Source organism: Enterococcus sp. C50 (assembly GCF_040887505.1).
Lineage (GTDB): Bacteria > Bacillota > Bacilli > Lactobacillales > Enterococcaceae > Enterococcus_B > Enterococcus_B thailandicus.
Genome location: NZ_JBFOFW010000011.1, coordinates 1 through 57,671, shown reverse-complemented (window position 1 = coordinate 57,671; position 57,671 = coordinate 1). Strand labels below are relative to the sequence as shown.

At 35.7% G+C, this 57,671-nt stretch carries 51 protein-coding genes and 1 other RNA gene; 11 read left to right on the top strand and 41 right to left on the bottom strand.

The window, feature by feature from the left end; genetic code table 11:
- Window positions 1–203: 203 nt before the first annotated feature.
- Complete coding sequence (locus AB3I20_RS12025) at window positions 204–788, bottom strand: peptidylprolyl isomerase (protein WP_067482457.1); 585 nt, start codon at window positions 786–788, stop codon at window positions 204–206.
- Between the two features lie 174 nt (window positions 789–962).
- Between AB3I20_RS12025 and AB3I20_RS12020 the strand changes: the two genes are divergently transcribed.
- On the top strand, window positions 963–1,964 hold the full coding sequence (locus AB3I20_RS12020) for an NAD(P)/FAD-dependent oxidoreductase (protein WP_071868892.1): 1,002 nt from the start codon (window positions 963–965) through the stop codon (window positions 1,962–1,964).
- Window positions 1,965–2,067: 103 nt separating this feature from the next.
- Window positions 2,068–2,577, top strand: coding sequence for a phosphatidylglycerophosphatase A (locus tag AB3I20_RS12015; RefSeq protein WP_067482460.1), 510 nt, complete (start codon window positions 2,068–2,070; stop codon window positions 2,575–2,577).
- Between the two features lie 263 nt (window positions 2,578–2,840).
- Here the strand turns inward: AB3I20_RS12015 and AB3I20_RS12010 are convergent, their stop codons facing one another.
- The 6 genes from AB3I20_RS12010 to tadA all read right to left on the bottom strand — a co-directional run bounded on the left by AB3I20_RS12010 (window position 2,841) and on the right by tadA (window position 7,346).
- Window positions 2,841–3,485, bottom strand: coding sequence for a TIGR01906 family membrane protein (locus tag AB3I20_RS12010; RefSeq protein ID WP_067482462.1), 645 nt, complete (start codon window positions 3,483–3,485; stop codon window positions 2,841–2,843).
- Window positions 3,486–4,250, bottom strand: coding sequence for a TIGR01457 family HAD-type hydrolase (locus tag AB3I20_RS12005; protein WP_270660285.1), 765 nt, complete (start codon window positions 4,248–4,250; stop codon window positions 3,486–3,488). It lies immediately after the preceding gene.
- Between the two features lie 2 nt (window positions 4,251–4,252).
- Window positions 4,253–4,948, bottom strand: a complete 696-nt coding sequence (locus tag AB3I20_RS12000; RefSeq protein ID WP_067482466.1) for a YutD family protein — start codon at window positions 4,946–4,948, stop codon at window positions 4,253–4,255.
- A 37-nt stretch (window positions 4,949–4,985) separates the two neighbouring features.
- On the bottom strand, window positions 4,986–6,371 hold the full coding sequence (locus AB3I20_RS11995) for a bifunctional UDP-sugar hydrolase/5'-nucleotidase (RefSeq protein ID WP_368027407.1): 1,386 nt from the start codon (window positions 6,369–6,371) through the stop codon (window positions 4,986–4,988).
- Window positions 6,372–6,723: 352 nt separating this feature from the next.
- An RNA gene (gene ffs, locus AB3I20_RS11990) (signal recognition particle sRNA small type) lies at window positions 6,724–6,808 on the bottom strand.
- A 40-nt stretch (window positions 6,809–6,848) separates the two neighbouring features.
- Window positions 6,849–7,346 (bottom strand): tRNA adenosine(34) deaminase TadA, encoded by a 498-nt coding sequence (tadA, locus tag AB3I20_RS11985; protein ID WP_211276012.1) that lies wholly within the window; start codon window positions 7,344–7,346, stop codon window positions 6,849–6,851.
- Window positions 7,347–7,473: 127 nt separating this feature from the next.
- On the opposite strand from tadA, the gene AB3I20_RS11980 reads away from it, so the two are divergent.
- Complete coding sequence (locus tag AB3I20_RS11980) at window positions 7,474–8,346, top strand: helix-turn-helix domain-containing protein (protein ID WP_071868889.1); 873 nt, start codon at window positions 7,474–7,476, stop codon at window positions 8,344–8,346.
- Window positions 8,347–8,420: 74 nt separating this feature from the next.
- On the opposite strand, the gene AB3I20_RS11975 is transcribed toward AB3I20_RS11980, so the two are convergent.
- Together AB3I20_RS11975 and AB3I20_RS11970 are read right to left on the bottom strand one after the other, a co-directional pair.
- A complete protein-coding gene (locus AB3I20_RS11975) occupies window positions 8,421–8,756 on the bottom strand; it encodes a hypothetical protein (protein ID WP_067482472.1) in 336 nt (111 codons plus the stop codon).
- A gap of 85 nt (window positions 8,757–8,841) precedes the next feature.
- Window positions 8,842–9,387 (bottom strand): TetR/AcrR family transcriptional regulator, encoded by a 546-nt coding sequence (locus AB3I20_RS11970; protein ID WP_067482473.1) that lies wholly within the window; start codon window positions 9,385–9,387, stop codon window positions 8,842–8,844.
- A 467-nt stretch (window positions 9,388–9,854) separates the two neighbouring features.
- Between AB3I20_RS11970 and AB3I20_RS11965 the strand changes: the two genes are divergently transcribed.
- The gene (locus AB3I20_RS11965; protein ID WP_086270760.1) at window positions 9,855–11,399 is read left to right on the top strand and encodes a helix-turn-helix domain-containing protein; all 1,545 of its coding nucleotides are present in this window, start codon (window positions 9,855–9,857) and stop codon (window positions 11,397–11,399) included.
- A 51-nt stretch (window positions 11,400–11,450) separates the two neighbouring features.
- Here the strand turns inward: AB3I20_RS11965 and AB3I20_RS11960 are convergent, their stop codons facing one another.
- The 7 genes from AB3I20_RS11960 to AB3I20_RS11930 all read right to left on the bottom strand — a co-directional run bounded on the left by AB3I20_RS11960 (window position 11,451) and on the right by AB3I20_RS11930 (window position 18,626).
- The gene (locus AB3I20_RS11960; protein ID WP_067482477.1) at window positions 11,451–12,155 is read right to left on the bottom strand and encodes a zinc metallopeptidase; all 705 of its coding nucleotides are present in this window, start codon (window positions 12,153–12,155) and stop codon (window positions 11,451–11,453) included.
- A 75-nt stretch (window positions 12,156–12,230) separates the two neighbouring features.
- Window positions 12,231–12,566, bottom strand: a complete 336-nt coding sequence (locus AB3I20_RS11955; RefSeq protein ID WP_067482479.1) for a zinc ribbon domain-containing protein YjdM — start codon at window positions 12,564–12,566, stop codon at window positions 12,231–12,233.
- Between the two features lie 165 nt (window positions 12,567–12,731).
- Entirely contained in the window at window positions 12,732–13,703 is a 972-nt protein-coding gene (locus tag AB3I20_RS11950; protein ID WP_075491295.1) for a bifunctional oligoribonuclease/PAP phosphatase NrnA, read from the bottom strand.
- Window positions 13,704–13,717: 14 nt separating this feature from the next.
- Window positions 13,718–15,049 carry a DRTGG domain-containing protein gene (locus AB3I20_RS11945; RefSeq protein ID WP_067482483.1) on the bottom strand — a complete coding sequence of 444 codons (1,332 nt, stop codon included), beginning with the start codon at window positions 15,047–15,049 and terminating at the stop codon, window positions 13,718–13,720.
- A 7-nt stretch (window positions 15,050–15,056) separates the two neighbouring features.
- Complete coding sequence (locus tag AB3I20_RS11940) at window positions 15,057–15,737, bottom strand: metal-dependent hydrolase (RefSeq protein ID WP_095803769.1); 681 nt, start codon at window positions 15,735–15,737, stop codon at window positions 15,057–15,059.
- Between the two features lie 596 nt (window positions 15,738–16,333).
- Window positions 16,334–16,816 carry a YbaK/EbsC family protein gene (locus AB3I20_RS11935; RefSeq protein WP_368027406.1) on the bottom strand — a complete coding sequence of 161 codons (483 nt, stop codon included), beginning with the start codon at window positions 16,814–16,816 and terminating at the stop codon, window positions 16,334–16,336.
- 130 nt (window positions 16,817–16,946) lie between these two features.
- Entirely contained in the window at window positions 16,947–18,626 is a 1,680-nt protein-coding gene (locus tag AB3I20_RS11930; RefSeq protein ID WP_067482489.1) for a ribonuclease J, read from the bottom strand.
- 665 nt (window positions 18,627–19,291) lie between these two features.
- On the opposite strand from AB3I20_RS11930, the gene AB3I20_RS11925 reads away from it, so the two are divergent.
- The 3 genes from AB3I20_RS11925 to AB3I20_RS11915 all read left to right on the top strand — a co-directional run bounded on the left by AB3I20_RS11925 (window position 19,292) and on the right by AB3I20_RS11915 (window position 22,855).
- On the top strand, window positions 19,292–20,809 hold the full coding sequence (locus AB3I20_RS11925) for an ABC transporter permease (RefSeq protein ID WP_067482491.1): 1,518 nt from the start codon (window positions 19,292–19,294) through the stop codon (window positions 20,807–20,809).
- Window positions 20,810–20,822: 13 nt separating this feature from the next.
- The gene (locus AB3I20_RS11920) at window positions 20,823–21,500 is read left to right on the top strand and encodes an ABC transporter ATP-binding protein (RefSeq protein WP_067482493.1); all 678 of its coding nucleotides are present in this window, start codon (window positions 20,823–20,825) and stop codon (window positions 21,498–21,500) included.
- Between the two features lie 368 nt (window positions 21,501–21,868).
- Window positions 21,869–22,855: a DUF1002 domain-containing protein gene (locus AB3I20_RS11915; protein ID WP_071868882.1), complete on the top strand. Its 987-nt coding sequence runs from the start codon at window positions 21,869–21,871 to the stop codon at window positions 22,853–22,855.
- Window positions 22,856–22,937: 82 nt separating this feature from the next.
- Here the strand turns inward: AB3I20_RS11915 and AB3I20_RS11910 are convergent, their stop codons facing one another.
- The 6 genes from AB3I20_RS11910 to AB3I20_RS11885 form a co-directional block, all read right to left on the bottom strand.
- Window positions 22,938–23,156 (bottom strand): CsbD family protein, encoded by a 219-nt coding sequence (locus AB3I20_RS11910; protein ID WP_067482497.1) that lies wholly within the window; start codon window positions 23,154–23,156, stop codon window positions 22,938–22,940.
- A gap of 104 nt (window positions 23,157–23,260) precedes the next feature.
- Complete coding sequence (gene iadA / locus AB3I20_RS11905) at window positions 23,261–24,445, bottom strand: beta-aspartyl-peptidase (protein WP_270608273.1); 1,185 nt, start codon at window positions 24,443–24,445, stop codon at window positions 23,261–23,263.
- 77 nt (window positions 24,446–24,522) lie between these two features.
- Complete coding sequence (yfcC, locus tag AB3I20_RS11900) at window positions 24,523–26,262, bottom strand: putative basic amino acid antiporter YfcC (protein ID WP_071868881.1); 1,740 nt, start codon at window positions 26,260–26,262, stop codon at window positions 24,523–24,525.
- Between the two features lie 479 nt (window positions 26,263–26,741).
- The gene (locus tag AB3I20_RS11895) at window positions 26,742–26,954 is read right to left on the bottom strand and encodes a DUF2922 domain-containing protein (RefSeq protein ID WP_067482503.1); all 213 of its coding nucleotides are present in this window, start codon (window positions 26,952–26,954) and stop codon (window positions 26,742–26,744) included.
- A 13-nt stretch (window positions 26,955–26,967) separates the two neighbouring features.
- Window positions 26,968–27,180, bottom strand: a complete 213-nt coding sequence (locus AB3I20_RS11890; protein ID WP_067482505.1) for a hypothetical protein — start codon at window positions 27,178–27,180, stop codon at window positions 26,968–26,970.
- A gap of 113 nt (window positions 27,181–27,293) precedes the next feature.
- Window positions 27,294–27,818: a hypothetical protein gene (locus AB3I20_RS11885; protein WP_067482507.1), complete on the bottom strand. Its 525-nt coding sequence runs from the start codon at window positions 27,816–27,818 to the stop codon at window positions 27,294–27,296.
- Between the two features lie 164 nt (window positions 27,819–27,982).
- Between AB3I20_RS11885 and AB3I20_RS11880 the strand changes: the two genes are divergently transcribed.
- Together AB3I20_RS11880 and AB3I20_RS11875 are read left to right on the top strand one after the other, a co-directional pair.
- Window positions 27,983–28,714 carry a hypothetical protein gene (locus AB3I20_RS11880; RefSeq protein ID WP_285603217.1) on the top strand — a complete coding sequence of 244 codons (732 nt, stop codon included), beginning with the start codon at window positions 27,983–27,985 and terminating at the stop codon, window positions 28,712–28,714.
- Window positions 28,715–28,832: 118 nt separating this feature from the next.
- Window positions 28,833–29,003, top strand: a complete 171-nt coding sequence (locus tag AB3I20_RS11875) for a hypothetical protein (RefSeq protein WP_157495844.1) — start codon at window positions 28,833–28,835, stop codon at window positions 29,001–29,003.
- Window positions 29,004–29,159: 156 nt separating this feature from the next.
- Here AB3I20_RS11875 and AB3I20_RS11870 read toward each other — a convergent pair whose 3' ends face one another.
- The 19 genes from AB3I20_RS11870 to AB3I20_RS11780 form a co-directional block, all read right to left on the bottom strand.
- Window positions 29,160–30,119 (bottom strand): LCP family protein, encoded by a 960-nt coding sequence (locus AB3I20_RS11870; RefSeq protein ID WP_285603218.1) that lies wholly within the window; start codon window positions 30,117–30,119, stop codon window positions 29,160–29,162.
- A 455-nt stretch (window positions 30,120–30,574) separates the two neighbouring features.
- Window positions 30,575–31,192, bottom strand: a complete 618-nt coding sequence (locus AB3I20_RS11865; protein WP_368027405.1) for an SIS domain-containing protein — start codon at window positions 31,190–31,192, stop codon at window positions 30,575–30,577.
- A 637-nt stretch (window positions 31,193–31,829) separates the two neighbouring features.
- Window positions 31,830–32,189 (bottom strand): hypothetical protein, encoded by a 360-nt coding sequence (locus tag AB3I20_RS11860; protein WP_067482513.1) that lies wholly within the window; start codon window positions 32,187–32,189, stop codon window positions 31,830–31,832.
- Window positions 32,190–32,349: 160 nt separating this feature from the next.
- Window positions 32,350–32,949, bottom strand: a complete 600-nt coding sequence (locus AB3I20_RS11855) for a hypothetical protein (RefSeq protein ID WP_067482515.1) — start codon at window positions 32,947–32,949, stop codon at window positions 32,350–32,352.
- 444 nt (window positions 32,950–33,393) lie between these two features.
- A complete protein-coding gene (gene galU / locus AB3I20_RS11850) occupies window positions 33,394–34,269 on the bottom strand; it encodes a UTP--glucose-1-phosphate uridylyltransferase GalU (RefSeq protein ID WP_067482517.1) in 876 nt (291 codons plus the stop codon).
- Window positions 34,270–34,429: 160 nt separating this feature from the next.
- Window positions 34,430–35,440: an NAD(P)H-dependent glycerol-3-phosphate dehydrogenase gene (locus tag AB3I20_RS11845; protein WP_067482519.1), complete on the bottom strand. Its 1,011-nt coding sequence runs from the start codon at window positions 35,438–35,440 to the stop codon at window positions 34,430–34,432.
- A 63-nt stretch (window positions 35,441–35,503) separates the two neighbouring features.
- The gene (locus AB3I20_RS11840) at window positions 35,504–36,118 is read right to left on the bottom strand and encodes a hypothetical protein (protein WP_067482521.1); all 615 of its coding nucleotides are present in this window, start codon (window positions 36,116–36,118) and stop codon (window positions 35,504–35,506) included.
- 27 nt (window positions 36,119–36,145) lie between these two features.
- Window positions 36,146–36,796: a hypothetical protein gene (locus AB3I20_RS11835; protein ID WP_067482523.1), complete on the bottom strand. Its 651-nt coding sequence runs from the start codon at window positions 36,794–36,796 to the stop codon at window positions 36,146–36,148.
- Window positions 36,797–36,808: 12 nt separating this feature from the next.
- Entirely contained in the window at window positions 36,809–37,618 is an 810-nt protein-coding gene (locus AB3I20_RS11830) for an ABC transporter permease (RefSeq protein ID WP_067482525.1), read from the bottom strand.
- A complete protein-coding gene (locus AB3I20_RS11825) occupies window positions 37,611–38,975 on the bottom strand; it encodes an ATP-binding cassette domain-containing protein (RefSeq protein WP_368027404.1) in 1,365 nt (454 codons plus the stop codon). The genes AB3I20_RS11830 and AB3I20_RS11825 overlap by 8 nt, the downstream gene beginning before the upstream one ends.
- Before the next feature lie 77 nt (window positions 38,976–39,052).
- The gene (locus tag AB3I20_RS11820; protein ID WP_067482527.1) at window positions 39,053–40,927 is read right to left on the bottom strand and encodes a glycosyltransferase; all 1,875 of its coding nucleotides are present in this window, start codon (window positions 40,925–40,927) and stop codon (window positions 39,053–39,055) included.
- 7 nt (window positions 40,928–40,934) lie between these two features.
- Window positions 40,935–43,934 carry a CDP-glycerol glycerophosphotransferase family protein gene (locus AB3I20_RS11815; protein WP_368027403.1) on the bottom strand — a complete coding sequence of 1,000 codons (3,000 nt, stop codon included), beginning with the start codon at window positions 43,932–43,934 and terminating at the stop codon, window positions 40,935–40,937.
- The gene (locus AB3I20_RS11810; RefSeq protein ID WP_368027402.1) at window positions 43,934–47,701 is read right to left on the bottom strand and encodes a CDP-glycerol glycerophosphotransferase family protein; all 3,768 of its coding nucleotides are present in this window, start codon (window positions 47,699–47,701) and stop codon (window positions 43,934–43,936) included. Before AB3I20_RS11810 ends, AB3I20_RS11815 begins: the two co-directional genes overlap by 1 nt.
- 43 nt (window positions 47,702–47,744) lie before the next feature.
- Window positions 47,745–50,102: a CDP-glycerol glycerophosphotransferase family protein gene (locus AB3I20_RS11805; protein WP_067482533.1), complete on the bottom strand. Its 2,358-nt coding sequence runs from the start codon at window positions 50,100–50,102 to the stop codon at window positions 47,745–47,747.
- Between the two features lie 40 nt (window positions 50,103–50,142).
- Window positions 50,143–50,538 (bottom strand): glycerol-3-phosphate cytidylyltransferase, encoded by a 396-nt coding sequence (gene tagD, locus AB3I20_RS11800; RefSeq protein WP_067482535.1) that lies wholly within the window; start codon window positions 50,536–50,538, stop codon window positions 50,143–50,145.
- A complete protein-coding gene (locus tag AB3I20_RS11795; protein ID WP_231885389.1) occupies window positions 50,535–51,668 on the bottom strand; it encodes a CDP-glycerol glycerophosphotransferase family protein in 1,134 nt (377 codons plus the stop codon). The genes tagD and AB3I20_RS11795 overlap by 4 nt, the downstream gene beginning before the upstream one ends.
- Before the next feature lie 41 nt (window positions 51,669–51,709).
- Window positions 51,710–52,510: a WecB/TagA/CpsF family glycosyltransferase gene (locus AB3I20_RS11790; RefSeq protein WP_082294016.1), complete on the bottom strand. Its 801-nt coding sequence runs from the start codon at window positions 52,508–52,510 to the stop codon at window positions 51,710–51,712.
- Window positions 52,494–53,618 carry a CDP-glycerol glycerophosphotransferase family protein gene (locus AB3I20_RS11785; protein WP_086270742.1) on the bottom strand — a complete coding sequence of 375 codons (1,125 nt, stop codon included), beginning with the start codon at window positions 53,616–53,618 and terminating at the stop codon, window positions 52,494–52,496. The genes AB3I20_RS11790 and AB3I20_RS11785 overlap by 17 nt, the downstream gene beginning before the upstream one ends.
- A 456-nt stretch (window positions 53,619–54,074) precedes the next feature.
- Window positions 54,075–55,811: a glycosyl hydrolase family 18 protein gene (locus AB3I20_RS11780; protein WP_086270741.1), complete on the bottom strand. Its 1,737-nt coding sequence runs from the start codon at window positions 55,809–55,811 to the stop codon at window positions 54,075–54,077.
- Between the two features lie 220 nt (window positions 55,812–56,031).
- Between AB3I20_RS11780 and AB3I20_RS11775 the strand changes: the two genes are divergently transcribed.
- Together AB3I20_RS11775 and AB3I20_RS11770 are read left to right on the top strand one after the other, a co-directional pair.
- Window positions 56,032–56,874, top strand: a complete 843-nt coding sequence (locus tag AB3I20_RS11775) for a helix-turn-helix domain-containing protein (protein ID WP_095803781.1) — start codon at window positions 56,032–56,034, stop codon at window positions 56,872–56,874.
- Window positions 56,875–56,998: 124 nt separating this feature from the next.
- Window positions 56,999–57,643 carry a lytic polysaccharide monooxygenase gene (locus tag AB3I20_RS11770; RefSeq protein ID WP_067482545.1) on the top strand — a complete coding sequence of 215 codons (645 nt, stop codon included), beginning with the start codon at window positions 56,999–57,001 and terminating at the stop codon, window positions 57,641–57,643.
- The last annotated feature ends 28 nt before the right edge of the window (window positions 57,644–57,671 follow it).

Below are 57,671 nucleotides of genomic sequence, written 5' to 3'. Positions count from 1 at the left end.
AAAAAGCAAAAAGGGACTGTGACAAAAAATTTGTCACAGTCCCTTTTATACGAATAAAAGATGTTCTCAAAGCAACTTCTGCGGCAGTAAGCTGAAACTTCGCCAAAATTTGAAGAACAATTTCTAAAAATTTTTACTTATTACTTGAAGTTCAACGCTTTGGACCACAATCTCTTTTACATTATCAGTACATTTTCTGATAGTTATTCTGCAATCTCAATTGTTTCGATTACTACATCATGGACTGGTCGGTCTTGTGGTCCACGTTGTACATTTGCAATTTCATCAACAACAGTCATTCCTTCAACAACATGACCAAAAACTGTGTGACGGAAATCTAGCCAAGGTGTACCTCCACCCTTATAAGCTTCGATAACTTCTGCGGGGAAACCGGCACCTTCAAGTTGTCCAAGCATATTAGCAGGAACATTTTCATTATTTACGATAAAGAATTGGCTTCCGTTAGTATTTGGACCAGCATTCGCCATTGATAATGCACCACGTAGGTTAAATAATTCACGGCTAAATTCATCTTCAAAGCTTTCACCGTAGATGCTTTCTCCTCCCATACCTGTTCCAGTTGGGTCGCCACCTTGGATCATGAAATCAGGAATGACACGGTGGAAAATGACACCATCGTAGTACCCTTTTTTAGCTAATTCAATAAAATTTTGAACAGTTTTAGGTGCTAATTCAGGAAATAATTGAACTGTGATGTCTCCGCGATTTGTTTTGATTGTTGCTTTTGGGCCTTTTTCATTTGCTAAATCTAATTGTGGAAATGCCATGTTTGGTTCCTCCTAATGTTTTCTTACTACCAAATAATAACATAATACCGAATGTCTATTCAAAAAACTAGATCAGATTACTAAAAAGAAAGTTTAAACTCCAAGTAAAATTAATTTATTTGAGAAGCATTCTCAGTTAAATTCTGCTATAGTGTGTCTGGAGGAGGAGTTTTTATGGACATTTATGATATTACCATTATCGGTGCTGGACCCGTGGGTATGTTTGCCGCATTTTATGCAGGAATGCGACAAGCAAAAACAAAGATCATTGACAGTTTACCCCAACTTGGTGGTCAGTTAGCAACCTTGTATCCAGAAAAATATATTTACGATATCCCAGGGTATCCTGCAATTAAAGCAAACGAATTGGTCGGCAATCTTGAAAAGCAATTGACGACTTTTAATCATACATTTCATTTAGAAGAAGAAGTTCTTTCCATTACACGCGAAGAAGATGTGATCGAAATCATTACAAACAAAGGTATCCATTATTCAAAAGCGGTGATTTTAGCACTCGGAAATGGCTCTTTTCAGCCAAGAAAATTAACTATCGAAGGTGCCGACGCCTTTGAGAACAACGGTTTAGATTATTATGTCAATGATTTAATGAAATACGCTGGCAAAAAAGTAGCAATTGCTGGTGGTGGCGATTCTGCGATTGATTGGGCATTGATGCTTGAGCCAATTGCTAGCGAAGTCTATCTAATCCATCGTCGAAGCGAATTTCGTGGCCATGAACACAGTGTTGCTCAATTAAAAAATTCATCTGTTCATTTATTGACACCTTATTTGATTGAAGATTTAGCTGGGGAATCAAACCAGTTAACCGACCTTCGTTTAAAAAAGGTAAAAAGCGATGAAACGATTGATTTAAGCATTGATTCTTTGATTATCAATTATGGGTTTACTTCTAATTTAGGTCAGATTGCTTCGTGGGGGCTGGAAAGTTCTCGCCAATCAATCATGGTAAACTCCGATATGTCGACCTCAATTCCTGGAATTTACGCCGCAGGCGATATTTGTTCCTATGATGGCAAAGTGAAATTGATTGCTACAGGATTTGGTGAAGCACCCACTGCGGTTAACAATGCACTACATTACATCAATCCCAAAGAACGGGCACAACCTGGACACAGTACCAGCTTGTATGATAAACGACTTCGTCCTGAAAGATGACTAGCATCCACTTGTAATAAACCTCAGATGCAAAGGTATCCTTCTTGCTTTTTTACTTGATTAAGCTAACATGAATATATAGACTATTTGAAGGAGGAATACCATGGTTATTAAAAAGGAAACATTAGAAGAAAAAGCACGTGCTCTTTTACTTGAACGCGGTGTAACAATTGAAGATATTGCAGAATTAGTTATGTTTTTACAAAAAGATTATATTACTGATTTAACTTTAGCGGATTGCGCAGAAAGCGTTGACTCGGTTCTAACAAAACGAGAAGTCCATAATGCAATCATCACGGGAATCCAGTTAGATATTTTAGCTGAACAAAAACAGTTAATGGAACCTTTACAACATATTATCGAAGACGATGAAGGCTTGTATGGAATTGATGAAATCCTCGCCTTATCTATTGTTAATGTTTACGGAACGATTGGGTTTACCAACTACGGCTACATTGACAAAGTGAAACCAGGGATTTTAAAACAATTGAACCGACATGATGGCGATCATGTCCATACTTTTTTAGATGATATCGTTGGTGCGATTGCCGCATCTGCAGCAAGTCGTTTAGCCCATGCTGAACCTGAAAAACGCAGTCGTTTGACACAATAAAATGAATCGGTAACAAGTTAGCAGTGCAAAATTAGCTGTCACCAACAGAATGGTACTGTGACAGAAATGATTAACTCCAAGAAATATGAGAAGCCGTTTTCGAAAATGACTTCTCATATTTTTGTGAAAATTTGATTGATTACTGAAGGAGGTGTGACAAGGCTTTTGTCACACCTCCTTTTTCTCCACTAAAAGTAAAAGAAACACCCTCAAAAAATAAGCCAGATTTGGTTTATCTTTGAGAGCGTTTCTTGTTGAAAAAGTTATCTTTTCTTTCTTAACTCATGCTTTCCAAGGAACAGGAAAATAGCGAAAAAGAGTTCAAGTAAAACAAAAAAGAGAACAAAACTATGCATAAAAAATTCTTCCGGTAACACATTGATAATTGGATCAGTTCGAGGATCGAATAACCAATCGTCATTGTTGAAAAATGTTTCGTGAAAAACAATGAAGAATCGATCAAAACCGATTAGCATAAAAAATCCAATAACCACTGGCGCAAGCATCCCAAACTGAAACGGACGTATTAATCGCCAGAAACGTTTATTTTTCCATAACGAATAAACAAATAAGCTACTTGGTATCAACGTGACTAATAACACAGCATAATCAATGAAAAAAAGAACACGAACTTCACGAAAATGGTGTGCGCCACTGGCCGAAACAGGAAAATCTGGCAAACTCAGTACAGATTGAAACGGATTATTCAAGTATTTCATCAATTCATCAAAATTCTGAAGCAACGTTTGCTGATCCAGAGACGTGTACCGCAAAATATGCAAATAATCAATATCAAATACATAGAGCGGTCGAAAATTGATAGTCAAGGCAATCGCTAGACTAATCAAGGTCAGAAATAAGCTAGTCAACCCCAAATACTCAAGCCATTGTCCCTTACGCTTACCCATTTAGAACTGCCACTCATCTAATGAATTTTTGACAAATGTAGCTGGGACTGGTAAATGAGGTACATCTTCTGCCTTGGTAAATCCAGATAGAACAAGCAACGTGTCAATTCCGTTTTGGATACCTGCTTGAATATCTGTTTCATAGTTATCACCAACCATGATTACTTCCTCTTTTTGAAGTCCTAAGATTTCTACTGCCTTATCCATGATGATTGCTTCTGGCTTACCAATATAGATTGGAGTTGTTTGAGTAGCTGTTTCAACGAAGGAAACCACTGAACCTGCACCTGGTAGCAACCCGCGTTCAGTAGGAATATTCTTGTCTGGGTTTGTTCCAATGAACGTTGCCCCTTTTTGAATTGCAAGCGTTGCTTTCACCACTTTTTCGTAGGTTAAATAATTATCTAATCCAACAACAACGTAATCTGGGTTTTCTTCTTCCCATTCAAATCCAGCTTCCAAAATCAGGTCAATTAATCCTGACTCCCCAATAACAAAAACTTTCTTACCTTTTCCATCTGTTTGCATAAAATCAATCGTCGCTAAACTTGCCGTATAAACTGTTTCTGCTGCGACATGAATATCGAATTCATCTGCCAAACGTTTTGCAACTGTAGCAGGGCTCTTCGTCGTATTATTAGTAACGAATAAAAAGGGTAACTCACGTTGTTGTAATTCTTCGACAAAACGTTTCCCTGCAGGAATCGCTTCTGTTCCACGATAAATCGTTCCGTCTAAATCAATCAAATATCCTTTATAACTCATGCTCACGACTCTTTTCTTTTTCTTATCGTAAAGTTTGCTTTTTCATTTGCTGGCTGCTCTACTGATTCTTTAGCAGCAGTCGCTTTTTTGGGCGTCTCCTTACGTTTTTTAATGACAGGTTTCTTATGACTAGAAGACACTGGACCTTTCTTTTCATCAATGTACGCTGTCTGATTGTAATTTTTTTTCTTTTTGCGACGTTGTGCTGGCTTTTCCTTTTTGTCTCCCCCGCCAATGCGCTCGATAACAAAATAAGCACAACCAAAATTGCAGTATTCATAAAGATAATCTTCTAATGAATCAATCCGCTGATCCGGATGGGCACGTCGATTGTCTGCACGGAAAAATCCTTTCAGGCGAAGCTGTTCATAGCCCCAGTCCCCAACGATATAATCATAACGAGACAACACATCACTGTACCGCTCGCCAAGTTTTTGTGCGTCAAACCCTTCACGGTGATTGGCTACTAGACGAAATTGTCGATCACCAACTAAAAAATTACTATCATCTAAAGGTGTCACAAGTTCCCCTTTGATTTTTTCTGCTTTAGGCTTTTCTTCAACGATTTCTTCTAAAGCAGTCGTTAGTTCATCTGTGACAAGATTTGTTGCTTCACTTTCAGCTGTTGCTACGGTTGTTTCTTTCGTTTCTTTGTTTGCAACTGGCTGTTGTTTCTTTTCTTTTGGTTTTGCAGACATACTTTCACCACCTATTCCTAGTCATTATACCTTGTTTTTATTTGATTGGGTAGTGAGCTTTCAAGTAATCACCCACAACACTACGAATAAACGCTGGGAACAGAAATTCATTTTCGCCGGCAATCTCAATCGTCGGAAAAAACGGTACAAACATGAAATGGTCAACCGTCGTAAACGAATATCTTTCTTTCTCATTGATTGGTTGATTTTGAAAGAGTACTTGATGATTTACTTCATCGTAGGTAATGCCATTGTAAACGATTTGTCCAAATATTTTCCCTCGAAACCCCATCCCATTCATAGGAAAGTTACGTAAGAAGTTGCGATTTTTTTCCATTTCCAAAATTAATCGAATCAAATCTGCTCCTTTAACGGTTACATTCAATAAGTGCATTGGATGTGGTAACGCAGTGTGAAGCTCATCTTGGTCGATAATTCCGGCGGGGATATCCGTCAAAAACAAGCCACTATTCAAAATTGCCGCCTTCGTCTTGCCACGTTCTTTGATTGCTTCTAATGCTAGTTGAATAAAGGGTTCTTCACCAAAAATATCCATTGTTAGTGGAAATGGTAGGTCAGCGACCTTTTTAGCTTTTAAAAGTGCGTGCCCTTCTGCCAAATAACTAGCGATTTCTTGCGCATCTTCTGCAAAGACTGTCAATGACTCAGTGGGAATTGCTTGTGCAGAATATTTCACAATTTTTTTATTCTCATCTAACGTCAATTGAACTTCTCCTACATACTGACCATAACGACCAGCTGCGGCTAATTGAACGCCGTTGATCACTTCGCCATTAGGAAAGAGATGATGTGTATGTGAACCTAAGATAACATCTATTGCTGGTAATTCTTTTGCAATTTGGATATCATCTTGAATCCCCAGATGGCTCATCAACACTAACACGTCGACTTTCGGACGTAATTCTTCGACCATTTCCGGCAAAATATCATACGGATTTCGGATATCCCAACCGTTTGGACTATACGTTAAAGGAAAAGGTGCCGTAAATGCCAGCAAACCGATTTTTGTCTGCTGCTTCGTTTCGATAATCTTGTATGGCTTCGCCCATACTGGTGGCTGCAATGTTTTTTTGTCAAATAAATTTGCTAATAAAACATCAAAATTAGCTTCATCATATAGATGATTCAAATCATGTTTTGAATTTCCAACACCTTCATTGTTTCCAATCGTTGCGGCATCGTAACCAATTTCATTCATCAGTAAGACATTGGCTTGACCATTCGTTGCTTCCGATAAGGGATGCCAACGGTCAACGAAATCTCCTAGGTCCACTGTAACAGTCGTTGTCTGTACTTTCTTTTCACTTTCACGTTTTCGTTGCTCTAAAAAGCGTCTGATTCTGGGCCAGTTTTCCAGATGTGAATGGAGATCATTTGTGTGTAATAACATTATTTTTTCCATCTTCTCGCCTCTCTTCTCGACCATCATACCACAGAGCTATTTTTTCCTTCCAATAATGATCCTGAGTATTATTTACTTCAAAAAAATAGAATAAAAAAATCATTTATGGTTTCTTTAAGCTAACCTAGTTATTATTAAGTCATTCCCAAAACATTCATTTTTTTCATTCTTTACCTCCAACCTTGCCAGCCTCATTTTTTCTATTGAGGCTGGTCTTTTTGACAAAAAAAGCGTGCCTTTGACTTCAAAAGAAGCTATTGGCACACATTCATTCCTAATATTTAGTTGGTTCACTTATTTTTTGGGCAAAAAAAAACAGGTATAGCATTCCTGTTCATCAATCAGCTATTTTTTATATTCAGACACATGGCGGAGCCTACTTAGTGCTGCTTCCTTCCGGATCTGACACGCTTCATAAGCCCACCATTGTCCTAGCCTTTCGGCAAGAAATAGTATACCGCATTTTTTCCATTCTGACTAGCTTTTTTTCGATTTCTTTTTTTTCGTACGCAACTGACGGAAGAATGTTGACAAAATTCCTCCACATTCCTCTTCCAAAATACCCCCTTCAACGGTGGCTTGATGATTGAAGCGTTCATCCGTCAATAAATTCATCAACGTTCCAGCAGTTCCACCTTTTGGATCATAAGCACCAAAATAAACTTCTTTGACACGTGACAAAATCATTGCACCACTGCACATTGGACAAGGCTCTAGTGTTACAAATAACTGTGCTTCTTCTAAACGCCAGCTACCAACAGCTGCACAAGCTTCTTTAATTGCAAGCATCTCTGCATGGGTTGTGGCATCTTGCGTTGTTTCTCGTAGATTATGCCCCCTACCAATTACTTGATTATCTAAAATCACCACTGCACCAATGGGGACCTCAGCTAACTGTTCTGCTTTTTTAGCTTCTTCAAGAGCGAGGCGCATCCATTTTTCTTTTTCTTGTTGCGATAACTGTTCTTCGTTCAACAAATTCCCTCACTTTTTTCTCGATTATTTTTCTTCAGCATAACTTTACCATATAAAAAAAAACTTGTAACTAGCTTGTCCTTTTGATGAGGTTTTTTTATGGTAAAATAGCGGTGAGGTGAAGCACATGAATCAAGCACAATTACTAGAATTATATCCAAATGCTCAACTTAAAGAATTTCCTTCCGCATCACCATCGATTCTTTCTTTAGCTACTGGTGACGCCTTTCTTTGGTTTGAAAAAAAATCGTTAGCTCCATCTGAAATCAGTCTTTTGAAAGCGTTATTCCCAATGGCTACCAATCCAAAAAACCATCCTTGGTACCATTATTTATTCGAACAACAATCATTAACATTGGATCGTTCCTATCGAATCATCCAGTTACATGTATCAGCAAAGGATGACTTTTTGCAAAAGGAATGGCAAGAAACGTTACTAGCGATGTTTTATGAACCTGCAGATTTCTTTTTCTATAGCCAACAAGATGCACTACTGATTGAGCCTAAAGGGAAAAATTTTCTTCCAGTTTCTGAACTAAATGGTATTTTTCAATCATTAGATATTGACTTTGAAATTACAACAAATGTTTTTGTCGGCGCTTTTCATGCACCTTCACAAGATTTTGGAACATTGTTTGCTGAAGAACGAAAAATTTTTCTTACAGAAAAACGCTCCCCACAAAACAGTCAAGCTGTGTTTTCTCTACAAGATGTTGCCCTGCACTACTTTACAACAGAGGGGATCAAAGAGAATTTACTTATCCAAAATTATCAGCTCTTGCTTGAAGAAATGGATATGGAAGAAATCATCTTAGCGTTGTGGAATCATTTGGGCAATATCAGCTCCGCTGCCAAAACTCTTTTTCTTCATCGTAACACGTTGAAATATCGGATAGAAAAGTTTCAGGAAGCAACTGGCTTTAATTTAAAGCAAGCAAATGATCTTCTTTTTTGTTATCTTCTAATCATCCAAATGTCTCCTACCAAAAAAAATAATTAAAAAAAGTGAGCGTTGCGACTAGCCTGACTAGTCCAACACTCACTTTTTTTGCTGTGCTTTTTTAACACAAAAAATTACATAATTTTATCAACTAAAGTCATCAAACGCTCACGCAAATCATCCGTTGAATCTTTTAGCGTGTCACCATAAACAGAGATTTTCTTGCGGCCTTTTTTGATTTTTTCTAAAACACCCATCAAAGAGTCCAAATCACTATCCGATAAGTCATCGACTAATCCTAATAGCTTTTCATTTCCGTCAAACTTATCATTAACAAATTTTTTGACTTTGCAACGATTAGACATATGACGAATTTTTTCCACCACTTTACCTGACACAACTGCTGTAGTTGCTACACCAGCAGCAGCCATGATACCTAAACCGATTGTTACTTTTGTTGATGTTTTCATAAGTCTTCAGCTCCTTTTTATCTACTTCTATCATAGCATAGACAAAAAAATAAACGAACTATTTCACTCGACTCATGAAGCACCATTACTTAGCTGCAACTAAGCGAATATCAGTTAGGACTTCTGGTAAGTCCTCATCTAGTTCGGCCAACTTACTCCAGATTGCTGTCATTGTTTCATAAAACTCACGAGAATTTTCGTCAGAATTTAAACTCCCCAAAATATTCAGCCACAAAAGTTCAACTAGATAAACTTCACTAACTCTAGTATGTTCATTTAGATGAGTCTTAAAACTTAGCTTGAATAAAGCTGCTAAGTCTAGATCAGACTGGAAGACGATTCCACGAACGCTTTCGTTCACTGCAAAAAATTCTTTCAATAAGTGGACGATACTAAAAAAGTCCGTCATTTGATACGTGTCTAAATATTTTTCAAAGCTCTTTTTGATTTCATCAATAATTGTTTCTTTTAACACACCAATGGAATCAAAATGTGCATAAATCGGATATGTCGAACAGCCACAATAAGCTGCTAATTTTCTAGCAGTAATCGAATGCAACCCAAACTCTTCTGCATAGACCATACTTTTAAATAGTAAATATTCTTTACTAAAATTGGTTACTCTACCCATTTCTTTCACCCTCTTCATTTGATTTTATGATTCACAGTAATATTTTTCTCTAACGATTCTTTGCCAATATCCTGCGTAACTTTATGTAGGGGGAAAGCGTATAGAAAAAGTTATGATTTCTTATGATAAATATAACAGCAATCATCCGATAAAATAGTAGCTGATATCCTGCGTAATAGACCTGTGACTAGGAATGATTTGGTCGCACATAGCCAATGGATTATTCATCTCAAGCTTAGCTATACTGTTATATTTTGTACGTCTAAAAGAAATTTCATTACTTTTTTCTAACTTGACAAAACGCGCTTGGACATAAACAATAGAATAAACAACTAAATAATAACTTTAAAATAACAAGTTATATTATAAAGGTCTAATACCCTGTGAGAATAACATAGTATGAAAACACTTACCACTCACACTTTATGACCTATCCTGTACATATTTAGGAGGAAAGGAGTTTCGAAATGTTAGTTGATGCAAAAAAAAAGGAACTACTTGTTCTGTATGAGATTATCCAAAGCGATACTTGTTCCTTACAAGATCTTTCAAATAAACTCGTGATTCCCAAACGGACGGTGAAAGACTTGATACGAAAACTTAACCAAGCGATTAGTCAGTTACTTGAATTTCACTCTTTTATTTATTCGACTCATAAAGGAGAGATTCAGATCAATGAACACTATGAAAAAACAAAAATGCAGGTATTCTATTACTTGAAGTTAATCTTTTTACGCGAATCCCAGCGTTTTAATTACTTATTACTTTTGATGGACAGCCCTGACGCTTCAGTTGCCAAGGAAGAGTTGACCCAAAAATTATATATTTCTTCTTCTTACTTAGAAAAATTAACTACGCGAATCAATAAGGATTTAAAAAAATTCAATCTACAAATTATTTCTTCCAATAATTGTTATACCTTATCTGGAGATGAATTATTGATTCGAATCTATATATACATATTTCTATCGGATGCCTTTCAAGGACCTGAATGGCCATTTACAACAATTGATTTAGCAACAGTGAAGCAGGAAATTACTCTGTCAGATGCATTCCAGCTTCCCTTTCATTCCGAGACAGAGCAAAAAAATATTTATTTACTCTATGCGGTGTTTAAACTTCGAATCAAGCAGGCTTCTTTCTTAGAACCACTCGAAAATGATATTCAGCAATTACTGAAGCTACTCTTTCACACCTGTGATTTAACCGGTTCGTTTAAACAAAACATGCCTGTGGAGCTACCCGAAAAACATACGGAGAACGAAGTGTTTGTGCTCAATTTTATGATTCTTTGTTTCTTCCCAAGTTGGGTCCACGTCCAACAGAAATTGACCATTGGTAAGTGTTTTATGCAAACAGATCATGTTTTTTGTCAATTCACACAAAAACTAACTGTTCAATTAGCCAAGCATTTTCCAACCATTGATACAACTGAAAAAATTGCCTTCTATCACTACTTCATCACGCTTGCGTTCACTTTTGTTTCATTGTTAGGGGAATCAATCATTGAATTTCATACGCTCTATTTCCCCACTGTAACAGAAACGGTGTCGGCAGATGACTTGCAAGTGCAATTAATTCTCACAGAGATCAACGCTCTTTGCCCAGCCAAGTTGCGTTCAGTTCACGTCGCTCACTATTTGGGTTCACTGATCTATCAATTGATTCGTTCTGAAACAGATACACAACTGTTGATTCATTTAAAAATGACGAAGACCTTAACTGGCAATTATCATCTGAAAAATCGTTTGGAAAAGTTGTTCAATCACGAAACGATTCTTCTTACCTTTTCACCAGAAAAAGCGGACTTGATCGTTACTGATTGGTTTGAAGCAGCACAACAAGCCATCCCTTCTTTTTATTGGAATCTAACAAATGAAGAAGTCAGCTGGCAAAAACTTGTCTTACTTATCCAAACACTCTATGACAAAAAAACACAGATCAACACGACGCAAAACTTGTTACCTGCGCCAAACAACCACCAAAAAGAAGCACCGGCATTTATCAACTGACAAAAGCCGGTGCTTCTTTTTATTCTTACTTATTGCTTTGCTGTTTATCCTTTAGTCTCGACGGTTGTTTCCGCCAAACAACAAAATCAAGCGGAGTAATTGTAGGAAAGTTGCTAGTGCTGCTGCGACATAAGTTAATGCTGCAGCAAACAAGACGTGACGCGCCATTGGCACTTCATCTTCAGTCAACAAACCGCCCTCACTTAATATCTGTAACGCACGTCTTGACGCATTGAATTCAACTGGCAGTGTCACTAATTGGAATAACAACGCCAATGAAAAAGCAAAAATCCCGATATTAATCAACGTGTAATTCCAACTAAACAAAACGCCGACCATAATCAATGGCAACGAAATTGCAGAGCCAAAATTAGCTACTGGAACCAATGCTGCACGAATTTTTAACGGTGCATAACCAACAGCATCTTGGACTGCGTGTCCGCATTCATGGGCTGCCACACCAATTGCAGCAACTGAAGTCGATTGCGCTGTTGCTTGTGATAAGCTTAGCATTTTATTTCCAGAATTATAATTATCTGTTAGATTCCCAGCGATTGGTTGGACACCTACGTTTTGGATGTTTTGACTGCTCAAAATATATTGGGCAGCTTGTGTTCCTGTCACATTATTTTTGCTACGGATTTTATCATATTTCTTGAATGTGCTATTGACATATGCCGAAGCAATACCTGAAATGGCTAACCCGATGATGACCAAGATAAACGTTGGATCAAGTAGATTATAGATCCCGTACATTTAAGCTCACTCCTTTTCATTTTCTTTATTCTACCATGAGAAGAGAGAAAAAAATGTGAAGAGACTTTGAAGCTTTTAGTTTTTCTTAACGAACTCAGATTTCAACTTCATTGGACCAAAGCCATCAACTTTGCAATCAATATTGTGGTCGCCTTCAACTAAACGAATATTTTTGACTTTTGTTCCTTGCTTAATTGCACCAGAAGCACCTTTGACTTTTAAATCTTTGATGACTGTTACACTGTCACCTTCTGCCAAACGATTCCCATTTGCATCAAGCACAACAAGTTCTTCTTCCACGTTCTCGGTTTGTTCGGCGCTCCATTCATGACCGCATTCTGGACAAATAAATAATCCTCTGTCTTCATAAGTATACTCAGACCCACAAGTTGGGCAATTTGGTAATGTCATCTTCTTTCTCCTTTAAAATCTATTATTGAGCATCATTGTAACGAAAAAAAGTTACTTTGAAAAGAGTGCTTGTGAATTTTGTACAAAAAAGAGCAAAGAAAATGACTGATGTGCTGTAATTCTCCCAAAAGTCGCTTTTCTTTACTCACTTATTACCTTTTTCGATTATTTTTGTTGGTAATCCTGACACAAAGTTTGAATTTCTTGATAGATTTCTTCTACTTCACGTAAATCTTTTGCATTTGCACCACTTGCTAGTGGATGTCCGCCTCCGTGATGACGCTTTGCTAGCTCATTGATTACAGGACCTTTTGAACGCAAACGAACACGGTAATGTCCTTCTGGTTGTTGAACAAAGATTCCCCAAGCCAAGACTTCATCTATGACACCAGGCAAAGCAACGATTGCTGCGGTTTCAGAATCATCAATCCCGTAGTCAGCCAACAATTCCTTTGATAAAAGCACGCGACCAGCACCGTTATGGTCAACATCAAGATGTTGGTATAAATATCCTGAAAGTTTGGCAACTTTCATTGGCATTTGCTCTAATTCACGATTTAATTGACCAGCATCAAATGGATAGCTCATTAAGACAGCGGCAATTTCTAATGTTCGTGGAGTTGTTGCCGGATATAAAAATCTTCCCGTATCGCCAACAATCCCACCATAGAGTAAGCGGGCTGCAGTTGCGTTGATCGTTAGTTCATCTGGAAACATCAAAGCAAATGAAGCAATCATTTCGCTACAGCTGCTTGCCTTCGTGTCTACCCAAACGAGGTCACCATAAGGCTCATCGTTTGGATGGTGGTCAATTTTAATCAACTGATCGCCTAATGGATAACGGTCATCACTGATTCGTGGCGAATTCGCTGTGTCCGTTACAATGACTAATGCCCCTTGATAAAGTGCATCATCAATTGATTGCATTTCTGCTAAAAAACGAAGTCCTTCAACAGTTTCACCTACCTGATAAATTTCTTTTGTTGGAAAACTTTCTCGCAAAATCTCCGCCAACCCGACCTGTGAACCAATTGCATCTGGGTCGGGGCGTTGGTGGCGATGAATGATAATTCGTTTTGCTGCCTGAATTGCTGTTAAAATTTCTTGTTGGATCGTTAGTTCCGTTGTGTTTCTCATGTCTTCCCTGCTTTCTAAGAACGTTCCATTACTTGGCAAACAACAATTGCTTTTGCCACAATAATATTTTCAATGTACACTTCAATATCTAGTTTTGCTGAACGACGCCCGATTTCTAGCACACGTGGTTGAATATCTAATTCACTCTCTAACTGGATTAAGCGTAAGTAATGAAGGTTCATTTGTTCAATCAAAATATTACGTCGTTGGTTCAACAACATCGTTTTTTGGGCGACATCTGAAATAATCTCACTTAATACCCCAAATGAAATCGTCCCTACGCCGTTAACCATTTGTGGTGTTACTGTAAATTTGAATTTGGGATTGTCCAGACGACTTCCTTCACGATCGGTTTCAATCGTTTGGATATCCCCCGAAATTTGATCCGAAATCGTATCAGCAATTTGTGGTTGACGCTGAACCAGCTGCATAGCCTTCATCACATCTTGACGCGTAATGACACCTTCTAATGTCAAATCATCTGAGACTACGGGCATCACTTCAAGTCCATCCCAAATCATTTGATGGCTTACCGAAGCAACACTCATCGTTTTCTTGACACTAATTGGCTCTTTCGTCATTACTCGTTCAATGAGCTGATTTTCAGATTTCCCTAAAATGTCCTTGGCTGTCACGATTCCCATCAACCGTTGGTGGCGATTAACAACTGGAAAGCGTGAATGCTGGGTTTCTTCTGACAATCGTTGAAAATCAGCAACGGTTTCCGTTGGCAAAAGATGATATGTTTTTTCTGCTGGCATATAAATGTCGCTGACTAACATAATATCTTTTTTGATTAATTGGTCACTTAGCGCACGGTTAATCATGGTTGCAACAGTAAAGGTATCATAAGTTGTCCGCAAAATCGGCATTGCTAGCTCGTCTGCTAATTGAGAAATCTCTGGTGTTGTTTCAAATCCCCCAGTAATCAACACAGCTGCACCATCTTCTAGTGCTAACTTTTGGACATCCGTTCGATTTCCCACAATCATTAGCGAACCAGGAGTGATATAGCGTTCCATCGCATGCTTCGTCATTGCCCCAATCACAAACTTGTTGAGATCTTTATCTAACCCGGCTGCGCCTCCTAACACATCTCCTTCAATAATTCGGACAACTTCACCAAAGGTCAAACGTTCAATATGCTTCTTTAATTTTCGCTCGATCCGAATCGTTCCAACACGCTGGATGGTTGATACTAAGCCAATATTTTCAGCATCTTTGATTGCTCGATAAGCTGTACCTTCACTGACATTCAGTTCCTTCGCAATACTCCGCACAGAAATCCGATTGCCCACTGGTAAACTTTCGATATATTCTAAAATCAAATCATGTTTTGTCGCCATTTTTCCCCTACACTTCCAGCGTATCTGATACGCTCATTATTTTTCCGACATTTGCTGGTAATAAATCAAGAAACACTTGCGGATCTTGCTCGATTACCGGAAAAGTATTGTAATGGATTGGTACAACTTGTTTTGCACCAATTCGTTTGGCTGCGCGCGCTGCATCCTCTGGGCCCATCGTGTAAGTATCGCCGATCGGTAAGAAAGCAACATCAATAGCAAATTGTTCTGCCAGTAAAGCTAGGTCACTAAAATCAGCTGTATCACCAGCGTGGTAAATCGTTTTTCCTTCTGCTTGAAGAATGATTCCACTAGCTTCTCCCATATATTGAATGATTCCATTGACCTCATAACTTGAACTATGTTGCGCAGGAACCAGTTTTACTTCACCAAAAGGAAACGCATGCTTACCGCCAAGATTCATCCCAAATGCGTTTACACCTCTTGTTTGGGCATAGTCGGCAATTTCAACGATACTGATAATTGTCGCTTGGTTTTTTTGTGCAATTGGAATCATATCTCCAATATGGTCGCTATGACCGTGTGTTACTAAAATCCAATCTGTCTGCACTTCATCAACTGTTAAATCCGTTAATTTGTTTCCAGTAATAAACGGATCAATCAACAAACGTTGCTTGTTTTCCATCTCAATCGAAAGACAAGAATGACCATGATAAGTAATTTTCATTTCTTCACTCCTCACAGATTTTTGGTTTGTGTACCTAAAAAGAATAAAACGATTTCAACCTCATTGCTTCAATGAAACAAACCGCTTTCCTCACTTATTTTTTTTGAAATTTTAGTACAGTATGTTCTTTTTTATTGTAACAGATAATACAGAATTCACCAAGCAGACCTCTTCTTATTTTTTTAGAAAAAAACAGAGATTCTTGGCTAAAATTCCAAGAATCTCTGTCTCTTCTTCCAAAATAATGGGTAATTTGTTCTCGTAAACAATCTTAGCAAATCAGAAAAGGGTGTCACAAATGCTTTGTCATACCTTCTGTTCCTGAATAAATGGTGTTCCCAAAGCAACTTTTTCGATAATAAGTCCTCTTTTCATAAAAGTATGAGGAGTTATTTTTAGAAAAGATTCCTTATTACTTGAAGTTAGCCACTTTGCGCCACAACCTCTTTTCACGGTGTTCCCAAAACAACTCCTCCAGATAGTTTACATTCACTTCAAAATATGGAAAGCTATTTTGAGTGATTGCTCACTATCTTGTCGGAGTTAAGCGTTTTGCGCCACAACCTTTTTCCACACATCTTTTTGATCACTGGAGTTTACGAGCCTTTGATCAAATCTGCATAGGTCGGTTCGACAATTGCATCCAAATCTGTCCGCGCTAATAAAATTCCTCGACCTAATTCCCCACTAGAAATCAAAAGTTTGGACTGTTTTTTTAAAGAATGATCAAACACAAAAAGATCTTCTGGATGTTGAAGTTTAATACCAATCGGTGTATTTGCACCATGTACATACCCAGTGTGTGCAAAAACAAAATCCATATCAGGTAATCCTACCTTATGATTTTTTGTAATTTCTCGTGTTTTTTTATAATCAAGGCGTGCATCCAGTGGCACTAAAGCAATAATAATGCCGGTCTTGTCCCCTTTTAATACTAGATTTTTGCAAACGAGATCAGCCGACAAACCTTTCGCGGCTAATGCAGATAAAAGGTCTGTTTCCTCGACACTTGCTAAATCAATAACTTCAAACGGAATCGCCTTTTCTTCTAGATATTGTTCTACTCTGGTTTTAGTCATACATCATCAATTCCTTCCATGATTATTATTCTAACGGATTTATTCTCTGACATAAGAAAAAAGTAGAAGACCACCAAACTGGGGAAATCTTCTACCTTTTTGCTTGTTTAGAACGAAAAATCTCTAGCGCTTATTTTTTACCACGTCGTTGTGTTGCCTCCATAATAACTGGTAAAATCACTGGACGACGTTTTGTTTGTTCGAATAAGTAACGGCTCAACTGATCGCGGATGTCTTGTTTTAATTTGCTCCACTCAAAATCATCACTTTCCAAGTGTTTATTGACGATTTCTTCAATCATCACCGTACATTCTTTCATCAAATCACGACTGGCTTTAACATAAACAAACCCTCGCGAAGTAATCTGTGGTTTTGAAACGATTTTCTTTTCTCGACGACTGATTGTAACGACAGCCACAAAAATCCCATCTTCAGATAAAATTTTGCGATCGCGTAACACGATATTCCCAATGTCACCAACACCAAGTCCATCAATCATTACGTTTTCAGCACTAGTTGTACCAGCAACGCTCATTCGTTTATTTTTATATTCTAAAATGTCACCACGACCAGTGATGTAGATGTTTTTGTAAGGAATGCCAACAGCATGTGCCAAGTCCGCATGTGCTGCTAATTCACGATATTCCCCTTGAACAGGGATAAAGTAAGTTGGACGCATGAAGTTTAACATTAATTGCAAGTCATTCGGATTTGCATGACCAGAAACACGCATGTTTTCTGAAATCAGCTTCACTGTTCCGCCAGCGCGATAAATCATATCTTCCGTTTTTGCAACCATTGTTTCCATTGCTGTACTTGGTGTAGTCGTAATGTAAACTAAGTCGCCTTCTTCGATTTTCAGATTGCGATGTGTGCCATTCGCCATTTTTTGTAATGACTTGATTGGTTCACCCATTCGACCTGTTTCAAGAATGATTAATTCTTCTGGTTCATAGTTTTTCATTTCTTTTAAGGTTACCAATAAATCTTCACTTGGTAATTGAACTTTTTCCAAACGCATAGCTGTCCGGATGATTCGTTCAAAATCTTGACCAGTCAAAACAACTTTTCGATTTGCTTTGGCTGCAGCATTCAACACTTGTTGCACTCGTTGTAAGTTACTTGCCACGCAAGCAACGATGATTCGGCCTTCCCAGTACTTGATTGTATCGAAAACTTCATCTGCGATTTGCAATTCAGAAGCAACAGGTGCTGGGTTTTCAGCATTCGCTGATTCACTAAGAAGTGCTAGGACGCCTTCCTTACCAATCTCTGCCAAGCGTGCATAATCTGTTTGATACATTGGGATAGCCGTTTGGTCAAATTTAAAATCACCTGTATACACAATATTTCCTTCTGGCGTTTTCAAATTGATTCCGACAGAATCGGGAATCGAATGTGTTGTGCGGAAAAAACTAACGATTGTTTCACCAAAATCAATCTCAGTGTGTTCATCCACAACATGGAAATCTTTGAACCCCTTTGCCTCTTCATTGCGACTAACACTTATTTTCGCTAATTCGATCGTTAACTCTGTCCCAAAAACTGGAACAGCTAATTTAGATAAGAAATAAGGCAACGCGCCAATAGCATCAGCATGTCCGTGTGTCAAAAACACACCAGCCACTCGATCCACATTTTCTTCTAAATATGTGAAGTCAGGAATAACGACATCAATCCCCAAAAGTTCATTTTCTGGATATTTCAATCCACAGTCTAATACAAAAATATCTTCTCCAACTTCTGCGACATACATATTTTTCCCATTTTCGCGGACACCGCCTAATGGAATAATTTTAATGGTACTCACAAATTTCACCTCTTCTATGACATCACTTTCAGATGATGCCAATTCTCTACTTATATTAATTACTAATCTATTTAACTACTAATTTATTAACGAATTACTTTATTGCTGACTGATTCATTGCAGTAAATAATCAAAAATAAAACTATTTTTTTGATTGCTTATACAAAAGTCAACGAGACTCTAAAGGCAATCCTTACATAGAACTGTTGCTTTCCTATCTATTCTTTTGCCATTATTCATCTTGTTCGTTTTGGATAAGTGTTTCTCGCTTTACAATGAATCTTTCCTTAAGCAATAACTGATTGCATCCAAGCCAAATAATTTAGCTGTCGCTATCATTATACAACAAAATCAGCAAATCGCTAGCATCTACAATTTGTTTCCTACAGCCTTCTAAAAAAGTCCTAGACCTTTTTTCTTTTCATTCAACACAATCAAAGACAGGAAAGACTTGAATGGACCAGCACCTGCAATTTTCGCTCTTACTGATTTTTTGCCACTTGCTCGAAACATACTTGTTACATTTTAGCACATTTTGAGCTATAACTATAGCTTGTTTTTATTCCGATTGATTTCCTTTGATTTTCTTTCTTCGTCATTAAGGTTCATTTAAGTTAGACCTTTTACAATTTGGCAATGCAACACTATAGGAGGGATTGAAAACAATGAATTTTATCAAACGCGCACTAAAAAGTACCAAGGTGAAATGGGGGCGTTCGCTCCTCTTATTCGCCGTTTTTACAGCTATTCTAGTCTTTGTTCTCGCGGGTCTAACCATTCGCAGTGCAGCAGAACAAGCCGCTAGCGAAGCACAAAAAGAAGTCGGAGCAACCGTCACACTAAGTGCTAATCGCGAGGCAAGTTTCCAAAAACCAGCTGAAACAGCAACTAGCGAAACAGATTCAGATGGGACAGCCCAAGAAAGAATTGACCCGGGAAGCTTTTCATTAACACCTGTTTCATTAGAAGATGCGCAAAAAATTGCTGATTTAACAGATGTTAAGAGCTACTCTTTTGAAAGTTCCGCTTCTGCATTAGCAAGTGATGGGATCACAGCCATTTCAAGTTCTGATTCAACAGATAGTTCTGCAGAATCAACCGATGCAAATCAGCCAATGGGAGGCGACATGCCTGGTGGTGGTCAAATGACACAAGCCGACTTTCAAGTCACTGGTGTTTTAACTTCCGCACAAAACAGTACTTTTTCAAGTGGAACAGCCACGATTACTGATGGTGAAGGAATTGATGAAAGCGATAAAGATACGAATCAGGTTTTGATTGAACAAACATTAGCAACTGCCAATGATTTAGCTGTTGGTGATACATTTACGATTACTAGTTCTGAGGACGAAGAAACGACTTATGAACTGACCGTAAAAGGAATCTATGAATCTAGTGCAAGCAGTAATAGTATGGGCATGCAATTCAGTATGATGAATCCCTCAAATACTTTGTATACTTCTTACACATTAGCCAATGAATTAAATGGCACAGCCGAAGACAATACAATTGATTCTGCTGTCTATACGCTAGCCGACCCAGAAAACATGGATGATTTTTTAGCAAAAGCAAAAAAACTAATTGATACAGATACTTTCAGCTTGCAATCAAATGATGCGGCTTACCAATCAATGTTAGAACCTTTGAACAATGTCGCAAGTTTTTCCAAAAATGTGGTCTTATTAGTTGCTGTTGCCGGCATTATTATCTTGACTTTGATCATCATGATCACCATCCGTGAACGTCGTCATGAACTTGGTGTCTTACTTTCATTAGGCGAATCTCGAATCAAAATCATTTTACAATTATTCACTGAAGTAGCTTTATGTATGATTTTAGCCCTAGGTGTGGCAGCAGTTAGCGGAAACGTAGTTGCCAATGTGGTTGGGCAACAACTGCTAGAGCAACAAACAAACTCTGATCAAAACACACAAACCAATGATGCAAAATCTCAGCGACCAGACGGCGAAAATCCTGGTGGACGCGGTGGGCAAATGGGTGCACCTGGTAGCAACAGTAATCCATTCGCTGTTTCCGATGAAGTCAGCGAACTTTCTATCAATGTAACGCCAACGCAAATCGGTTTCCTTGCCTTAGTTGCTTTAGGAATCAGCTTACTTTCCGTTTGCTTAGCTTCGATCGGAATCTTGCGTTTGAATCCACGAAAAATTTTATTGAATTAAAGGAGGTACACACATGTTACGAACAGAAAACTTAGGATTTTGGTATCAAAATCCAGCAGATGCACTTTATCAAGCTGTGGCTTTAACTTTTGAAACAGGCAAAATGTATGCAATTTTAGGGGCGAGTGGTTCCGGAAAAACAACGTTTCTTTCATTGATTTCTGGTTTAGACAATCCTAAAGAAGGCACAGTGTATTATGAAGATCGGCCCTTAGCAAAAATTGGTCTGCGAAATTATCGTAAAAATGACGTTTCGATTATTTTCCAAGCGTACAACTTGCTTCCTTACCTTTCTGCAGTCGATAACGTTGTGGCAGCCATGGAAATTTCTCAAACAAAACAAAAAAATCGGCGCCAAATCGCACTTGAACACTTAGCACGAGTTGGCATTGATGAACAAATGGCTCAAAAAAAAGTAACATTACTCTCTGGTGGACAACAGCAGCGAGTAGCTATCGTTCGCGCAATCTGTTGTGATCATCAGTTGATTGTCGCTGATGAACCCACTGGAAATCTGGATGAAACAACGTCTCAAGAAATCGTTCAGTTGTTCCAAGAAATCGCACATGAACAAAATCGTTGCATCATCCTTGTTACTCATGAATTAGAAGTCGCCAAAAAATGTGATGAAGTTTATGAGTTAAAAAACAAAGAATTCACTCGTAAAATGCTCTCTTTTGATCACGAATAATGAAACCAAAAAAGCTGTGACAAACGTATTGTCGCAGCCTTTTTTTGAATAGACGATGTTCCCAAAACATGAAAAGCTATTTTTGAAAAACTTTCTTATTGCTTGAAGCTAATCGCTTTGCGCCACAACCTCTACCCACGGTGTTCCCAAAACAACTCCTTGATATAGCTTGCAAGCACTGCAAAATATGAAAATCTATTTTGAGTGCTTGCTATCTTGTCGGAGCTAAGCGTTTTGAGCCACAACCTTTTTTTAAATTTCCCTAAATCCGCCTCTAGTCCCAAGTTTTCTCAAGCACCTTGTAGTAAACTAAGTGAAATCATTGAATTACTTATTCAATTCATTTTTAACAACTTTTGGAGGTCAACATGAAAAAAACTAAACCAAAAACATGGACACTGCTTGCCACAACTTTAATCACAGGTCAGGTCCTTTTAAGTACACCGTTAGCTTTTGCTCAAGACACAACAACAAGTGAAACCGTTGCGACTACTTCAACAACAAATCAAGAAACGAGTCAATCTAGCAGCCAATCAGAAAAAATTCAAATCAATGCTGTTGCACTTGGCAACGCATTAACAAAAGAGCAACAAGACTATACCTTAAATAAATTAGGAATCAAAGGTGAAACACCAATTTACACAACCAACGGAACTGATCTAATGAACTATATTCCTGATGGTGGCTTTAATCAAGAATGGGCAGTCTACAGTTCAGTTCGTATGCAAACCTTGGCAGATGGAAAAGGAATCAACGTTGACATTGCCACACCCGAAAATATTACCAAAATTACCGCAGCACAATATCAAAATGCTGCTTTGACAGCTGGAATCACGGATGCTCAGCTAACGATTGCCTCTGCTGTTCCAATCGACGGTTCTGGTGCACTAGCCGGTGTCTACAAAATCGTCGAAGAGTCTGGCGGAATCATCAACAAAGACCGCGTAGAAGTTGCGCAAGATGAGATGAATGTTCTTTCTTCAATCACCGAAGAAAACAAGGACAAAGAAGGCTACTCTGATGAGGCCTTGAATGCAGCACAAGAACAAGCCAAAGCAGAATTAGCAACTAAAACCAAAGACGGCCAGCAACTAACCAAAGAGGAAATTCAGCAAACTGTCGAAACAGCTTTAAAGGATCACGGACTTGCAGACATTCTAACGACAGATCAAGTCAGTGAATTAACTTCACTCATGAGCGATATGAAAGACAAAAATATTTTTGAAGACTTCGTGAATGAACTAGACTTAACTGAAACTAAAAAACAAATTGAAGAGAAATCTAAAGGACTCTGGGCACAAATCAAAAACTTTTTCAGTGGCCTGTGGGACTCAATTACAAGCATGTTTGAATAATAAAAACAAAAGGATGGAACAAAACGAAATGACGTTTTGCTCCATCCTTTATTTTTTAGTCTAAGGTATCAAAAGTAATGACCTATTTATCTTTTTTTGAAAGCTTATCTTTGACATCTTCAAAGCCTTCTTTGATATCGTCACCAAGGTCACGAACTTTTTCTTTGATATCTGCACCTAAAGATTGTGCTTTACCTTCAACCTCTTTTGATTTATCACCAGTTGCTTTACCATAAGCTTCTTTACCTTCACCGACTACTTTGTCCTTCAAGTCTTCTGAACGTCCTTTTAAATCTGCCATGATGCTTCCTCCTTGATAAATAATGATTAATGTTTGTTCTATTTATAGAGTAACATCAACCAATTATTCAGACAAATAGAACACCTCAGTCCATTATTTTTTCATTAACGAAGTTGTTCAAATGTTCCCCACACCTTGACTTCTTTTTCTTGAACCATTACTTTTCCCTTGGCGATCACTGTATCAATTGCCAGTGTGTCTGCATCAAGTAAACATAAATCAGCATCATTTCCGACTTTGATTTGTCCTTTTTTAGCTAGCTTCAGCACACGTGCCGGATTAGAAGTGATTGCTCTTAGTGCGATTTCCAACGGAATATTCTCTTTCTCGACTGCTTCTTTGATTCCAACCAATAATGCGCGGGCACTTCCAATACCCATTCCTAAGAAATGATTATTTTCATCAAAGTAAGGTAAGCTTCCTTGACCATCCGAAGTCATCGTAAAGTTATCTAGAGAAACACCTTCTTCAATCACTCGCTTTAAAGCTTGACTAAACCGAATTTCACCATCGGTTTTTTCCCAAAAATCAGGATCTTCACTTGCGGTAAAATCAATCGTTCCCCCTTGCTTAGCAAACGCTAAACAAGCTTCAAATAAATCTGCTGTTCGATTCGCATGCGTTGGCCAAAATTGTGTAATTGGAATTTCAGTTTCTTCCACAACACGTGTCAACAATTCCAGTTTTCTTGAACCACCACCTAAGTGGACGTTGGTGATTCCTGCTTTGCCAGACAACATACCGCCAACGCGTGCATCTGCAACTGCTCGAGAAAATTCTTCAAATGTTGGTTGGGAAGAACGGTGATCAGAAACCGCAATTTCTCCAATTCCAATTACTTTATCAACTACTAGAAAATCTTTGATCAATGAATCTGTTATCGTTTTGACTGGCAAACGATACGAACCTTCATAAACATACGTCGTGATTCCCTCTGTTTCCAGTCCGCGTGCTTTACTAATCAACGCAGTCATATCACGTCCTTGACCATCAGTTCCCAAACATCCAACGACTGTCGTCACGCCAGCACTAGTTAACTGACTAAGAGTTACTTCCGGCGTCCGATTTTGAAAACCACCTTCACCGCCACCACCTAAAATATGAAAGTGACCATCAATAAAACCTGGAGTCAAGATTTTCCCTTGACCATCAATTTCTTCTAGCTCAACTTCTGCAAAATCACCAGTCAATTGTTCTTCCATGGCAATGATTTCATTTCCTGAAAGTAAAACATCCATTACGCCTAAATAATCTGGTGCATAAACTTGTGCCTGTCGAATAATTTTCATGATTTTCCTCCATTTCTTTTAAAAAAAGGATGAACGAAGCTCAGCTAGCTGACCTGTCCATCCCTTCATTTTATTTTTTATTGTAACCCAATTGCAATCGCAATCATAATAAAAATTGTTCCCAAAATAAATAAGAAGCCTTGCATTTTGATTTGGAACTTCGCCCATTTGGCCCACTCGATTCGAGCAACACCTAGCACACCAATCAAACTAGCCGAAACTGGCGTGAAGGCATCCATAAATCCAGAACCAAGCTGGTAAGCTAAGACAGCAACTTGTCTTGAAACACCAACCAAATCAGCAAGTGGTGCCATGATTGGCATTGTTAACGCTGCTTGACCAGAGTTTGATGTGACCACTAAATTGAACAAGCTTTGGAACAGGTACATTGCCCATGCACCAATCACAGCAGGTACACCAGTTAAGACTGTTCCAATACTGTGCAGTATCGTATTCAATGCGGAAGGAACCGAAGCATCTGAACCACCCAATACGAGTAAAATTCCTTTTGCCATACCAACAACAATCGCTGTTCCAGCTAAATCAGCTGCACCTGATTGGAAAGAAGAAGCAACATCATTAATCTTCATATCATTCAGATTAAAGATTACTGCAATGATCCCTGCAGCTAATCCCATGACAAAGAATTGTGAAGCAATTTCTGGGATATAATATCCTTTTTGTGTTACTCCCCAAATGATCCAAACTAAAACGATCAACATTTCAGCTAAGATCAATTTATGACCAAGTGTGAAAGCTTTTTTCTCGTCTGTTGTTTTTTCAAGATGATCACGGAAGTAAGCATCTGATTTATAGGTCACAGAACTAGCTGGATTTTTACGAATTCGTTCCGCATAAATCATTAAGTAAACAGCTGATAACCCCGTTACGATCACCCACATAATCAAACGGAAAGTTGCCCCAGACAATACTGGAATCCCAGCAATCCCTTGCGCAACTGCAACACTAAATGGACTCATCCAAGATGTTGCATTCCCAATCTGCGAAGCAACGTAGGTGACCGTCACTGCGACAATCGAGTCATACCCCAGCGCAATGACGAACGGTACCATGACCATTGAAAACGGAATAACTTCTTCTGCCATTCCAAACGTCGCGCCCCCAAAAGAAAAAGCAAAGAATAATAGCGGTAAGGCTAAACGTTCAAGTCCTTTTGTTTTACTGATAATGGCATAAATTCCTGCATCGATTGCACCCGTTCGCATGATAATCCCAAAAGCACCACCAACAACCAAGATCAGTGCCGCAATTCCGACTGCAGAACCATATTTATCACCGGAAACTAACCCTTCAAACACAAAATTCAGGAAGCCAAATCCACCAAAATCGTCCGTTCCCCAAACTCTTGCTGTTTTGTGTAGTTTTTTCGACGTGTCATAAATATTATCTCCGTACTCGTCATAAAGTACTTCATCTGTTAAAGCAATCTCATCTAATTTTTCTTGTGTTAACTGTTTTTCGCCAGCAGCAAGTACATCTTCTAATCCGGCTTCTGGAACATCCAATTTCTCACGTTCCGCTGGATTATCTTGTAATTTTTCTAATTGATCGAAGACATACCCTTTATCAAGTGCATAAGCATAACGGAAAGAGTCTTGACGAAGTACTGTTCGTGTACTTGTTTCTCCGTTTGCGTCTTGGTATTCGATCTCCTGTGTGCTAAATCGACCAGCTGGTACCAAAAACGTTAAGATCCAAGCAAAGATTACTACACCAAAAATAATGACATACGTATGTGGTGTCGTTAACTTGGTGAGGTCTCGCTTGTTTTTTTCCGAAGAAGGATTTTTCTTCAAGTAGTTTCTTCCTTTCTGTTCACAATGATATTGTGATGAATAAAAAATGGATAATCAAAAAGATTATACAGGAAAACTTCTTCACTCACATGAATAATTTATTAGAAAATAATAAGTGAATAATACAACACAAACCATTGACTTCATTGTATTAAGCAACCAATTCATTAGAATTTTTTCGTCACCAAGCAAATTTAAACCAAAATTCCCACGGATTTATCATACTGTTTCATTAAAAACAAACGAATAATCTTAACATTTCTTTTTAATAACCAGAAAAAATAACATGCATTATCTGTAAAACCTTGATCTGTAAACTTTTTTATTACAAAAGGTAAACTTCGTTGCATAATTGATAACAAATGTATTATAATCATGGTGTAAAGAGTTTTGGGGAAGACTCTTTCATCAACGTGTATAAAGAGAGAAGAAAGAATTGTTGCCAATTCTTTCTTCTCTCTTTTCCTTTTTATTTTTGGTTAAAACAAGACCGTTTCAGTTGTTTCAATATACTTCGCACCTAATGGATACGCATAAAGCGTCACACCTTCCTTGACTGAAAGATTCAATTCACTTAAGCGACGCATCATTTCCTGAACCTCCTCCGCTGTCAATGAATGGGACGCAATTACGGGGTTGATTCTTTGATTTTTCCCTTCACTATCTGAAAAGATCAACTGTAGTTTTTTCATTTTCTCTTCTCCCTTAACTCTTTCGATAACTCGTTGCTTCCGTTTTCAACACAGAAGCGAATTTTACTTCTTTTGGCGTCAATAATTGAAAAATATCTCCTAAAGCCAACACCTTTTCATCTTCTGGATTAGGAATGATCGACCCAATCGTTTGACGATATTCTTCCTCTGTTTCCAAATTTGTAAAATAAATTGTTAATTTGGTACTTTCTAATTTTTTCTCCATCAGTTTCTCCCTTCTTGATTCGTAAGTAGTTTGAACAACGTCTGCACCGGTTCATTCATCATTCGTTTACTCACACCACTAGTAACGCGTTCAGAATGAACAATGTCAAAATTTTAGTTGATTTTTTCATCCTGCCACCGTTTTTTTAGTTTTTTTCGCCAATTGGCTAATGTTTGTCTACTTGCTGGCGCAGGATAGTGACTACTTCGAGCTTTTTCTAAGCGATACTCCAAAAATCGTTTTTCTTTTACTGATAGTTTGTGCCAAAGAAAACACATTGCCAGTCTTTGATCTGCGAATTCATACGAAGAATCAGATGATCCAGTAGAAAGTCCACTTATTAACTGTTGCTCTTTTTCCTCATTCGCTGCTACTAAAATTTCTTGCTGGCGCCATAATTTTCGTTGATGTGCTTTTATTTTCCAGACAATTTTTTGAAATAAATAACCTATCGGATAAGCCGCTTCAAAACTTTTTTGCGTTGCAAATTCCCGTACCACTTCAAAGAAAGCAATCCGCGCTAATTGAACATACTCCTCGTATTCCTGATTGTTTTGATAAATCCCACATTTCATTACCACCTTGTGATACAGCTTTTCGTATTTCTGACATAGATCTTCTAACTCTTTTTGCTCCATCTTTTTCTACCTTTTCCATTTTTCCGGCCGGTACCCACAGCTTAAGAAAAAATGAATTCACTGTAAAAAATAAAAAGAGCTTTTACTCGTCACAAATTGTCCTATCCCCATATGCTAAACTGTAGCTACACGAGGAATTATGACATTATTCTTGGAGGTAGTTTATGATTATATCCTGCAAAAATCGTTATACCATCAATGATTTAACAACTATTTATTGTGAATCGGCATTTGTTTCTTCTATTGAAAGAAAAGAATCTTTTTCCAAATCAGAACAACTTTATTTTTTATACCAAATTCCTTTAGATATCGAAATTTATGCACTGCTTCCAGACACAACCACAAACCTCAAGCGTTGCTGGATAGTTTTTCAGCATGAATGCATGTTGGTGGCAAGCTCTGCACAAGAAATCATTACTTATCTACTAGACAGCCATCACCAGCTAAAATTAAGCTGGTATCTCAAAACGATGCGCACACTTCTTTCCGTTAACCACTACAAATTACCAGCAGCGATTCGTACTCAAAGTTTGCTACCATTAGAATCTGCAAAAAAAGTAACCACCATTTGGTTTAACCCATTACAAATTCAGCTGATTGAAGAACAAGCTTTTCAAACAACGATTCAGTTAACGAATCAGCTCCGTTTTCTTTCTCCAATCAAGAAGCGAAACTTAACAAAAAGAATTCGCCTCGCGTTTTCTTGTCATTTGATGATCTACACAGACTTCACGCCAATCAATAGTCCAACATTTTTCCCATTCTTTCCAAAATCAAACTGGGTAGTCCGTTCCTTCCAACAGGTTTTGACACATCAGCAACATTATCGTCGTGGCACTTTTTTTCGCCAATATCAACAAATCATTTTTCAGGAAGGACAACAAGATTTTGAATAGTAATCATGTTAAATCGTTTACCCATTTTGTTATAAATTTATTTAAGAAATTGTAAATAACTCGCAACTTCTAGGTCAGCATGCTATACTACTGCTGAGAACTTGAAGGAGTGAGAGTTATGTTAGTACTATTACTAATTGCTATTTTATTGATTATTGTGAGTTCTTATATTTTAAGTTCCGAAGCATTTGTTGATGCCAAAACGATCGTTCGGGACCCACGAAAAATCATGTCTTTTGCAAAAGCATTTTGCTTGGCTGCTTTCGCTTTATTTTTTGGACTCATCTAATCTAACAGCAAACAAAAATAAGGATTGGACAAAAGGAAAGAACCTTTCAGCCGACCCTTATTTTTTTATCTTCCCCAGCTTATCGCTAAAAAAACTCAGAGCAACCAGTGAAAAGGTTGCTCTGAGTTTTTCGTTAATAATTCTTTTTTATTTATTCTATTTCAATTGTTCTTTTAATTCTTTTTGGATTCGAGCCAATTCTTCACTGCTTGCTCGTTGATAAGAAATGCCATTTTCTCCAGTTGTGCCATCGCCAGTAAATGAATCTCCAGCTAACTGTTCTGAATGAATTGTTGAAAAGGCATCACGATAATTTGTCGCTAACACTTTAATCGTATCCCAAGAAACATCTGTCGTTGCATTATTGCCCAAAGCTTCCAGCAAGTTTGTATAGTTTGTCAATGTATCGACTGATTTCACTTTGTTGATGATCCCAGAAATCACCTGACGTTGACGATCTTGACGGCCGTAATCGCCTTTTGGATCATCGTAACGCATCCGTGCATATTTCACAGCATCTGCGCCATTCAAGTTTTGTTTACCAATTGGAAAATCAGTTCCATCATAACTAAACGTCAATTTATTATTTACATCAACGCCACCAACTGCATCAACCAAGTCTTGCATTCCTTTCATGTTGATTTCCGCATAATGATCAATTGGAATATCTAACATGTTCTCAACTGTCGCAATAGACATTGCCATCCCACCAAACGCATATGCATGGTTGATTTTATCACTTGTCCCATGCCCAACGATTTCCGTGTAGGTATCACGAGGAATACTTACTAAAGTCGTGGTCTTCTTCTGTGGATTGACCGTTGCAACCATAATTGAATCCGAACGGCCTTGATCCGTTCGACCAAAGTCTCCCGTATCCACACCTAATAGTAAAATTGAGAATGGATCACCTGCGTCATAATCAATTTTTTTATCTCGTTTTGATTCAGTAATTCGATCAACTGTTTCATAAGTCTTATCCGCTGTTGACTTCACATCAAAATAAATTTTCCCTGCGTACACGGCAATCCCCGCAATGATAATCAACAAAATACTTAAAATCCATAAAAAAACTTTTCGTCCCGTGCCCATTCGTTTTTTCTCAGCTCTTCTCATCTTTTTTCCCACTTATCCTTTAATTTTTTCTCAACAGTTATTAAGATAACAAGTTGATCTCGCTTCACTTTCTTAGATAACGATACCAAAATGATTCTAACTTTTCAATGAGATTTCAAACAATTAAAGGTTTGCTTTAAAGTCTATAAGAAGGACTTAACTTTTTGTGGATTATTCTTTTATTCAATCAGCCATTCATCCACATCAATCATTTGGTCGACTGTTATCCACACTTTTTTGTGAAACACCAAAATAAATAACTGGATATATAATAAAAACATTATTATTTAAGCTATTTAACCACTAAAAATAACTAACTATTCATTACTTGTCACGGATTTACACCTTAGAAAATCGTTTTCTTTTCGTAAAACTGTTTCTCTCGCTGTGGAACACAGAATTTTTGCCCATTTTCCACACTAATTACTGTGGAAAACTCTTTGACTGACAATCCCTTAATCTGAATATGTCTCTTTTTGAAGTAAAAACTGAGCAATGAAATAGAGCATCTGCTGAAGTAAAAGCATGCTAGAAACGGAGGCTGTTCCACAAATTGCTGGATCTAACTCAGGTAAAGTCAGCACTGTATCATGCAATTTTGCATGATTATCTAAAACCAAATCTGCAATCTCAAATAACCGTAAGCCACTGCTGTGCTGTGATTTTATACTTCTGGATAAATCAAAACCCCTCACGATGATTAATGGATATTCATGTTCCTTGATCCACTGTGCAAGTTCAATAATAGCTGGGTTACGCCCTTCATTTGACAACAATAAAAAAATGTCTTGCGGCTGGGCATCTACCTGTTCAATAATCGCTTGTCCGGTTCCCTCTAACCTCTCATAAATACCATTAGCTGGATTTTTGATCAACTTTCCAGGAATAAGCTCTGGAAGCTGTTCCCAAAATTCAAAAGCAACGCCACCCAACGTTCGACTAGCAAAAATCTGTAACCGTCCCCCTACAGCTACCCGTTGAGCAATCCAAGTTCCTGCTTGAATCATTAATTGTTCTTCTACTCGTAGTTTTTCTTCCAACTGCTGATAATAATCAAAATAACGTAAACTCATTAGTCTCCCCCACGAATCAAAATCAATAGAAACAGCTGCCCACTAAAAGGAAAACAACAAATTAGTGATTGTCGCCTTATTTTTACTTGTCGTTATTTTTCCCCAACAAAAAAAGGTATTGAGCGTCTAGCCCAATACCTTGACATAGCAAATAAACAAGCGTGCAACCTTCACAAAAATCTACATAGGGGTAGAAATTTCACCTTAGATTAGGTACAATAAAAAAGGTCGATGCACTGCATTGACTATGGCAAAATGATTGGTCAGCGCGTACTGACAAGTCATTCCCTGCTTCTTAGCGCCAACTAAGAAGTAGGGAGCCTTTTTTTTATTCAGCTGTTTCTATCTGTCACCATTGTAAGGAAACTATTTGCTGAGTGCAAGAGGTGAATCTTAAAAAAACAAGAGTACGTTATCTTTTCATAATTATAATCTTGTTATTATATACTGTTTTTACTAGCTTACCAGCCGTTACAAAGCCTTTATCATAACACTTTTTCAAATAACAAGCAGTCAAAATTTAATTAAATAAATTTCATTCACATACACTCACCTACAAAATGACTAAAAAAGAGGCTGGAGTCAACATAGTACACCCAAAAGTTAGATCAAACATCTAACTTTTGGAATAGACTACTCATCCAACCTCTTTTTCTTCTTTCACTGAGCGATACGGAGCCGCATGCTTTCCTTTTTTGATCAAATGCATTCGATGCCCCAGATAAGGGATACAAACTACTACATATAAACTAATCAAAACGGCTGCAAAGATCAGCGCCACTTCGATGTTAACTGCTATTTGCAACATTAAGCTACCAAGTGCAATCGTTGCTAAATACCATACGAAAATCAATCCTTTTTCTTTGCGTCTGACCATCTGAAACATGATATAAAAACTGACACAAAAGAAAGGTAATAAAATCAGCCAATTGCTTCCTTCCAGTAACCACTTCAGTCCATCTAATAATGATTGAGCGATTGCTATTAGTTTCTCCATGAACTTCACACCTTCTATTTAAATTCCGTTCGACAAAAACTCTTCACTAGTTTACTACTAATTCAAAAAAATTGTTAACGTTTCTTCTTTAATATCGTTCTATTTTTGTACATTTAAGCAAAAATTAAAGCTTCTTTTAAGCACAGATTCGTGCACTTCCTTAGACAAAACGATTCTTTTTTTCTAGTACTAGCTGTTTTTGAATTCGAGAAAAATCAGTAATACCGTCCAACACTTCATAAAAACCTAAAATCTCATTAATTTCTTGTACACTCAATCCATCCACAGCTTTATGTCCAGCTTCAACTAATGCCTTTTGTTCTCGCCAAAAATCGTTAACTGTTTGCACTGAATGTTCTGCGAGCTCATATACATGCCACTGATCTGCCAGCGTCTGGATCAACAACTGTTTCTTTTTCACAATGGCAGTACTCTTTAATTTGTCATACCCATAGTCCTCTTTCCACAGCAAATAACTTTGTTTCGTTGGAAATAAGATTTCTTGTACCTCTTTATTGGTAAAACCCAAAAAATGAAGTAATAAAAAATAGCGAGGATTGATTACTGTTTCTTTTTTGGGAACACGATTCGTTATTTTCTGATTCTCTACTAAAAGTGTGGCTAACTGTTTTATTTTTTTAGGTGCTACTTTTTGAGAATGATACCACTCAGGATTTTCATTCAAGAGTTCAAGTAACTGCATTCGGGCAACTTTTTTCAAAGCTTTGTCTTGTTTATTCATCACAATCGGCTTGTACAACGTCAGCCACCCACACTTCCCTCCACTAATCTTAAGTAAAAATGATGTCTGCTATCTATTTTATAGCAAACCAGTCAGCTGTCAAATAGAAAAAGGTTGTGGCGCAAAACGTTTAGCTCCGACAAGATAGCGAGCAAACACTCAAAATAGTTTTCCATATTTTGAAATGAATGCAAGCTATATGGAGGAGTTGTTTTGGGAACACCGTGGATAAGGTTGCGGCTCCAAGCGGTCAGCTCCAAAAAAATAATGCGCAACTACCAAAAATAGCCATTCATATTTTTGGACAGTTGAGAGTTATTGCGAGTAGTTGCTTAGGGAACACTTCGCAACAAAATCATCCCCCACTCTGCTATCACTCAAAGTTCTAAAACAAATCATCCAAACACATAAAAATAGAGACCAAACAACCTGGCCTCTACTTTAAATCAATTACTCAATCAATTACTTTAATTCTTTTCCTAATTCAATCAGATATTCTTTTAGCGTTTCACCAATTTCTGGGTGCTGCAATCCATATTCGATACTCGTTTTCATGTAGCCAAACTTATCTCCGACATCATAGCGTGTACCTTTAAATTCATGTGCAAATACACGTTGACTTTTGTTCAGTTCATCAATCGCATCCGTCAACTGAATCTCGTTACCCGCACCAGGTTTTTGTGTTTCCAAGATAGTAAAGATTTCTGGATTTAACAGATAACGTCCAATAATAGCCAAATTACTTGGTGCGTCTGCTGGATCTGGTTTCTCCACAAAATCTTTCACACTGTAAACATCATCTGAAACAATTTCACCAGGATTGATAATGCCATATTTCGATGTATCTTCATGCGGAACACTCATAACAGCGATTGTTGAAGATGTTGTTTGTTCGTAATCATTCATCAATTGTTTTGTCAAAGGTACATCATCCACCATTAAATCGTCCCCCAGCATCACAATAAAAGGTTCATCTCCTACAAAAGCTTTCGCCTGTAATACAGCATGACCTAAACCTTTTGGATGAGATTGACGGATGAAGTGTAAATTAACGTCTGTCGTTTCTTCGACTAATTTCAATAATTCATTTTTTTCTTTTTCACGTAAGTTTGTTTCCAATTCAACATTTGAATCAAAGTGGTCTTCAATTGGTCGCTTTGCTTTTCCGGTAACAATTAAAATATCTTCGATCCCTGAAGCCAAAGCCTCCTCAACAATAAACTGAATCGTTGGCTTATCAACGATTGGCAACATTTCCTTTGCCATCGCTTTTGTGGCAGGTAAAAAACGTGTGCCTAATCCTGCTGCTGGAATCACAGCTTTTCTAACTTTTGTCATGATTTGTTCGTTCCTTTCTCACAATCATCCATTTAAAATAAAGTTCTCATTCAAATATTATAGCAGAGGTAAAATAGGAAACCTACTTTCTTTCGGTTTTATACTCAGTAAAAAAGAGAGCAAGATGATGTTTCCCTTTTGCTCGCTCTCTTTTAATTATTTACATAAATTCATTTTCTGTTTTACCATCGCGCAACATGATGTCTTTTGCAGCTTGCCTGATATCTTTATCTTCATATAACACACTATAGATGGTTTCAGTGATTGGCATTTCCACGTTTAATTGCTTAGCTAGTTCAACAGCGGCTTTCGTTGTTGAAACACCTTCAACAACCATCCCCATATTTTCTAGAACTTCAGATAATTTATGTCCTTGTCCTAATAAGTTTCCAGCACGCCAGTTACGGGAATGAACACTTGTACAAGTAACAATCAAATCGCCCACACCGCTCAATCCAATAAATGTCAGTGGGTTAGCACCCATAGCTACACCCAGACGACTAATCTCAGCTAAGCCGCGAGTCATGATAGCCGCTTTTGCGTCATCCCCAAATCCTAGACCGTGGATGGCGCCAGCACCAATCGCAATAATGTTTTTTAATGCAGCACCTGTTTCTACACCAATTACGTCATTATTTGTATAGATTCGGAAATAATCATTCATAAATAAATCTTGAACAAATTCTGCTGCTTTTTGATCAATACTTGCAGCCGTAATCGTCGTGATATCATGAACAGCAACTTCTTCTGCATGACTTGGACCAGAAAGAACAACGATTGCTTGGCGTTTTTCTTCTGGAAGCTCTTCTGCAATAACTTCTGAAATACGTTTGTGTGTCCCTTGTTCCAGACCTTTACTTGCATGAATGATGATTGGTTTCGTATTCATTTTTTCTAACAATTCTTGTGCAACTGAACGAATCGCTTTTGTTGGGACAACGAATAACACAGCATCGGCGCCATCAACAGCTTCCGCTAATTCTTTATATCCGACAATTGATTCAGGAATTTGCAAGTCTGGTAAAAAATGTTTGTTGGTATGATAGTTATTGATTTCATCAATTTGTTCAGGAACGTTTCCCCAAATTCGAACATCATGACCATTTTCTGCTAAGGTCTGCGCTAAGGCAGTCCCCCAAGAACCTGGACCTAAAACTGCGATTTTTTTCATTAAATTTCTTCCTTTCAATTGTGAATCTAAAAATTATTTAATCGTAAATATTAACATTTTACCTTATTGTTGCTCGTAGTTAACATAATAGTAAGAATCATTATCTGGTGCATTTTCACGAATCAATTGTTTACCTTTTAGATAGAATTTATAACTCTTAATTTCTGGATTAATATGAACTGTTTTTGAAATATAATACTTGTCTTCACTAGCTGTTAAATCTGGAATAGTTTTATTGTCTAGCTGTTCAAAAGATTCTTGATTTTCTTTTTTCAACTTAGATTTATAATAACTATCAGAAACGATAAAACTTTCTTGTTTCAAACCTAGATAGTTATCTTTCTGTTTGATTGTGGACAAGGTACTCCCTGTAACTAATTTGTTATTCTCATAGACACCAATAAAAATATGGGATTTATCAATCGGCGAAAAGCTTAATTTTTTTTCTGTATCTTCCCATTTCACATGATCAAATGATGTTAATTCTTCGCCACGATATTTACCTTTAGAAAGATAAAATTTCCCATTTACAGCTGAGAAATCAGAAACTGGAGATATTTTGGAGTAAATATTTTGGTAATACCATAAACTACCGCCGCCGACTAACAACATCAATAATAACACAATGCCAACAATGAGCCAGCCTTTAGATTTTTTTTCTTTGGTTCTTTTAGCCATAACTAAGCTCCCTTTTATAGTATTTTTCTATTTAGACATAAATTGTAAGACTTTTTCTTTTGCTTTAGCTAGATTGTCTGGAGGTAAATCATACTTGATTAGTTTTTGACTATTCCTTTTTAGTAAATCTTTTATTTCTACCGTCATCCCAGTAAAAGTCAAATTAGTATCGACAGCGGACTTTAACTGATTAAACTTTTTAACTAGTATAACTGGATTTTTTATTTTCTGAACTTTTTGTTTATATAAGCGTACAATATGTTCTTGCCTTACAAAAATAGAACTGCCTTCAGAAACATTTGGATCATACGTAAGAAAGACATCCAGCTCTTTAAATGTTACTTTTTGCTTGCCACATTTAAAGCGAACATTCTCTTGAACAAATTCAGAGGGATTTGATATAGTAACAAGTTCATTTTGAGCTAATTCTTCCATAACTATTTTTAAAAGTTCTTCCTTAGTTATCACCACATAAGTCTTAACTGGTAAATCAAACTCTGTAGAAAACCAGACTATAAAATCTGATCTATTGAGCAAGGAGAACTGCTCACCTAAATGTATCTTGGTTTCTGTTATCGTTTCTGGAAGTACATGAACGAGTAAATTTTTATCATGTTCAGATGAATAATAATAAAAAGTACTGTTTAGCTTATTATCAATGACAAACAAGGTCTCCATTTAGTCTTCCCCCTAAATATAATCAACAAATTTTGCTCGGAATTTTAAATGAATGTGTGAACCAATCAACAGTAATAAAAGAGTTGTACTCCAAAAAATCAGACCATACGTTCCTTTATTCCAAAACCATTCTCTAGATAAAAATGAGTCTCTAAATCCGTCAATTAAATAATATAACGGATTAATTTCTAAAATCTTTACTAGTCCTTCAGGTAGATTTCTTGTTTGAAAATTCCAAATTGCTCCAGATATATAAAATAACAGTCTGAAAATTGATTGAAGCATTACATGATAGTCGCGCACTAGCGTTGTAATCGTTGCATTAAAGATGCCGAATGCATAAAGAAAAACAAGCATAGAAAAAAAGTAATAAATATATTGTAACCAATACAGCGTTGGATAGACTCCATTTAATAACAATGCAGTGATAACAATCATCATATACCAAAAATAATTCGTCAGCTGTCCCGCTATAGAAATCGATGGTAAAACACTAACAGGAAACTTCATTTTAGAAACTAAACCAACTTGTTTATAGATACTATTTGACGCTTGCATAATTGATGGTGATATAAAAAACCAAGCAGAAATTCCTATAATCATCCAGATAATATATGGGACTCCATTAATCGTTCTTCCACCATGAACACCTAGTCCAAAAACCATATAATAGATTCCTACTTGAATTAATGGATTCAATATTTGCCATAGTAATCCTAAGTAATTATTTTGATATGTCGCTTTTTCTTCATACTTCGACATTCTAAAAATAATTCCTAGGTTTGATAGTTGCTCTTTAATAATAATCGCTACTTCATTCATTACTCACACCTCCAGTTGAGCTATCTTGTTGGATTTGTGAAGCAGGGATAGTGATTTCTACTCCTGCATTGATGACTTCATTATCCAGATTGTTAACTCTCATTAATTCTTCTAACGAAACGTTGTATTGTTGTGCAATCCCTAGGAGGGTTTCTCCAGGAACAATCGTGTGCGTAACCATCTCTATCGATTCACTTGAAGTACTAGCATCTGATTCTTCACTTTTAGTTGTAGAGTTAGATGTTTTACTACTTTCTTTTGAAGATTTGTTGGAGATGTTTCCCTTAGATTTTCTTTCATTATTTAACCAGTGTGTTCTTGCAAATTCCACTGGATTATTAAAGAAATAGGTTAACGAACGGCCACTAAAACTAATAGTTGATAAAGTAATCATTATAAAGAATAAGCAAATAATCAAAATCTTAGTTGATAGTTTCATTTGCGTGCCAATTTGATTTCTTTCCATTTGTTTCTGTAACTGTTTTAATTCTACCCTTGTCATCAGATGATCACTTTGTAATTTTTCCATTGTACTTTGATACATACTTTCTAACGAAAAATCTTTTTGTGCTTCTTTTTGTGACTTTTGATAATTGTTTTGTTTTTCTTTAGGTAAATCTTTAAACCACTTGGTAAACTTTTTATATTCATTAATTACTTCTTTAGTAGGCCCAAATCCAGCTACTTCACCGTAATGTAACCATAAAGTTTTATCACACATTTTTTTTACCTGACCTAATGAATGACTAACAAAAAAGATAGTTTTTCCTTCTTTTTTAAATACATTAATCTTATCAATACATTTTTGTGCAAATGTATCATCCCCAACGGACAATGCTTCATCGATAATCAAGATATCTGGATTTTGATGGATTGCCACAGAAAATCCTAATCTTGATTTCATCCCACTAGAATAATTTTTGACTGGCTGATCAATAAATTCTCCTAGATCAGCAAAATTGATGATATCGTCAATTTTGTCATCAATTTCTTTATTACTCATTCCTGACATTGAACATTTTAATTTAATATTTTCTCTGCCCGTTAACGCAGCTTTTAAACCTGCACCAATTGCAACAATCGAGGTCTCTCCATTAATTTCTAGCTCGCCAGAAGTTGGTGGAATAATTCCACCTAGAATTTTTGAAAGGGTAGATTTTCCAGAACCATTAATTCCAATTATTCCAATAGTTTCTCCAGACATTACTTCAAATGAAACACCTCGAAGTGCCCAAAATTTTGGAATACCTGTAGCTGTAGATTTAAATAACGATTTTAGCTTATCAGATTTCTTTTTTAATAGTTCATATTCTTTAGTTAAATACTTAGCTCTTACCTTTACTGTTTTTTCAATCATATTTATTGCCCATTCCAATCTTTTTTCAAAGATTATTTTTTTAATTAACTATTTTTTATATTTAACAAATCTTTATTTTACATTAGAAATGATTGAATCTTTTCTTTTATTATTGGTAAATCAAACATTTGATAGTGCTTCTTGTTTTGTATACCTAACAAAAAAGGATCTAACGGGGATTTCAAAATAATAGGTAGCATTTCTAATGGCAGCGTAATTTCAAATAGATATTTCCCATCCACATGCACTCCTTTATAAAGCAAAGGTTCCATTTTTTCTGGAGTAATTACATGAATATAGCAAGCTGGATTATTTTTTGTGTTTGTTAATTTGATTTGTATCTCAAGATTTAATTTAAATTCAGTATCACTTTTTATGATAGAGTGAACTGATTGACTTAGTGACTGCACTACCACTGGAAGTTCATCTTGATAATCATCTAGATAGTCAAATAAACATAATAGTTTTTCACGAATCTTATCCTTAGAATATTGTTCAACGACTTTACCAGTATTTTTAGATAATTTATTTAAAGAGTCTGTTTTTTTTACTAATTCAACGATTGTTCTACTTAATGCAGAAATATCGCCATTAGGAACAATACGCCCATTTAGACCATCTTCGATTAAATCTTTTGGTCCATAATTATAATCAAAAGCAACAACTGGAGTATTCACACTAAGACTTTCTAAAATTGAAATACCAAAACCTTCCGCCTTTGAAGTCATTAGACTGAAACCACTACGTTGAAACTCTCCAATTGCATCCTGCGTATAGCCATGAACATGTATGTTTTTTTCGACACCTAATTTTTTTATCAATAGTTCATAACTTTGTTTTTCATCCCCTTGCCCAAAAATATCTAGTTGTGCATCTGGAACTTCCTTTACTGCATTGGCAAATGCTTCAATAGCTAAATGAATTCTCTTTCCCTTATTAAATTTTGAAATAATTACACCACGATTCAAATTCTTAGATACTGTCGGTCTTGTTTTATTTACAAGAAATGGATGTCCAATAACAAATAAATTATCTCTTTCCCCAAATTGGCTTGTAATATGTTTTTTCATTTCATCAGTAAGAAGAATCACTGCACCAAATTTATCCAAATTTTCTAGTGTTCCTTTTGTATATGCTCTTAATGGACTACCATACGAGCCGTCCTTGCCGTAAATATTTCCGTGAATAGTTGCTACTGACATTATTTTATTTGTAAAACTATTTTCTATGACACAAGAATCCAAACGATGATCTTCTACAAAAAAATATGGTCTATTGGACATTTCATTCAGTTGAAATATCCAATAGTCTTTCAATTGCTTTTCATTGTCAAATTGATTTACATTACCATTCTTTTGAAAATGTAAAATATATGTCATTTGTGCTTCTTCATTATACTTACTTGCCAAATATTTTCTTCCGTCACTAGCAAAAAAATCACTTTGAGCCAAGAATCCTTCGCTGTTGAAATAATTTGTCCTTAACAAGATACCATCACTTCTAAAAATCTCTCTCTTTATTCTTTTTTTATCTTCAAAATAGTCAATCATAGAAATTGATTGATTTGTATTCAACTTGATTCTTTGTAATAATTTATTGTTCTCCTTGTACTCAAATACTTGCTCATTTTTCGTACTCTGAACAAAATTCATTTTTCTTTCGTATTCATCAAAAGTTACCACACTGTCACTATAGAAAAGAGTTTTATCTTCCGAAAAAAATTCGTAAATATTCATGAAAAAAACATTATCTGGTAATTTTTTTATCTTGTGTATATCATTAAAAATATTTCTATATTGCGGGCGAAAATTAAATGTACAAATATGTGTAGCAAGAACATCTTTCTCCCATGTTTTACTTCTCAAAAACATAGACTGCACACGCCCGCCTGAATCCACACTAACAGAATCATTAAGAAAAAAGATTTCTCTTTGTTTTAGATTGGCACTCATTAATAAGTCACTTCCTTTTGATTATTTTTAACAAGGTCTTCTTAGTAATAGGTCTGATACCACCATTTTTTTTCGATTTAACGTTAGAATTTACGATTGCCTCATAAATCCGCTTCGAATTATCATGATCCATCAATGAGAAATACTCCTTACGCATATTTGCATAAATATCTTTTTCTACGAACCCATTTTTTATTGTTTCTTGAATAAGCGCGATTAACTTATCTGAAGTATATGCTACGTCACCAAATAAATCAGTCTTAGGATCCATGTAAAGTCCTTCATATTGTAAATATTTTTCTATGTCAAATTGGAAAAAGACACATGGTTTCTTTAAGTAATACATTTCCCAAATCACACTTGAATAATCTGAAATCATCATTGAACTCTTCATAATCAACTCGTCCATTGGGACTTCTAAAAATTCATATTTATCGATTATTTCTGGGTCAATTTCAAATAAATCAATATATTCTTTGAACTTTGGATGTAAGAAAAAAGCGATTCTTACATTGTTAGCTACAAGCAACTCTTTTAATTCTTTAGAAGCTAAAAATTGACTGTATTCTTTAAAATAATCCGTTTGAATAAATTTTTCTTTAGGTAGACCGTCCATCCACGTCCGCCAAGTTGGCATTACAAAAATTTGACGATAGGGAATTTCGGTTGTTCTGTCTCGCATAACATCCCAACGGGCCAATCCAGTCACAGCTACTTCCTCTTCTTCATACCCCCACTCATTGATTACTAAACGTTTTTCATATTCTGAAGGTACAATTACTAAGTCAAAAACATTTCTATTTTTATAAAAATCGGGAACTTTCTTCAAACCGTTCACACCATGTTGTAAATAAGCTAACGGTTTTTCTGTTAAAACACGCCCCATATAAGTTTCTTTTTGCTTTAAATTATAAACATTCCGCTTAGTATCAGAAGAAATTAGCAACGTCGAAGAAAATAGATACAAGAAATATTTAAACGACATAAAGTTCAGGGTACGATCTTTCTTATCAGCTAAGAATTTTGCTTCGGTTGCATATTTATCAATCACATAATAAAACTGATCATGTTTTTTGTTTTCGTAACAATAATTAAAAAAGTGATACCCACTATCATGAGCTGAGGAAGCTAGTTTTTCAAACCCTATCCAAATATCTTTTTTAGCAAAGTACGGCTTCATCAATCGAGCTAAATAATAAGCAGATTTTTCTTTAAAATTATTCCACTTGGTTTCATAACTTTCTCTTTTTCGATAAGTAAAAGAGATATCCTCACTAATTGTAATGTATGGGTACATTAAAAAATCATCTTGTGTATGATACTGATACTTAAGTGTGTTACTTCTAATATTTCGTTTAGCAGCTTTGCTCGCTTTATTTATGCGTACAAAGTAACGTTGTTCATTTATATTTGTCTCAACATACAAATCCCAATATAATGGCTCAAAATCATATATTGATAAATCAATTGTCGTTTTAATTAAAAGGTGATTTTTCTTTTGATCAATAGTAAAGTCAGTTATTTTTATCCGTTCTAGCGTATCTTTATTGCGCTTCACTAGTAAAACACTTTGAACAGATATCTCCTCTTTATTTTTTGTTTCTAGTTTGCAAGTTAACCTTACTTTTGGTTTTTTATAAACAAAATCAGCTACTTGCGTTTTTATTTCATAACGCTCTTTAGCTAAGTTAGATAAGTTGTTTTTTACAAGCGATAAAGTATTGCTGTTAGTCAAATATAATTCAAAATGTTGAGAATAAGCTGTCTTATGCTGACCATAAGTGACTACCCCAAAAAACCGATTCTTTTTATCTTTGGGTAATTTATCTTTATTGGCCAAACGCATCAATTGATATTGTCCTTCGCTAAAAACATATAGATAAAAATCAAAGCGAGCTTTTTTTAATTCAGCTGCTTCGTCCTCCATGAAACTGCGTAAACTACAGTAGTAATAATCATCCTTGTTGTTCAAAGGAAGAATATAATTCAACCCTTGCCCTCTTTTATTGATGATTAATTGCGCATTTTCAAGATGTCTTTCTAACTGAAAGCTCAGCTGATAGTCCGTTAGTTCCAAATTAGAAAACTTAATTTTAACATGTTTTTTTAATTCTTGATTTGTAAAAGAAGCTGGGGTTTTCGTTTTCTTTAATAAATAAAGTTCATTATTTTCTATAAGTAAATCTTCTCCAACATTATCTCCCGCTAAGAAGACTTTTTTGATTGAAGTAAATATTTGCTGATTTCCAAGATATAATTTTACTTTCCCACATAATTCAGGAAAAAAGTTTCGCTTAAAGGTAATTTGTCCATCCTTCACTTTACCAAATAACCAACGTTCCCCTATCAAGAGAGAAGCTTCCACCATTGAGTGAACAGCTGGTGCAGTCAGAACAACTGATTCATTTGTCACTTCTATATTAGTTACTTTCATCTCTAAATTGTGGTACTCCGTATGTTTCATTTTACTATTTGCTAAAAATTTAACACCATCAAATACAATTAATCGACCGCTGACGTGAGTAACATAATGTTGTGCAATAGACACCTCATAATTATGATCCACTAAAAAATCAATTGCACAGATATCTTCACCCAAGCAGAAGAATATTTGAGGGTTTCTATCAGTTTTATTTAGATTAATAGTCGCTAGTTCATTATCCTTCCTCCCAATTATAAGAGGCTCGGCCATTACTCCAGTGAAATTTGTACTTCGATACGGGACAGTCTGGATACAAAATCCCGCTACCGACTTCGAAACAATTCTATAACTATGGGCTTGTTCATCAGTTAAAAACAGTTGGCTTTTATCCTCTACAAGAAAAATTTCATTTCCCAAATTATCGATAATTTTAAATTCATCAGTTATAAAATGTTCAATATTTAGACTATACGTATCCGTATTTTCGTTTCTAAAAGGAAATCTTTCCCCAGAGACTGAAATTAGTTCACAAGGCTCTTTTCTTGTAATATAGAATCTACCCTCAAAAATCCGTACACTGTTCATTATTGATCCACTCTTTCTTTGACTATTGTTTCATAAATTCTTTGACTATTTTCACGGTCATGATAATTAAAATATTTTCCATATAATTCTTGATAAGGTTCCTCCAAAACAAAATCTTGAGAAATCGTTTGTTCAATTGTGTTAATCACCTGGTCAACTGTTATGGCACGTCTACCAAATAATTCCGTTTCCATGTCAATATAGCTTCCTTCATATTCATTATATTTTTCATAATCAAATTGGAAAAATATAACAGGTTTCTCCATATAGAACATATCCCAAGTAACAGATGAATAATCACTAATCATTAATGAAGATGCCATAATCATTTCGTTTACTTTAATATCACCAAAAGCGTATAGTTGTACTCGTTCACTTGGAGCACTAAATTCAGAAATGTAATTTTTGAATTTTGGATGTAAGAAAAAGATAATTTCTAAATTATTCTCTTTTAGAATTGTTTCTAACTTGCTTGAAGATAAAAATCCCATATAGTTATTATAATAATCCGTCTTGATAAATTCTTCTTTCGGCATATCTTCCATCCATGATCGCCAAGTTGGCATAACAAATATTTTTTTGCGTTCTTGCAGATTCGAATGATCTTCTAGTAAATCCCAACGTGAAAAACCGGTAACTGCAATTTCATCTTCATCGTATAACCAATTTTCATGTAAAATGTCTTTCTCAAAGTCGGATGTCGCAACTACCATATCAAAGTTGCCTCGTCCTTTGCTTTTCTTAAATACGTCTGAACGTTTTAATGCGGTAACTCCATGCTGTAAGAATACACTTTTCTTTTCTTGAATTGCTTTTGCAGCACGACCAGATCTCACTCGAATATTATGCACATGTCGTGGCGTTTCAGATGCAATCAATAACTTAGAAGCATATAACATAACAAAGTAGCGATAAGACATATGAGTAAGAATATTTTTATGTTCCTTTTTGGCATTTAAATAGTCTTTCGAATCCTTTGATAACACATAGTAATACTGTTTTTTGAGATTATTTTTCTGTACATAATCAAACATTGCATAGCCATTATCTTGCGCCGTTTGAGAAAATTTTTCAAATCCTAGCCAAATACGTTGCTTGTCCAAATGTTTTTTGAACAAACGATAAGTTAAATAGCCTGCTTTATCCTTAAAACTTGTCCATTTATTTTCATAATTCTCTTTTTCTCTAATCATAAATGCAATATCGTTGGAGAACGTAACATACGGATATATAATTTTAGATTTATCATCGTTCAACACACTATTATCCAAATAATCTGCTTCAACTTGATTCAATATTTCCTTTTGTGCCCCTTTTACTTTAATTGGATAAATCACTTCATTAAATTTCATTCCAACGAATAGATCCCAATACAACGGGAAAAATTTATCCCAATCCATTTCAAAAGAAAATTCAAATTCATTTTTTGTTTGATTGATCAATTTACAATTGATTTGCATGTTATATTCTTTACTTCGTAATTGCAAATAAGCATTTTCCACTTCAAAATGTTCTTGACTATCTATTACTATTTTGAATACATAGCCGTGTCCAGTTTTTTTCATACCTTTTAATTTTGTTTGCACTTGAAAGTATTCTCTTGCACCAGCAGTATAGGTAGAAAATACGCCACAAATAATGTTACTTTTTGTTGTATAAACTAAGAATGATTGCTCTTCAGTTAGTTGAGTTAAACTCAATCCTTCCTTACGCTTTTTACTCTTTTTCATGCGTAACTTGCATTCCTCATATTTTGAGTAAGGCGTTTCAAACGAAAGGCGAAAATCAAGACGTGGAAACTCTCCTACTGAGTTTTCAATAAGTGATGTTAAATCAAAACGGATAGCTGCATCGTTTTCTGTTCGAGCCTTACTTTCTAAAATAAATGTTTCCTTCGTTGCGCGTTTGATAACTTTTAACTGTATCGAAGATTCGATGCCATCTAGTTCAGGAATAGTTAAGTTTAGGAACTGATTCTCCATCGTTAATTTTGTTACATCTAAGTCTTTCGTAATCATTTTTTTCATGAATTTTAAATATGCAGGATATGCATCTTGCAATAAGCTGATTCCTTTATCCTTATTGACATACAAACCAACATTATATTTTTCAGGTTGGTCCTCATGAGCGGCCCACTCCATCAGTAATTTCCCAGGAAGTTTCTCAACTATACTATCTTTGATTTTTAATGGTGAACGCTTAATTGCTTCAGACGTGATTTCTTGAAGATAAAAATCACCATAAAGTTTTGTATCTTGTTCCAGTTCGCTCTTTATATCTGAAAGATCAGCAGAATAGCTACCATCTTCCATCAGGGACAAATGAATTAAAATCAAGTCATTTTTTCCACGGCGTTTCATTATTAAGTTTTGTTTCAAAGAGAATTTCTTTTCTGGTACTAAAAATAGTTTTTCCCCTTCAGACCAGATATTCTTGATTCCTACAGATTTCGTAACTTTGACTGGATAATTCTTAGCTATAAAAGTTTCATAATCATAAGTTATCAACGTGGTTTGCTTGTGATGTTGAATGAGTGAATAGCTTAATACATTCTGAGGTTGAACTTTTAAGTCTAAATAAATTTTTTGCTTTGTAACACCATTGATTCCTATAATTTTATATTCTTGATTTGGTGAAAGAGGTGTCTCCAATAGATCTAATGTGAATCGTTCCCCCGATTTTTGCCAAGGAATATAAAGTTCTTTGGTTTTTCCTTCCAAAGCAATTTCTTCTAGATTATTTATTCTGATTTCTAAGCTACTAAAATTATTTTTTAAAACTGGTTGTGCGTTTATGAGTGGTTCAATCCAAATAGAATTTCCTTTAATAAAAAATTTCACTTGGTTTCCAATGATTTCAGGATATTTTTTTAAAACATGTAATTCTTTTTTGGAAAACTTATAAGGGACAAATTCTTGATTTTCTTTTTTAAATAGTTGGATTTGTTGACTTGGTAACAAAGTAAGACATTCTTTTGTCAACTTAAAATAATCTGCTTGTTGCGTTTGAATATATACATTTTGTAAATTCTGGATATCCTGTACAGAGGTTACAACTGCTTTATTTCGGATAAGCATTGTTTGTTGTACATTTTCTAGTAGGAAGAATGATTCTGATAAAGGATAAAATTGAGCATTTCCATTTTCTACTTCTGAAGTGACAATTTTCGTAGCAACGTATTGATCTAATACATATTCAACAAGATACAAAGAAGAACTACTGAAGCTTTGGATAACTGCTAGCTCCTGAATCACTTCGGTTAGATTAACAGAAAGTTTATTATCTTTTTGGTAGCCATTAATTCTCAAATAGTAACCAGCTTCATTTTTAACAAAGAAATCGACTTGTCGATAGTCTGCGATTTCTTCAATTGTCAAATGAGTATTTGTCAATTGAGCTATGATTTGTCCATCATTTTTTACGATTTGCTTTGGAGAAATCATGTAGTTAAATATCTTCGATTCAGAAATAAAGAAATATTTTTCTTCTAATAAATGGATAGGTAGCGAGCTATCTGATCTATCTGTTAACTCAGTAACCTTGATTGTTCCAAAAATAGTGACTATTTGTAAGGGACGATTAAAAATATTTAATCCCTGAATAGAAACGCGATACCCCATTCCTTCTTTACTTGCAAGCATTTGATGCGTTTTTCCAGATATACATTCTGTCAAGTAAAATTTTTCAATTATCTCTTCACCAGATAATTCAATATAAATTGATTGATTATCATAAATTAGCTTCTTAGCTACTAACGTTGTTTTCAATTTGTTCACCTCATAAGCAATATAGGAATGTTAAAAATTCCTTTTATCCGACGATATCGTTGACGCGTATTCTAACCATTTCAACTAGTCGATTTCTTTTAATTCTTTGTTTTATTCTATTTATTAAACTAGGTTTGTATCGTTTAATTTCTTCAAAAATCCTAGCTGAATTTTGATTATCTATATAGGGAAAGATTGTTTTTGCATGTGCGCTCACATCGCTTAAAAGATAACTTTTTTGTTTCATTTGTAAAATCAAAGATTTTGCATCAAAACAGCGAATTTCTTGTAACTCTTCATTAAGATCAAGATAACTTCCTTGCATTTGTTGGTATTTTTCTATGTCAAATTGGAAAAATATTGTTGGTATTCCTTGATACAAGGCCTCCCAATAAATGCTGGAATAATCCGTTATTAAGCATTCACTCTCAGAAAGAAGTTTGTTTAGCGGAACGTCCCCCATTGGAATAATACGTAGGTTTTTATGTGCAGAAACATCAAACAATTGAATATATTCTGCTAATTTAGGATGAATATAAAAAATAATGGTGTATTCTTCAATTTCTAAGAATTTTAGTAGTTCGCGATTTGATAGCAATTGAGAATATTGTTGAAAAAAATCTGATTTAATGAATTCTTCTTGGGTTAGATCCTCTAACCAAGTTCTCCAAGTTGGCATAATTAAAAATTGTTTTTTCTTTATCAAATTACCTTTATTTTTTTGTAACTCATCCCATCTAGCTAACCCTGTTACCACAATATTTTGAGGAGCATATTCTAAATATTTTTGAACTATTTTTTTCTCCCACTCTGCGGAAGTAATAAAAAGCTCTGCCTGATTATTCGAACGTGTTGCATTAAATGTATTATCAAGTTTCTTAAGACCTAAAACACCATGTTGAAGAAAGACATATCTTTTTTTATCTAGAATGGGTTTGATTGGTCCTGTTTGTACACGCCAAGCATATCCATGTCCCTTAGATTCCGAAGCAACAACTCTTTTAGCTATAAGTAGCAAAAATAAATGTTTCACGCTCATAAAATCAACTCGACGTCGATGATAGTGATTTAACTTGTTATACTCTGGTGACTCTTTTTTTATTACAAAATAGGCACGTTGACTAGTTTTTTCTTGTAAATAGTTGAAAAAATAATACGAATTATCTTGTGCTGTATTTGAGTATTTTTCATGAATCAGCCAAATATCGTTCCCTAAAAAAAAGAGTCCTATCGTATGAGCCAAGATATAAGCAATCCATTCATTTTGTTTGTATTTTTTCGTCTCATATTCGCTAAAAGGACGAAAATTAAGACTGATTGCATACTTCATTGTTTGATATGGATACACTATGTTATCATCTATTTTTGACTGATACCTTCCCGAAAAGTACTGTAATTTTAAATATAAAAAGAATGACTTATTGATTATTCTACAATCATAGGTTTCTTGCTCACCTTTGCATTCTAAATATAAATCCCAGTAATAATACTCCCAGTCATATGCAGCAAGATCAATTGAAAAGACAAGTTTTTTTCCAGTTTTCTTTATTGGTTGTGCTTGATAGGCAGCTGTTAAAGTTCCTCTGTGTTGGATTTTTAACAAATAGGCAAATCCCTCACGATATTCTATTGGAATCTTAACTTCTAAAATCAATGATTGCTTTTTCTTCAAAGCTAACAACTTAGCCTTCTTATGGTAACGGAGTTCATTCATTTTGACTGGTGGTTGTATTGTAAATGATAACGATGTTTTTTGAGAGGCATAGATCATTGCTTCACGAGTAGCATCTCTATATAAAAAATCAAGATATTTATTTTTTTGTGTATGAATTTTAGCTAGTAAAAATTCGTATTTTTTGCCTTCAGTTTCAAGATAAAAATGGTACCTACCAAGTTCATTTACTTGACCAATTAAGTCAAGATTATTTATAACTACGGTCGTTATTCCCGCCGTTTGACTTCTAGAATAAGGAAGCTTTTCATACAGTTTTCCAGCCTCTGAGCGGACATCTATCGTAAACTTATTTTGATTCAACTCGAAAAATGAAAATTTCAATTGCTGATTTTCAATCAAACAGTCAAATATGGGTAATCTATTTTCTTGTAGAATCTGTTGTTCAGTGAACCAATTATGCGTCCTTAATTCTACTATTGTCATGTTCCTATCAACTAATTTAACTACTGAGTTATCTTTAATCTCTACCGGTAATTCTCGATCGACTTCAATTTGAAAAATAAACTCATCTGCTAATAGCATTCTCGTTACGTTGACAATCTGGAAATTTTCTTGATTGATTTGTAATGAGTAATTTTCCGAGAAAACGTCAAGAAGCGAGGTGTCTTTCAAACTACCTCGCAAGTTGTTATTATTCAGTAAGATAAATGAGCATTCGTATTTCAAAAAAACACCTCTTTTCAACTTTACAACATTAATTAAATTACTACTTATTCAAGTCTTTCTTTATTTGTGTAGTTGAAATCTCAGGTGTTCTTGGTAAATAGAAAACTTCAGCTGTTGTTTCTGTTTCCAGAAAATCAAATTTACCTGCCCAGTCGTCTCCCATCACAAAAGTATCAATATGATATTCTTTGATGTCCGATGCTTTTTGACTCCAGCCGTTTTCTGGAATTACCAAGTCAACGTACCGTACCGCTTCTAGTAACTGTTTCCTTTTTTCATAAGAAAAATAGCATTTTTTTTGCTTTTGCTCCCAGTTAAATTCGTCTGTTGATAAAGCTACGACTAGATAATCTCCTTGTTCTTTAGCTCTCTTTAATAAATTGATATGACCATAATGTAATAAATCAAATGTTCCATAAGTAATTACTCGTTTCATTTTGTTCCTCCTAAAATTTTCGTTATTAATTTCTCAGTCGCATCAATATCATCAATACAAAAACGTTGATAAAATGCACGATAGTCTCTATTAGTTGTAAAAGATGTTGAATTAATTGCATGGATTTCAGAAATAAGGTCTGCACGTTTCTGAATGATTGGTCCTGGCAATTGATTCAACACCCCCTCATAAAATCCTCTAATTTCCTGTCCGTAAGACTCTAAATCATACATATAGAAAATCATTGGCTTTTTCGTTAAGGCAAAGTCAAACATGACAGAAGAATAGTCCGTAATCAACAGGTCTGCAATCAAATATAAATGACTGATATCTTCGTAACTAGAAACATCTATTACGCGATTCCCATATTGCTTAGGATCAAATTGTTCTGCCACTAAGTAATGTAGCCTAGTCAAAATAATCGTGTCTGATTCTTGTTCTAAAATTTCAGTGAAAGGAAATTGATTATCAAACTTGTAAGCACCTTTTTTTATAAATTGGTTATCTCGCCAAGTAGGTGCATAGAGGATAACTTTTTGATTTTCAGCAATAGTTAACTTTTTTCTGATTTGTTTGATCTTTTCACTATTATCAGGTAACAGAAGAATATCATTCCTTGGATAACCGATTTCTAGGATCTCCCCTTCATATGCAAATGCACTTCGAAAAATTTCCGTACTATATGCATTAGGTGAAATCAAATAATCCCAACGGGCCGCTTCGTTTTTAAAATTTTCCCGATACTTATTTGTATCCGTTCCTGGCATCGTTACATTTTTAATATCTAAGCCTAATCTTTTTAATGGTGTTCCATGCCATGTTTGAACATACATATTTTTACCTTTAACCATCCACCCAGGCATCCTAGTATTGAAAAACCAATATTTTGATCTTGGCATTGTTAGTAGCCACTTCAAGCCCATCCGTCTGACATAAGGAATATCATTTTCAATAAAAGGGGCTTCAAAGCCTTTCTTTACCGCCCAAATACAGGTGTATTCCGGATAATTTTCCCGAATATATTCATAAATAGCACGTGGGTTGTCACTATATTGTTTGCCATGAAAACTTTCAAAAAAAATTAGCTTTTCTTTCGGATGTTTATTAAGGAGAGAAAAAACTTTTTTCACCCATCGATGATAAATTATTTCAAGATTTCTTCGCACTATACTCACTCATGTCTCCACTCTTTTATCTCTTTTTTGATTTCTACATCTAGTTGTTGCACCTTGTTTTCCATTTTGGCATCCCTATGTCGCACAATCGAATATAAATACTTCGGAATCTGCACCAAACGATCATAACGCTTCATCGAAAGCGAACGATAGAGCCATTCAAGATTGTTGTCTAAATAAAATTTTGGTGCCCGCTTGACTGCTCCTGCAAGGACATCAAAAGTACCACCAACATCTAGAAAAACTTTGGCATTCAATTGATCTACGTTTCTTTCCAAAAAGATTTCTTGCTTAGGTGAACCCAAAGCGACAAAGAGAAAGGTACAGTTTGCTTGATTGATTTTTTTAATCACTTCTTCTGTATTTCTACTTGTGTAGCCATGAAGTGTACCTGCTACTTCAATATTCGGATATTTTTCTTGAATATTTCGTGCAGCTTGATTCACAACATCCTTTTTCGCTCCATATAAGAAAATCCGGTAGCCAAATTGATTCGCAAACTGCAAACTTCTTTCCATCACTTCAATACCAGTTATCCGTTCACGAATATTTCCTCGTAACATTTTAGAAGCCTTAACCACGCCAATTCCGTCAGCAATTCGATGTGTTGCCCGTTCTAAATAAGCCTTTACCTCTGGATACTGATAAGCTTGCAATGTAATTTGAGGATTAACACTTGTGATTAACATTTTTTTGTTTGCAGCTAGATATTTGGGGATGTCCTCCACAATTGTTTGATAGGTCAAATTATCAACAGGGACTCCACTTATGTATTCTGTCCTACTCTTCTTTTCCACCAATCTCACCCAGTTCCTTTTTCACTAACGCCATTATCTTTCCAACAGTTTTGCCATTTTCATATTGATTCCATAACAGTTTTGCTTGTTTTACCCCTTGTTCATTTGCTTCATATGAATAGGTCTGAATTGTTTGCCCCAACAATTCCTGATTCTTCACGACTGGTCCAGGTGCCCACTCAAGAAAATCATTTTGAATTCCTGGATTTTTTTTATATTTATCAAAATCAGGACAGAAAAAAATAATTTTTGACTGTTCCTGTATAGTAAGATACTCAAAAGTACTTGCCGAGTAGTCCGTAATCAATAGTTTGACATTTGGATAACTTTTCATAATGTTTTGGTTCCACCAATGTACATTTTTAGGTAATACCCAATTTTCTTGCTGGATTGTCGGATGCAGATGTACATAAAATTGTTCCTCAGGTAGTTTAGAAAATGTAGCTAATACTTGACTAAGAATTTGCTCCATATCTTTTTTTTCCGGACGATACGTTGGTGCATATAAAATAAATTTTTTTGTTTGTTCAACTGATCCTGCTACTTTTTGAGCTGTTTCTAATCTCAAAGAACCGAACTTTTGAATCACTTTTTGATTTAAACTGTAGCTTTTTTGAAAAACCTCTGCCATCTTATCCGAATTGACTACTACATAATTGAAGGAGTCATAAACTTTTTGAAATCTTTTTTTGTCTTGCCGACTACGTTGTTTCGTCTGTGGATCATCCCAGCCAAATTTTTTGATTGCACCATCAGCATGCCAGACTTGAATGACTACTTGATTTGGCGTCATCACGGCTAACTCAGGAAAGTAGTTATCAACAATAATTACTTTTGCTTGTTTTAATAACGTGAGATTTCTTCCTAAAAAAAGACTTTTGGGTGTAAATGGGCGAACATCGATCCCTTCACTCTTTAACTTTTCCGCATACTCGCGGCACTTGTCTACAAAAAAAACAGTCACCTTTCCTGGATAGTTCAAGTGAAGCTGCTTAATCAAGTCGCCTTCATTAAACGAAAAACTCATAATGTACACAATCGTCGAGGTCAATTTTCTCTTAGGCCAAAGCATTGCAGCGGTCATATATCCATTTTTCAATATATTCATCACTGAACTACTCCTTCCCAACCTAACAATTTTGTCACCTAATCAACATTTTCTATCCTAGTTTATACACAAAATGCACACAAACTAATCGACAAAAAATCAATTTTCGGTCTATAAAAAGGCAATATTTGATCTAATTATACAGAATAATATAAAGAATTTAAAGGCGATTCGTTATGTGTAATACTCGAGAAATACTTACGTAATAATAATTTAATATTATAGTCTTATTTGTAAAGTTCCGCTTTTTAATTACCGTTATTTATTAGTTGATAAAACCATCAATCTACAGCTATGTTGTATTTTTAATGACTAAATCAAAAACAATATCTTTCAACTTCGTAAAATGCAGCTTAATTGATATTATTTAAAAAAACAAACATCTAACCACGAATCAAAAGACCTCACGCCTTTTTTCTCAGTAGTTAGATGTTTGCTTAATTGACTGATTCAAATTTATTTATTTAACTTTTCCCATAAAGCTGGTGCTTGGTCTGGGCTCCAAACGGAAATCGAAGTATGTTCTTGTAAACATTTATATTGATGTCCTTGATGAGTCACAATATCCCCAATATGATAAGTCACGCCAACTTTCCATTCACCTACTTGACCACTGTCAGATGTTGTCGTTCCTGTCACTTGCTGACTAAAATCAGATAGACCAACTCGATTTACCGCTTTGATCTGATACATGTACGTTGTTTCTGGTGTTAGATTTTGATCCGTGAATTGATTATCAGTTGTCGTTGCCACTTTTTTATTTTCACGATAAATCTCATAGGTGGTTACTTCTTCTTCTGGTGCATTGTTGTCCCATGCTAAAGTTAAACTATTTGCTGTAGCTTTGCTAATTTCTACATTTGTTGGTGCAGATGGCTTGTTTAACTCGGATGCCTCTTTTGTAATCACATCTAGCTTAGTTGAGTGCGCAGATTGGTTATTTGACGTATCTACTGCTACGACTGTATAGCTATAGTTTGTTGCTGCTGATAAACCAGTGTGCACAAAATTTGTTGTTTTACTTGTGCCAACTAACTGATTGTTTTCATAAATAGTGTAATGATCTACTTTGACATTATCAGTAGACGCTTTCCAAGACAATGAAACACTGTTTGAGGTCGCAGATGCTGTTAAATTGGTTGGAACAGATGGTTTCTCTGTATCAGGTACCTGTTCTTCAAATAATCCTTGATACGCATGTGCAAATGATTCATTGTAACCAATTCCTGCTGAATTTTTTCCTTCGTCCCAGTTAACACTCCAAGTCATGATTCCTTTTAAAGGCGTCCCTTTTGCCGCTAGTTTTTCAAATACTTGATAGACAACATTCGGATCTTTGACATAACCATTTGCTGCTGCATCTTGGTTTGCTGGAAGTCCTAAAGCTAATTTATTGGCTGGGATATGAATGAAGCCATTATTTCCTTTATCAAATGCATCTGAGATTCCATATAGAAATTCAAACTTTTTGCTATCATTGTTTTGAGCAATCCACTCTGAGCCAACGCTAATACCATCTCCTGCTTGATTATAAAGCTGTGGAGCAATAAAGTCATAATCGTTTTCCAAGGCAGTAATGTAAGGGACATATTTCCCTGCTGTTCTTAAGTATGGGAATTCTGGAGCCATTGAAATAATAAAGTGTTTATTTTGTTGTTCATAATGGTTGCGCACAATTTTTAACGCTGCTGGGATTACTTTCGCATTATCACCTGCCGCTACAGCCGTTTGTTCCAAATCAATATCTAATCCATCAAAGCCATAAGTATCGACCAAGCGAATAATTTCATTTGCAAAAGCTTGTTCTTGTCCAGTTGAAAGTTCAATATGTGAATCTGCGCCACCTAATGATAAAAGAACCGCACGATCTTGTGCATTTAAGGTTGCCACTTGGTTTCGGAATGCTTGATCACTCATATTATACGGTTTGAAAGTTGGAATTCCCTCACCCTTCATAAACGCAACCGAAATGACATTGTAAAAAGGATTGATTTGTTCTAATTGGATATCAGCGGGGGCTCCGCCCACATAACCTGCCCCCATTTCTCCAGGCCAGTTATGATAATAACCAACTGAAATTTGCTTGTTCGCAATACTTGGCATTTCATCTGCGGTATCCGCAGCAACACCATTAGCACAGCCAAGTAATCCTCCCATGACACTAATTGAAAATAACAATAATTTTTTTTGCATTCTTTACCCTCCAACACTTATTTTATTTTAAAAGCCTTCTCAATTATAAACAGCCTCCTGTAAAAAAGATTTTTTTGTACGCTATTGCAACAAAATATCCTTAAAACAAAAGGGTGTTCACACTTTTTAATAAAAAGGCAGCACAAAAGAAGACTTTCTTCATTCGAATTGGAGTGTGTTATCTTAAACTAGAAATAAAATAACAAAAGGAGTGTTAAAGATGCCAGAACATGCTTTTTTGATCCGGAAGTTAAGGAAAGAACGTGGCTTTACTCAGGAGCAGTTGACCATGGGAATTTCCCAACGAGGAACACTCGCTGCTTTCGAATCTCGTGGAACAAAAATCAGTTTTGAGCTTTTGATTAATTATTTAGAAAAAATGAATGTGACCTTAGAGGAATACGAATTTTTACTAAACGAGGGTTCGCTGTCGCCAAAGCAAAAATTAACCAATTATTTTCTTACGACTCCTGGACTCACTTCTGCACAAGAAGACGAATTACTAAAAGAATATGAAAAAACCGGAAATATTTTTTACCGTTTACTTTACGCCCAACGAAAAATCATCCTTAATCATTTGGAAAACAAAGCAACCACTCCTGAGGTGAAAAAAGAAATACAACTGATTATGAACTATTTAGAACATATTGATACCTGGGGGCGTTTTGAGCTTTCAATCTTTTCAAGATGTCTTTTTATTTTTAAAACAGATTATATCGTACGTTCCTTCTATCATAGCGTCACTAAAATGGGGATTTATCAAGATACAACTGTCCAGCAAAACTTATTAGCCAATTTTATTTTAAATGGCGTCAGACTGTCTTTTACTCGTTCATCAGCTACTTTAAGAACTCTTTTTCTTACTGAACTAAAAAAACTAGCAGAATTACATACAAATAGCTTAAATATAGCTTATTATAAAATTTTTTCTGCCTTGGATCGTTTAGCTCGAGGCGATCAAAGCGCAATTGCCGAAATCGATCAAGGAATTCATTTTTTTGATTGGTTAGGTCTAACAGCAATGACGGACTTCATCATTCGATTGAAGACAACTTATAGTTGATTAAATAATTTTTGTTGCAATAACATACAAAATAATTTTTCAAAACTGTTCCATTTTATACTACTTGTTGTTGAAATAACTGAGTTTTATTTCAAACAGATTATTTATTTTGGAGGGTTTCAAGATGAAAAAGAGTACACTGCTAGGGTTAAGTTTCGTTTTAGTTGCAACTGGGTTGACTGCATTAACAACTGTTTCTGTTGATGCACATGGGTATGTCAAAGAACCAGCCAGTCGTGGTTATCAAGGCTTTTTAGACAAAAATCAGCTAGGTTGGAGTGCCGCGCATGATAAATATGGTGCTGTAATTGATGACCCACAATCACTGGAAGGAAAAAAAGGGTTCCCACAAGCTGGACCTGCTGATGGGCACATCGCTTCAGCTGATGGTGTATTGGGTGATTATACTTTAGACAAACAAACAGCTGATCGTTGGACCAAACATACAGTATTCACCGGTAAAAATAATTTTTCTTGGACATTTACTGCCGACCATGCAACAACAAAATGGCATTACTATATTACGAAAAATGGTTGGGATCAAAACAAACCATTAACTCGCGATGAATTACAATTAATTGATACAATCGATCACGATGGTGATGTTGCTTCAACAGATAAAACTCATGAAGTAACAATTCCTACAGATCATCTAGGCTACCACGTGGTTTTAGCCGTTTGGGATATTGATGACACACCAAATGCGTTTTACAATGTAATTGATGTAAACGTCAAACAAGGAAATCGCTTGACTAATTTAGCACAATAAAAAGAAAGGCTGAGGCAAAACGCGCATG

Bases quoted from the DNA above. Each gene is read 5' to 3' on its own strand.
- AB3I20_RS12025 (WP_067482457.1), bottom strand. From the start codon at position 788: ATGGCATTTCCACAATTAGATTTAGCAAATGAAAAAGGCCCAAAAGCA.
- AB3I20_RS12020 (WP_071868892.1), top strand. From the start codon at position 963: ATGGACATTTATGATATTACCATTATCGGTGCTGGACCCGTGGGTATG.
- AB3I20_RS12015 (WP_067482460.1), top strand. From the start codon at position 2,068: ATGGTTATTAAAAAGGAAACATTAGAAGAAAAAGCACGTGCTCTTTTA.
- AB3I20_RS12010 (WP_067482462.1), bottom strand. From the start codon at position 3,485: ATGGGTAAGCGTAAGGGACAATGGCTTGAGTATTTGGGGTTGACTAGC.
- AB3I20_RS12005 (WP_270660285.1), bottom strand. From the start codon at position 4,250: ATGAGTTATAAAGGATATTTGATTGATTTAGACGGAACGATTTATCGT.
- AB3I20_RS12000 (WP_067482466.1), bottom strand. From the start codon at position 4,948: ATGTCTGCAAAACCAAAAGAAAAGAAACAACAGCCAGTTGCAAACAAA.
- AB3I20_RS11995 (WP_368027407.1), bottom strand. From the start codon at position 6,371: ATGGAAAAAATAATGTTATTACACACAAATGATCTCCATTCACATCTG.
- AB3I20_RS11980 (WP_071868889.1), top strand. From the start codon at position 7,474: ATGAATCAAGCACAATTACTAGAATTATATCCAAATGCTCAACTTAAA.
- AB3I20_RS11975 (WP_067482472.1), bottom strand. From the start codon at position 8,756: ATGAAAACATCAACAAAAGTAACAATCGGTTTAGGTATCATGGCTGCT.
- AB3I20_RS11970 (WP_067482473.1), bottom strand. From the start codon at position 9,387: ATGGGTAGAGTAACCAATTTTAGTAAAGAATATTTACTATTTAAAAGT.
- AB3I20_RS11965 (WP_086270760.1), top strand. From the start codon at position 9,855: ATGTTAGTTGATGCAAAAAAAAAGGAACTACTTGTTCTGTATGAGATT.
- AB3I20_RS11960 (WP_067482477.1), bottom strand. From the start codon at position 12,155: ATGTACGGGATCTATAATCTACTTGATCCAACGTTTATCTTGGTCATC.
- AB3I20_RS11955 (WP_067482479.1), bottom strand. From the start codon at position 12,566: ATGACATTACCAAATTGCCCAACTTGTGGGTCTGAGTATACTTATGAA.
- AB3I20_RS11950 (WP_075491295.1), bottom strand. From the start codon at position 13,703: ATGAGAAACACAACGGAACTAACGATCCAACAAGAAATTTTAACAGCA.
- AB3I20_RS11945 (WP_067482483.1), bottom strand. From the start codon at position 15,049: ATGGCGACAAAACATGATTTGATTTTAGAATATATCGAAAGTTTACCA.
- AB3I20_RS11940 (WP_095803769.1), bottom strand. From the start codon at position 15,737: ATGAAAATTACTTATCATGGTCATTCTTGTCTTTCGATTGAGATGGAA.
- AB3I20_RS11935 (WP_368027406.1), bottom strand. From the start codon at position 16,816: ATGACTAAAACCAGAGTAGAACAATATCTAGAAGAAAAGGCGATTCCG.
- AB3I20_RS11925 (WP_067482491.1), top strand. From the start codon at position 19,292: ATGAATTTTATCAAACGCGCACTAAAAAGTACCAAGGTGAAATGGGGG.
- AB3I20_RS11920 (WP_067482493.1), top strand. From the start codon at position 20,823: ATGTTACGAACAGAAAACTTAGGATTTTGGTATCAAAATCCAGCAGAT.
- AB3I20_RS11915 (WP_071868882.1), top strand. From the start codon at position 21,869: ATGAAAAAAACTAAACCAAAAACATGGACACTGCTTGCCACAACTTTA.
- AB3I20_RS11910 (WP_067482497.1), bottom strand. From the start codon at position 23,156: ATGGCAGATTTAAAAGGACGTTCAGAAGACTTGAAGGACAAAGTAGTC.
- iadA (WP_270608273.1), bottom strand. From the start codon at position 24,445: ATGAAAATTATTCGACAGGCACAAGTTTATGCACCAGATTATTTAGGC.
- AB3I20_RS11895 (WP_067482503.1), bottom strand. From the start codon at position 26,954: ATGAAAAAACTACAGTTGATCTTTTCAGATAGTGAAGGGAAAAATCAA.
- AB3I20_RS11890 (WP_067482505.1), bottom strand. From the start codon at position 27,180: ATGGAGAAAAAATTAGAAAGTACCAAATTAACAATTTATTTTACAAAT.
- AB3I20_RS11885 (WP_067482507.1), bottom strand. From the start codon at position 27,818: ATGGAGCAAAAAGAGTTAGAAGATCTATGTCAGAAATACGAAAAGCTG.
- AB3I20_RS11880 (WP_285603217.1), top strand. From the start codon at position 27,983: ATGATTATATCCTGCAAAAATCGTTATACCATCAATGATTTAACAACT.
- AB3I20_RS11875 (WP_157495844.1), top strand. From the start codon at position 28,833: ATGTTAGTACTATTACTAATTGCTATTTTATTGATTATTGTGAGTTCT.
- AB3I20_RS11870 (WP_285603218.1), bottom strand. From the start codon at position 30,119: ATGAGAAGAGCTGAGAAAAAACGAATGGGCACGGGACGAAAAGTTTTT.
- AB3I20_RS11865 (WP_368027405.1), bottom strand. From the start codon at position 31,192: ATGAGTTTACGTTATTTTGATTATTATCAGCAGTTGGAAGAAAAACTA.
- AB3I20_RS11860 (WP_067482513.1), bottom strand. From the start codon at position 32,189: ATGGAGAAACTAATAGCAATCGCTCAATCATTATTAGATGGACTGAAG.
- galU (WP_067482517.1), bottom strand. From the start codon at position 34,269: ATGACAAAAGTTAGAAAAGCTGTGATTCCAGCAGCAGGATTAGGCACA.
- AB3I20_RS11845 (WP_067482519.1), bottom strand. From the start codon at position 35,440: ATGAAAAAAATCGCAGTTTTAGGTCCAGGTTCTTGGGGGACTGCCTTA.
- AB3I20_RS11840 (WP_067482521.1), bottom strand. From the start codon at position 36,118: ATGGCTAAAAGAACCAAAGAAAAAAAATCTAAAGGCTGGCTCATTGTT.
- AB3I20_RS11835 (WP_067482523.1), bottom strand. From the start codon at position 36,796: ATGGAGACCTTGTTTGTCATTGATAATAAGCTAAACAGTACTTTTTAT.
- AB3I20_RS11830 (WP_067482525.1), bottom strand. From the start codon at position 37,618: ATGAATGAAGTAGCGATTATTATTAAAGAGCAACTATCAAACCTAGGA.
- AB3I20_RS11825 (WP_368027404.1), bottom strand. From the start codon at position 38,975: ATGATTGAAAAAACAGTAAAGGTAAGAGCTAAGTATTTAACTAAAGAA.
- AB3I20_RS11820 (WP_067482527.1), bottom strand. From the start codon at position 40,927: ATGAGTGCCAATCTAAAACAAAGAGAAATCTTTTTTCTTAATGATTCT.
- AB3I20_RS11815 (WP_368027403.1), bottom strand. From the start codon at position 43,934: ATGAACAGTGTACGGATTTTTGAGGGTAGATTCTATATTACAAGAAAA.
- tagD (WP_067482535.1), bottom strand. From the start codon at position 50,538: ATGAAACGAGTAATTACTTATGGAACATTTGATTTATTACATTATGGT.
- AB3I20_RS11785 (WP_086270742.1), bottom strand. From the start codon at position 53,618: ATGAATATATTGAAAAATGGATATATGACCGCTGCAATGCTTTGGCCT.
- AB3I20_RS11780 (WP_086270741.1), bottom strand. From the start codon at position 55,811: ATGCAAAAAAAATTATTGTTATTTTCAATTAGTGTCATGGGAGGATTA.
- AB3I20_RS11775 (WP_095803781.1), top strand. From the start codon at position 56,032: ATGCCAGAACATGCTTTTTTGATCCGGAAGTTAAGGAAAGAACGTGGC.
- AB3I20_RS11770 (WP_067482545.1), top strand. From the start codon at position 56,999: ATGAAAAAGAGTACACTGCTAGGGTTAAGTTTCGTTTTAGTTGCAACT.